This is a genomic window from Glycomyces xiaoerkulensis, assembly GCF_002798405.1.
Lineage (GTDB): Bacteria > Actinomycetota > Actinomycetes > Mycobacteriales > Micromonosporaceae > Glycomyces > Glycomyces xiaoerkulensis.
Genome location: NZ_PGGV01000033.1, coordinates 1 through 55,193, shown reverse-complemented (window position 1 = coordinate 55,193; position 55,193 = coordinate 1). Strand labels below are relative to the sequence as shown.

54 protein-coding genes, 2 tRNA genes and 1 pseudogene are annotated in these 55,193 nt (G+C 68.9%); 30 read left to right on the top strand and 27 right to left on the bottom strand.

All coding sequences use genetic code 11. The features are described 5' to 3' along the window. The first annotated feature begins 16 nt into the window (after positions 1-16). From CUT39_RS13855 to CUT39_RS13840, 4 genes are read left to right on the top strand one after another with little or no spacing between them, the layout of a single operon-like run. A complete protein-coding gene (locus CUT39_RS13855; protein ID WP_100447565.1) occupies positions 17-544 on the top strand; it encodes a CarD family transcriptional regulator in 528 nt (175 codons plus the stop codon). 17 nt (positions 545-561) lie between these two features. Then, positions 562-1,026, top strand: a complete 465-nt coding sequence (gene ispF, locus CUT39_RS13850) for a 2-C-methyl-D-erythritol 2,4-cyclodiphosphate synthase (protein ID WP_100447563.1) — start codon at positions 562-564, stop codon at positions 1,024-1,026. A gap of 21 nt (positions 1,027-1,047) precedes the next feature. Continuing rightward, the gene (locus CUT39_RS13845) at positions 1,048-1,878 is read left to right on the top strand and encodes a tetratricopeptide repeat protein (protein WP_100447561.1); all 831 of its coding nucleotides are present in this window, start codon (positions 1,048-1,050) and stop codon (positions 1,876-1,878) included. Between the two features lie 58 nt (positions 1,879-1,936). Beyond that, entirely contained in the window at positions 1,937-3,028 is a 1,092-nt protein-coding gene (locus CUT39_RS13840; protein WP_100447559.1) for a fumarylacetoacetate hydrolase family protein, read from the top strand. Here CUT39_RS13840 and CUT39_RS13835 read toward each other — a convergent pair. Together CUT39_RS13835 and CUT39_RS20840 are read right to left on the bottom strand one after the other, a co-directional pair. Further along, complete coding sequence (locus CUT39_RS13835) at positions 3,025-3,507, bottom strand: RidA family protein (protein WP_198587134.1); 483 nt, start codon at positions 3,505-3,507, stop codon at positions 3,025-3,027. The genes CUT39_RS13840 and CUT39_RS13835 overlap by 4 nt on opposite strands. Next, positions 3,508-3,666, bottom strand: coding sequence for a hypothetical protein (locus CUT39_RS20840; RefSeq protein ID WP_198587133.1), 159 nt, complete (start codon positions 3,664-3,666; stop codon positions 3,508-3,510). Between the two features lie 91 nt (positions 3,667-3,757). Here CUT39_RS20840 and CUT39_RS13830 point away from each other — a divergent pair, with 91 nt between their 5' ends. From CUT39_RS13830 to CUT39_RS13820, 3 genes are read left to right on the top strand one after another with little or no spacing between them, the layout of a single operon-like run. Beyond that, the gene (locus tag CUT39_RS13830) at positions 3,758-4,243 is read left to right on the top strand and encodes a hypothetical protein (RefSeq protein WP_100447557.1); all 486 of its coding nucleotides are present in this window, start codon (positions 3,758-3,760) and stop codon (positions 4,241-4,243) included. Positions 4,244-4,257: 14 nt separating this feature from the next. Beyond that, entirely contained in the window at positions 4,258-5,265 is a 1,008-nt protein-coding gene (locus CUT39_RS13825) for an ArsA-related P-loop ATPase (RefSeq protein ID WP_100447555.1), read from the top strand. Further along, positions 5,255-6,385, top strand: coding sequence for an ArsA family ATPase (locus tag CUT39_RS13820; RefSeq protein ID WP_100447553.1), 1,131 nt, complete (start codon positions 5,255-5,257; stop codon positions 6,383-6,385). Before CUT39_RS13825 ends, CUT39_RS13820 begins: the two co-directional genes overlap by 11 nt. 98 nt (positions 6,386-6,483) lie before the next feature. Here the strand turns inward: CUT39_RS13820 and CUT39_RS21855 are convergent. Then, positions 6,484-6,795: pseudogene (locus tag CUT39_RS21855) on the bottom strand (WhiB family transcriptional regulator); the annotation flags it as partial. Between the two features lie 307 nt (positions 6,796-7,102). Here CUT39_RS21855 and CUT39_RS13810 point away from each other — a divergent pair. Further along, a complete protein-coding gene (locus CUT39_RS13810) occupies positions 7,103-9,706 on the top strand; it encodes a penicillin-binding protein (RefSeq protein ID WP_157930692.1) in 2,604 nt (867 codons plus the stop codon). A 53-nt stretch (positions 9,707-9,759) separates the two neighbouring features. Here the strand turns inward: CUT39_RS13810 and CUT39_RS13805 are convergent, their stop codons facing one another. From CUT39_RS13805 to CUT39_RS13795, 3 genes are all read right to left on the bottom strand, one after another. Beyond that, the gene (locus tag CUT39_RS13805; protein WP_100448237.1) at positions 9,760-10,422 is read right to left on the bottom strand and encodes an ABC transporter ATP-binding protein; all 663 of its coding nucleotides are present in this window, start codon (positions 10,420-10,422) and stop codon (positions 9,760-9,762) included. Between the two features lie 153 nt (positions 10,423-10,575). Further along, positions 10,576-11,439, bottom strand: coding sequence for an endonuclease/exonuclease/phosphatase family protein (locus CUT39_RS13800; RefSeq protein WP_232805776.1), 864 nt, complete (start codon positions 11,437-11,439; stop codon positions 10,576-10,578). Positions 11,440-11,629: 190 nt separating this feature from the next. Beyond that, positions 11,630-11,719, bottom strand: a tRNA-Ser gene (locus tag CUT39_RS13795). A gap of 110 nt (positions 11,720-11,829) precedes the next feature. On the opposite strand from CUT39_RS13795, the gene deoD reads away from it, so the two are divergent. Next, positions 11,830-12,552 (top strand): purine-nucleoside phosphorylase, encoded by a 723-nt coding sequence (gene deoD, locus CUT39_RS13790; protein ID WP_100447547.1) that lies wholly within the window; start codon positions 11,830-11,832, stop codon positions 12,550-12,552. 201 nt (positions 12,553-12,753) lie between these two features. Here deoD and CUT39_RS13785 read toward each other — a convergent pair whose 3' ends face one another. The 4 genes from CUT39_RS13785 to CUT39_RS13770 all read right to left on the bottom strand — a co-directional run bounded on the left by CUT39_RS13785 (position 12,754) and on the right by CUT39_RS13770 (position 17,038). Next, the gene (locus CUT39_RS13785; RefSeq protein ID WP_100447545.1) at positions 12,754-13,656 is read right to left on the bottom strand and encodes a hypothetical protein; all 903 of its coding nucleotides are present in this window, start codon (positions 13,654-13,656) and stop codon (positions 12,754-12,756) included. Continuing rightward, positions 13,649-13,987 carry a hypothetical protein gene (locus tag CUT39_RS13780; protein WP_100447543.1) on the bottom strand — a complete coding sequence of 113 codons (339 nt, stop codon included), beginning with the start codon at positions 13,985-13,987 and terminating at the stop codon, positions 13,649-13,651. Before CUT39_RS13780 ends, CUT39_RS13785 begins: the two co-directional genes overlap by 8 nt. 51 nt (positions 13,988-14,038) lie before the next feature. Then, a complete protein-coding gene (locus CUT39_RS13775) occupies positions 14,039-14,896 on the bottom strand; it encodes a hypothetical protein (protein ID WP_100447541.1) in 858 nt (285 codons plus the stop codon). A 96-nt stretch (positions 14,897-14,992) separates the two neighbouring features. After that, a complete protein-coding gene (locus CUT39_RS13770; protein WP_100447539.1) occupies positions 14,993-17,038 on the bottom strand; it encodes an acyltransferase family protein in 2,046 nt (681 codons plus the stop codon). 201 nt (positions 17,039-17,239) lie between these two features. Here CUT39_RS13770 and CUT39_RS13765 point away from each other — a divergent pair, with 201 nt between their 5' ends. The 3 genes from CUT39_RS13765 (at position 17,240) to CUT39_RS13755 (ending at position 20,503) form a co-directional block, all read left to right on the top strand. Then, positions 17,240-18,721 (top strand): acyl-CoA carboxylase subunit beta, encoded by a 1,482-nt coding sequence (locus CUT39_RS13765; RefSeq protein WP_100448235.1) that lies wholly within the window; start codon positions 17,240-17,242, stop codon positions 18,719-18,721. Between the two features lie 8 nt (positions 18,722-18,729). Continuing rightward, positions 18,730-19,953 carry an acyl-CoA dehydrogenase family protein gene (locus CUT39_RS13760; protein ID WP_100447537.1) on the top strand — a complete coding sequence of 408 codons (1,224 nt, stop codon included), beginning with the start codon at positions 18,730-18,732 and terminating at the stop codon, positions 19,951-19,953. Between the two features lie 61 nt (positions 19,954-20,014). Continuing rightward, positions 20,015-20,503 (top strand): QcrA and Rieske domain-containing protein, encoded by a 489-nt coding sequence (locus CUT39_RS13755; RefSeq protein WP_100447535.1) that lies wholly within the window; start codon positions 20,015-20,017, stop codon positions 20,501-20,503. A 67-nt stretch (positions 20,504-20,570) separates the two neighbouring features. Here the strand turns inward: CUT39_RS13755 and CUT39_RS13750 are convergent, their stop codons facing one another. From CUT39_RS13750 to CUT39_RS13740, 3 genes are all read right to left on the bottom strand, one after another. Continuing rightward, the gene (locus CUT39_RS13750) at positions 20,571-20,978 is read right to left on the bottom strand and encodes a DUF3151 domain-containing protein (RefSeq protein ID WP_232805753.1); all 408 of its coding nucleotides are present in this window, start codon (positions 20,976-20,978) and stop codon (positions 20,571-20,573) included. Between the two features lie 52 nt (positions 20,979-21,030). Then, positions 21,031-22,410, bottom strand: coding sequence for a Na+/H+ antiporter NhaA (nhaA, locus tag CUT39_RS13745; protein WP_100447531.1), 1,380 nt, complete (start codon positions 22,408-22,410; stop codon positions 21,031-21,033). An 86-nt stretch (positions 22,411-22,496) separates the two neighbouring features. Next, complete coding sequence (locus CUT39_RS13740) at positions 22,497-22,913, bottom strand: Fur family transcriptional regulator (protein ID WP_100447529.1); 417 nt, start codon at positions 22,911-22,913, stop codon at positions 22,497-22,499. Positions 22,914-23,098: 185 nt separating this feature from the next. Between CUT39_RS13740 and CUT39_RS13735 the strand changes: the two genes are divergently transcribed. After that, the gene (locus CUT39_RS13735) at positions 23,099-24,568 is read left to right on the top strand and encodes a catalase (RefSeq protein ID WP_100447527.1); all 1,470 of its coding nucleotides are present in this window, start codon (positions 23,099-23,101) and stop codon (positions 24,566-24,568) included. Between the two features lie 190 nt (positions 24,569-24,758). Here CUT39_RS13735 and CUT39_RS13730 read toward each other — a convergent pair whose 3' ends face one another. Then, complete coding sequence (locus CUT39_RS13730; protein ID WP_157930690.1) at positions 24,759-25,358, bottom strand: helix-turn-helix domain-containing protein; 600 nt, start codon at positions 25,356-25,358, stop codon at positions 24,759-24,761. A 90-nt stretch (positions 25,359-25,448) separates the two neighbouring features. Here CUT39_RS13730 and CUT39_RS13725 point away from each other — a divergent pair, with 90 nt between their 5' ends. Together CUT39_RS13725 and CUT39_RS13720 are read left to right on the top strand one after the other, a co-directional pair. Continuing rightward, positions 25,449-26,231 carry a TSUP family transporter gene (locus tag CUT39_RS13725; protein WP_198587132.1) on the top strand — a complete coding sequence of 261 codons (783 nt, stop codon included), beginning with the start codon at positions 25,449-25,451 and terminating at the stop codon, positions 26,229-26,231. Between the two features lie 87 nt (positions 26,232-26,318). Continuing rightward, positions 26,319-27,698 carry an aldehyde dehydrogenase family protein gene (locus CUT39_RS13720; RefSeq protein ID WP_100448233.1) on the top strand — a complete coding sequence of 460 codons (1,380 nt, stop codon included), beginning with the start codon at positions 26,319-26,321 and terminating at the stop codon, positions 27,696-27,698. Here CUT39_RS13720 and CUT39_RS13715 read toward each other — a convergent pair whose 3' ends face one another. After that, the gene (locus tag CUT39_RS13715) at positions 27,699-28,181 is read right to left on the bottom strand and encodes a MarR family winged helix-turn-helix transcriptional regulator (RefSeq protein WP_100447521.1); all 483 of its coding nucleotides are present in this window, start codon (positions 28,179-28,181) and stop codon (positions 27,699-27,701) included. A gap of 93 nt (positions 28,182-28,274) precedes the next feature. Between CUT39_RS13715 and CUT39_RS13710 the strand changes: the two genes are divergently transcribed. From CUT39_RS13710 to CUT39_RS13700, 3 genes are all read left to right on the top strand, one after another. Continuing rightward, positions 28,275-28,706 (top strand): nuclear transport factor 2 family protein, encoded by a 432-nt coding sequence (locus CUT39_RS13710; RefSeq protein ID WP_100447519.1) that lies wholly within the window; start codon positions 28,275-28,277, stop codon positions 28,704-28,706. After that, on the top strand, positions 28,703-29,581 hold the full coding sequence (locus CUT39_RS13705) for a haloalkane dehalogenase (RefSeq protein WP_100447517.1): 879 nt from the start codon (positions 28,703-28,705) through the stop codon (positions 29,579-29,581). The genes CUT39_RS13710 and CUT39_RS13705 overlap by 4 nt, the downstream gene beginning before the upstream one ends. A gap of 458 nt (positions 29,582-30,039) precedes the next feature. Further along, entirely contained in the window at positions 30,040-31,461 is a 1,422-nt protein-coding gene (locus CUT39_RS13700; RefSeq protein ID WP_100447515.1) for an RICIN domain-containing protein, read from the top strand. Between the two features lie 82 nt (positions 31,462-31,543). Here the strand turns inward: CUT39_RS13700 and CUT39_RS13695 are convergent, their stop codons facing one another. From CUT39_RS13695 to CUT39_RS13680, 4 genes are read right to left on the bottom strand one after another with little or no spacing between them, the layout of a single operon-like run. Further along, positions 31,544-31,879, bottom strand: coding sequence for a hypothetical protein (locus CUT39_RS13695; protein ID WP_198587130.1), 336 nt, complete (start codon positions 31,877-31,879; stop codon positions 31,544-31,546). A gap of 30 nt (positions 31,880-31,909) precedes the next feature. Beyond that, complete coding sequence (locus CUT39_RS13690; protein WP_100447511.1) at positions 31,910-32,206, bottom strand: hypothetical protein; 297 nt, start codon at positions 32,204-32,206, stop codon at positions 31,910-31,912. Further along, on the bottom strand, positions 32,203-32,487 hold the full coding sequence (locus CUT39_RS13685; RefSeq protein ID WP_100447509.1) for a hypothetical protein: 285 nt from the start codon (positions 32,485-32,487) through the stop codon (positions 32,203-32,205). Before CUT39_RS13685 ends, CUT39_RS13690 begins: the two co-directional genes overlap by 4 nt. Next, the gene (locus tag CUT39_RS13680; RefSeq protein WP_100447507.1) at positions 32,484-32,735 is read right to left on the bottom strand and encodes a hypothetical protein; all 252 of its coding nucleotides are present in this window, start codon (positions 32,733-32,735) and stop codon (positions 32,484-32,486) included. The genes CUT39_RS13685 and CUT39_RS13680 overlap by 4 nt, the downstream gene beginning before the upstream one ends. Positions 32,736-33,273: 538 nt before the next feature. On the opposite strand from CUT39_RS13680, the gene CUT39_RS13675 reads away from it, so the two are divergent. After that, the gene (locus CUT39_RS13675; RefSeq protein ID WP_100447505.1) at positions 33,274-35,049 is read left to right on the top strand and encodes an ABC transporter ATP-binding protein; all 1,776 of its coding nucleotides are present in this window, start codon (positions 33,274-33,276) and stop codon (positions 35,047-35,049) included. 225 nt (positions 35,050-35,274) lie between these two features. Here CUT39_RS13675 and CUT39_RS13670 read toward each other — a convergent pair whose 3' ends face one another. The 3 genes from CUT39_RS13670 to CUT39_RS13660 form a co-directional block, all read right to left on the bottom strand. After that, positions 35,275-35,580 carry a hypothetical protein gene (locus tag CUT39_RS13670; protein WP_100447503.1) on the bottom strand — a complete coding sequence of 102 codons (306 nt, stop codon included), beginning with the start codon at positions 35,578-35,580 and terminating at the stop codon, positions 35,275-35,277. A 147-nt stretch (positions 35,581-35,727) separates the two neighbouring features. Next, on the bottom strand, positions 35,728-39,540 hold the full coding sequence (locus tag CUT39_RS13665) for a WD40 repeat domain-containing protein (RefSeq protein WP_100447501.1): 3,813 nt from the start codon (positions 39,538-39,540) through the stop codon (positions 35,728-35,730). Positions 39,541-40,304: 764 nt separating this feature from the next. Continuing rightward, positions 40,305-40,381: transfer RNA gene (locus CUT39_RS13660), tRNA-Phe, on the bottom strand. A 160-nt stretch (positions 40,382-40,541) separates the two neighbouring features. Between CUT39_RS13660 and CUT39_RS13655 the strand changes: the two genes are divergently transcribed. Together CUT39_RS13655 and CUT39_RS13650 are read left to right on the top strand one after the other, a co-directional pair. After that, positions 40,542-41,789 (top strand): glycoside hydrolase family 27 protein, encoded by a 1,248-nt coding sequence (locus tag CUT39_RS13655; protein WP_198587128.1) that lies wholly within the window; start codon positions 40,542-40,544, stop codon positions 41,787-41,789. A gap of 73 nt (positions 41,790-41,862) precedes the next feature. Next, positions 41,863-43,950 (top strand): S9 family peptidase, encoded by a 2,088-nt coding sequence (locus CUT39_RS13650; protein WP_100447499.1) that lies wholly within the window; start codon positions 41,863-41,865, stop codon positions 43,948-43,950. Positions 43,951-43,971: 21 nt separating this feature from the next. Here CUT39_RS13650 and CUT39_RS13645 read toward each other — a convergent pair whose 3' ends face one another. Next, on the bottom strand, positions 43,972-44,181 hold the full coding sequence (locus CUT39_RS13645; protein WP_100447497.1) for a hypothetical protein: 210 nt from the start codon (positions 44,179-44,181) through the stop codon (positions 43,972-43,974). A gap of 195 nt (positions 44,182-44,376) precedes the next feature. Between CUT39_RS13645 and fbaA the strand changes: the two genes are divergently transcribed. Further along, complete coding sequence (gene fbaA / locus CUT39_RS13640; protein WP_100447495.1) at positions 44,377-45,399, top strand: class II fructose-bisphosphate aldolase; 1,023 nt, start codon at positions 44,377-44,379, stop codon at positions 45,397-45,399. On the opposite strand, the gene CUT39_RS21850 is transcribed toward fbaA, so the two are convergent. Then, entirely contained in the window at positions 45,312-45,710 is a 399-nt protein-coding gene (locus CUT39_RS21850; RefSeq protein ID WP_408611155.1) for a FitA-like ribbon-helix-helix domain-containing protein, read from the bottom strand. The two genes, fbaA and CUT39_RS21850, sit on opposite strands and share 88 nt — an antisense overlap. 219 nt (positions 45,711-45,929) lie before the next feature. Between CUT39_RS21850 and CUT39_RS20835 the strand changes: the two genes are divergently transcribed. Together CUT39_RS20835 and CUT39_RS20830 are read left to right on the top strand one after the other, a co-directional pair. Beyond that, positions 45,930-46,166: a FitA-like ribbon-helix-helix domain-containing protein gene (locus tag CUT39_RS20835; RefSeq protein WP_198587127.1), complete on the top strand. Its 237-nt coding sequence runs from the start codon at positions 45,930-45,932 to the stop codon at positions 46,164-46,166. Further along, positions 46,163-46,564, top strand: a complete 402-nt coding sequence (locus CUT39_RS20830; protein ID WP_198587126.1) for a type II toxin-antitoxin system VapC family toxin — start codon at positions 46,163-46,165, stop codon at positions 46,562-46,564. The genes CUT39_RS20835 and CUT39_RS20830 overlap by 4 nt, the downstream gene beginning before the upstream one ends. 37 nt (positions 46,565-46,601) lie before the next feature. Here CUT39_RS20830 and CUT39_RS13625 read toward each other — a convergent pair whose 3' ends face one another. Then, complete coding sequence (locus CUT39_RS13625) at positions 46,602-48,155, bottom strand: glycoside hydrolase family 13 protein (RefSeq protein WP_100447493.1); 1,554 nt, start codon at positions 48,153-48,155, stop codon at positions 46,602-46,604. After that, complete coding sequence (locus CUT39_RS13620) at positions 48,152-49,180, bottom strand: LacI family DNA-binding transcriptional regulator (RefSeq protein WP_100447491.1); 1,029 nt, start codon at positions 49,178-49,180, stop codon at positions 48,152-48,154. The genes CUT39_RS13625 and CUT39_RS13620 overlap by 4 nt, the downstream gene beginning before the upstream one ends. Before the next feature lie 86 nt (positions 49,181-49,266). On the opposite strand from CUT39_RS13620, the gene CUT39_RS13615 reads away from it, so the two are divergent. The 3 genes from CUT39_RS13615 to CUT39_RS13605 are packed head-to-tail and all read left to right on the top strand — an operon-like array spanning position 49,267 to position 53,086. Beyond that, entirely contained in the window at positions 49,267-50,574 is a 1,308-nt protein-coding gene (locus tag CUT39_RS13615; RefSeq protein WP_100447489.1) for a sugar ABC transporter substrate-binding protein, read from the top strand. Positions 50,575-50,603: 29 nt separating this feature from the next. Beyond that, positions 50,604-52,151, top strand: a complete 1,548-nt coding sequence (locus CUT39_RS13610; RefSeq protein WP_232805751.1) for an ABC transporter permease subunit — start codon at positions 50,604-50,606, stop codon at positions 52,149-52,151. Further along, complete coding sequence (locus CUT39_RS13605; protein ID WP_100447487.1) at positions 52,148-53,086, top strand: sugar ABC transporter permease; 939 nt, start codon at positions 52,148-52,150, stop codon at positions 53,084-53,086. The genes CUT39_RS13610 and CUT39_RS13605 overlap by 4 nt, the downstream gene beginning before the upstream one ends. A gap of 155 nt (positions 53,087-53,241) precedes the next feature. Here CUT39_RS13605 and CUT39_RS13600 read toward each other — a convergent pair whose 3' ends face one another. Then, complete coding sequence (locus CUT39_RS13600; protein WP_100447485.1) at positions 53,242-53,430, bottom strand: hypothetical protein; 189 nt, start codon at positions 53,428-53,430, stop codon at positions 53,242-53,244. A 55-nt stretch (positions 53,431-53,485) separates the two neighbouring features. On the opposite strand from CUT39_RS13600, the gene CUT39_RS13595 reads away from it, so the two are divergent. The 3 genes from CUT39_RS13595 to CUT39_RS13585 all read left to right on the top strand — a co-directional run bounded on the left by CUT39_RS13595 (position 53,486) and on the right by CUT39_RS13585 (position 54,794). After that, the gene (locus CUT39_RS13595; protein WP_157930689.1) at positions 53,486-53,665 is read left to right on the top strand and encodes a hypothetical protein; all 180 of its coding nucleotides are present in this window, start codon (positions 53,486-53,488) and stop codon (positions 53,663-53,665) included. Positions 53,666-54,114: 449 nt separating this feature from the next. Then, the gene (locus CUT39_RS20825; RefSeq protein WP_198587124.1) at positions 54,115-54,507 is read left to right on the top strand and encodes a hypothetical protein; all 393 of its coding nucleotides are present in this window, start codon (positions 54,115-54,117) and stop codon (positions 54,505-54,507) included. Continuing rightward, on the top strand, positions 54,504-54,794 hold the full coding sequence (locus tag CUT39_RS13585; RefSeq protein ID WP_100447479.1) for a hypothetical protein: 291 nt from the start codon (positions 54,504-54,506) through the stop codon (positions 54,792-54,794). Before CUT39_RS20825 ends, CUT39_RS13585 begins: the two co-directional genes overlap by 4 nt. Positions 54,795-55,193: the final 399 nt, after the last annotated feature.

The following is a 55,193-nucleotide window of genomic DNA, read 5'->3' as shown; positions in this document are numbered from 1 at the left end:
AAGGGGTTTCGATCCTATGGGTTTTAGTGTCGGCGAGACCGTTGTCTACCCCCACCACGGGGCCGCACTCGTTGAAGCTGTGGAAACTCGCGTCATCGGAGGTATTGAACAGGAATACCTCGTGCTGCGTGTCGAGCAGGGTGACCTCACGGTCAAGGTTCCCGCCAAGAACGTCGAACTCGTCGGCGTCCGAGAAGTGGTCGGAGCGGAGGGCCTCAACGAGGTCTTCGATGTGCTCCGCGCCCCTCATACGGAGGAGCCCACCAACTGGTCACGGCGTTATAAGGCCAATGTCGAGAAGCTGGCCTCCGGCTCTCCGCTCAAGATCGCCGAGGTCGTCCGCGACCTGTGGCGGCGCGACCGGGAGCGCGGGCTGTCGGCGGGTGAGAAGCGAATGCTCTCGAAGGCACGCGAGATCCTCGTAGGAGAGATCGCGCTGGCCGAGGACTGCGTCAAAGACGAGGCGGAGAGCATTCTCGACAAAGTCCTGCTGTCGGAGGCCCCGGTTCAGTTAGCTTCCGGCGAGCCGCAATTCAACGCGTGAGTCCCGAATTTCCGTCCATGGTCGTCGGGCACGGAACCGACGTGCACCGTTTCGATCCCACTCGACCTTGCCGTTTGGCGTGCCTCGACTGGCCCGGTACACCCGGGTTGGCGGGGCACTCCGACGGCGACGCGGCCGCGCACGCGGTCTGCGACGCGCTGCTGTCGGCCGCCGGCCTCGGCGACCTCGGCGGCAATTTCGGCACGTCCCGTCCCGAATGGGACGGCGCCTCCGGTGAGGCCCTGCTGATCGAGACCGCCCGGCGCGTCCGCGAGGCCGACTGGTCGATCGGCAACGTCAGCGTGCAGATCATCGGCGACCGCCCCAAGCTGCGGCCGCGCCGCGCCGAGGCCGAGACGGCCCTGGCCACTCCGATCGGGGCGCCGGTGCGCTTGTCGGCCACCACCACCGACGGCCTGGGGTTCACCGGACGCGGCGAGGGCCTGGCGGCGACCGCGGTAGCGTTGCTGTACAGGTTTTGATTCCCATTCGGGAGTAGGTTCATGGACCAAGACCCCACCCGCCGCACGGTCGCCGAGCATCTCGAACGCGCCGAGATGCTGTACGACCTCGAGGCGCTGCCCGACGCCCGCACCGAGATCGACGCGGCGCTCCGCGTCGACCCGTTCGACCCCGAGGCCAATGCGATGGCGGGGGTCCTCGCCCTCGCCGAGGGCGATCCGGACGAGGCCCTCGTCTTCGCCGGCGCGACCCTGGCGCGCGATCCGAGGCACCGGCGGGCACTGGTCGTCCGCGGGTACGCCCTGGCCGACGCCGAGCGGCGCGACGAGGCCATGCAGGCCGCCGCGAGCCTCCTCGAACTCGACCGGGCCAGTTGGGTCCATCAGGTCCACTACGCGCTGATCACCCGGCGCGCGGGCGCCGGCCAGCCGGCGCTCGACGCGGCTTGGAACGCGGTCAATCTCGCCCCCGACCAGCCCCGCACCCATCTGACGCTCGCCGCGGTCGCCGATTCGCTCGACATGAGCGACCTCGCCGGACGCTCCCGGCAGGCCGCCTCCGATCTCGAGCCGGGCGATTCGTCGCCGCAGACGGCGCGGTCACTGCCGCCCGAGGCGCGGCGCCGCGAGACCACCGGCGCGGTCGACGCCCGGCCCGACGACGTCGCCTGGCGCCGGAAGATCTACGGCCCCGGTCTGTTCCGCGGCGCGCTCGGTCGGTCGGTCCTGCTCGGCGTCGCGGTGGTGTTCGGCCTGCCCGCCCTGCTGGGCACCGGAATCCCGCCGGGGGCGCGGGTGTTCTTCGCCCTGGTCGCCGTCGGCACCTGGGTGGCTTGGTTCACAGTTCTGCGGCGGCATCGCCGCGCCGAGTGACCTGAGCGGGCCCACGCTCGTTATACCTCCGTAACCGCTTCGACGACGGAGGAACGACGTGACCACCTGCTGGGTACCGGGCGCCGATGAGAGCCCCTACAACATCCACAATCTGCCCTACGGGGTGTTCTCGACCGCGGACGCACCGGTCCCGCGCATCGGCGTCCGCATCGCCGACCAGATCCTGGACCTCCACAAAGCCGTACTCTCCGGCGACTGCCAGACGTGCGCCTCGTGCACCGCGCTGCGCGACCCGGCCCTGAACCGGCTGCTGTCGCTCGGCCGCGAGGCGTGGAGGCAGGTGCGCCGGCAGGTGCAGGAGGCGCTCAGCGAGCCGAGCCTGCAAGAGGCGGCCGGCGAGTGGCTCACGCCGCTGACGGAGGCGCGCATGCACGCCCCGCTGCTGGTGACCGACTTCGTCGACTTCACCGGGGCCTCGGACCCGCGCCGCTGGCATCCGCGCGCGACCGGCGGCCGAGCCTCGACGGTGCTGCCGTCGGGGATGGAGGTGGTGCGGCCCTCGAGCCACCGGCCCGCGCCCGGCGGCGAGGTCGTGTTCGCTCCGACCGGCTCGCTCGACATCGGTCCCGAGGTCGGCTTCGTCGTCGGCGGCGAGTCGGCGGTCGGCCGCCCGGTGGCGCCCGACGCGTTCGAGGAGCACGTGTTCGGCGCGGTCCTGCTCAACGACTGGACCGCGCACGACTTCGCGCGCATGGAGACCGACGGGCTGGGGCTGAGCGAGGCGAAGTCGTTCGCCACGTCGATGAGCACGTGGGTGACCCCGCTGGAGGCCCTGGACGCGGCCCGGATCGCCGCCCCCGAGCAGGGGCCGACCGCTCCGTCCTACCTCAAGGAGTCCGACCGGTTCGGCTTCGACCTGCGCCTGGACATCGAGGTGAACGGCGTGCCGGTGGCCGGGGCCGGTTTCGGCGTCCCGTACTGGACGCCCGCGCAGCAGATGGCGCAGTTGACCGCGAACGGCGCGGTGCTGCGCCCGGGCATGCTGTACGGCTCGATGGAGGCGGCCTGCCCCGAGTGGCGGCTGGCCGACGGCGACGCGGTGAGGATCTCGGCGACCGCTCCGGGGCCGCGCGGCACGTCCGTCGCGCTCGGCGAGGTGGAAAGCCGCGTGGCCCCGGCGATCGGCTAGACGAGGTGGACTTTGGCGGTGGGGGCGAGCTCGGCGACGAGTTCGACCTCCACCGGCGCGCCGAGCGGCAGTTCGGCGACGCCGACCGCGCTGCGGGCGTGCTCGCCGGCCTCGGCGAACACCTCGCCGAGCAACTCGCTGGCGCCGTTGATCACCTGCGGCTGCCCGGTGAACCCGGGCGCCGAGGCCACGAAACCGGTGACCTTCGCGATCCGCGCCACGCCGTCGAGTTCGGCGACGGAGCCGAGCGCGGCGATCCCGTTGAGCGCGCAGATCCGCGCCAGCTCGAAGGCGCGCTCGGGGTCGACCTCGGCGCCGACCTTCCCGGTCCCGGCCAACTCGCCGCCCACGATGGGCAACTGGCCCGAGACGTACACGTAGTCCCCGGACCGCACCGCGGGCCGGTAGGCCGCCACCGGCGGCACCACCTCCGGCAGCGTCAGCCCGAGCCGCTCCAGGTTCGCCTTCGCGTCGGCCACTTACTGCTCCTTCTTGCGCTTGAAGTAGGCCACGAGCTGCTCGGCGTTCTGACCGGGCAGCACGGTGACCAGTTCCCAGCCGTCCTCGCCCCAGACGTCGAGGATCTGCTTGGTGTTGTGGATCAGCAGCGGTGCGGTGGCGTACTCCCATTTATCCATGCCGACCACAGTACGGCCTCCCCGTCCGGAGCGCCCGCACCGCTAGACTGCGGAGTGCGTCGCCTCCCCATATCGAACCCAGGGAGCATTCGTGTCGCCAGACACCGCCGCGAAACGGCCGACCGGCAGCAAGCCCGGCCCCGCCCACCGGTCCGGCTCCGCCCGGACCTGGACCTACCTGACCTTCGCCGCGGCGGCCGCGTTCGCCGCCGCGCTCATCCTGATCGCGACCCGGCTGTTCGTGAACGTGGCCGAGGTCTCGGACACGCCCGAGCGGTCGGTGGAGGAGTTCCTCACCGCGCTGCTGGACGACCGGGATTCGGCGGCCGCGTCCGAATGGCTGTGCTCGGCCAAGGCCGACCGCGACCTCAACGGCGCGGTCGAGGCGCTCGCCGAGGCGGGCGGCGGGGCCGGTATCGACTGGTCGAACGTGACCGAGGTCGACCGCTCGGTCGGCGAGGCCACCGTCACCGCCGACCTGACCACCGGCGGCGGCGACACCACCACCTGGACCTTCATCCTGGTCGCGGAGGACTCGAGCCCGCAGTGGCTCGTGTGCGGTTTCCCGTCGCAGTGATTAGACTCCGCTGGATGAGTGCCACGGGTCCCGTACCGCGCCTGCACGTCGTCACCGGCAAGGGCGGCACCGGGAAGACCACCGCGGCCGCCGCGCTGGCGCTCGCGCTGGCCGGGACGGGCCGCCGGGTCCTGCTGGCCGAGATCGAGGGCCGCCAGGGGATCGCGCCGCTGTTCGACGCCGCTCCCCTGCCGTACGCCGAGCGGCACCTGGCCGCAGGGCTCGACGGCGGGGAGGTGTTCGGGCAGGCGGTCGACGCCGACGAGGCGCTGCTGGACTACCTGACGATGTTCTACCGGCTCGGCTCGGCCGGGCGGGTGCTGCGCAGGTTCGGCGCGATCGACTTCGCGACGACCATCGCGCCGGGGCTGCGGGACATCCTGCTGACCGGCAAGCTCAAGGAGGCGGTCTCGCGCACCGAGTCGGGCCGCATGGCCTACGACGCGGTGGTCCTGGACGGCCCTCCGACCGGGCGGATCGTCAAGTTCCTCAACGTGACCGTCGAATCGGGCCGCCTGGCCAAGACCGGACCGATCGGCCGGCATTCGCGTTCGGTCGCCCGGCTCCTGCACTCCTCGCTCACCGCCGTCCACCTGGTGACGACTCCGGCGGCGATGCCGGTGCAGGAGACGATCGACGCCCACGACGAGCTCGAGGCCGCCGACCTGCCGGTCGGCCACGTCATCCTCAACAAGGTCGTCGGCTCGGGGACCGTCGACGTGACCGCCGAGCAGCTCCGCGACGGCCTGGCCCGGTCCGGACTGCCGGCCGACGAGGACGCGGTCGCGGCGCTGCTGGCCGAGTACCGGACCGGTCAGGACGAGATCGCGGCGATCGACGCCCACCGCGATCGGCTGGAGCGGCTCGGCCGCCCGGTCGACGAACTGGCGCTCCTGCCCGAGGGCGTCGACCTGTCCGGACTGTACGACCTGGCCCGAACGCTGCGCCGGTCGACGGGCGGGCTTCGCCGCTCGCCGCTGCGGCCCGGCGCCGCCCCGGAGGGGGTCCGCGATGCGCAGTGACCTCGACGTCGACCGGCTGCTGGCCGACGACGGCAAGCACGTCATCGCCTGCTGCGGCTCGGGCGGGGTCGGCAAGACCACCACGGCCGCGGCCCTGGCGCTGCGCGCGGCCGAGCGCCACGGCCGCCGCACGGTGGTGCTCACCATCGACCCGGCCCGGCGCCTGGCGCAGTCGCTGGGCATGGAGGCGTTGGACAACACCCCGCGCCCGGTCGAGGGCCCCGAGGCCGGCTCGCTCGACGCGATGATGCTGGACATGAAGCGCACCTTCGACGACGTCGTCGCCTCCCACACCACGCCCGAGCGCGCCGCCGAGATCTTCGCCAACCCCTTCTACGAGGCGGTCTCCTCCACCTTCTCGGGCACGCAGGAGTACATGGCGATGGAGAAGCTCGGGCAGTTGCGCGAGACCGGCCGCTGGGATCTGATCGTCCTGGACACCCCGCCCTCGCGCTCGGCGCTGGACTTCCTGGACGCCCCGGCCCGCCTGGCCCGCTTCCTGGACGGCCGCGTGATCCGCCTCCTGTCGGCCTCCACCCCGGGCTCGAGGCGCTCGATGCTGTCGGTGATGGGCGCGAGCGCGGCGGTGTTCACGCGGGTGTTCAACAAGATCCTCGGCGGTCACCTGCTGACCGACGTCGCCGAGTTCACCGCGAGCCTGGAGGACACGTTCGGCGGCTTCCGCAGGCGCGCCGAGGCGACCTTCCGCGCTCTGCAGGACGACCAGACCTCGTTCCTGGTGGTGGCGACCCCGGAGCCTGCGGCGATCAACGAGGCCATGTACTTCTCGCGGCGGCTCACCGAGGAGCGGATGCCGCTGGACGGGATGGTCCTCAACCAGTTGACGCCGGTGCGGGCGAGCATGTCGGCGGAGCGCTGCCTGGGGGCGGCGGCATCGCTGGAGGAGGGCGATCCGGACAGCCCGGTGGCGGCGGTGCTGCGCACGCATGCCGATCTGGCCCGGCGCCGGGCGGCCGAGGAGCGTGTGGCGGCCCGGTACGGGGCCGCCTGCCCGGAGATCCCGCAGGTGTGGCTGCCGAAGGCGGGGGCCGAGGTGGTGGATCTGGCGGGCTTGCGCGCCTTCGCTGGTCGGGCGGTGCGCCGGGACGGGGAGGACTGACCGGGGGCCGGCACGACGGCGCGCCCGGACGGTGCTCCGTCTCGGGCGCGGTCGGTTTCGGGCCGCCTGCGGCGGCGTGCCATTAAGATGTTGAGATCCGCCGGAATGCGGCGCCTGTTCGTTTTCTTGGCGTTCCGCTGTTCTTCTTCGAGCGCCACTTCGAAGACCGACCGCCAGGAGCGCACGTCCGCGTGCTTGCGAAGCAGTGCGCGGCGCTCTCGTTCGGTCATGCCGCCCCACACGCCGAATTCGATACGATTGTCGAGCGCATCTGCGAGGCATTCGAGCCGGACCGGACAGCCACGGCAGATCTTCTTCGCGTTATTCTGTTCGGCCCCCTGTACGAACAGTGCGTCCGGGTCGCCCTCTTGACAGAGCGCCTTGGTCGTCCAGTCGATCAGCAGTCCCATCTGCATGACCTCCCCGTAAGTTTTCCCTTCATACCCCCCAACGGCCCCATATGAGTAATCTTGCAGTCACCCAAAGTCGCCGTCAAGATCGGACCTTACACCTCTTGTAATTGTTTGACTACCCTCCGAGACGAAAAACGGACCGTCCGGGAGAGCTTCACCCCTATGGCGCAGATCGCGACAACCCCTCGAGAAATAACGATTAAACTACGAGGGTGTTTCGGCTCGCATTACCCGGCGTGCGAAAACCGGGCGGCCCGGAACAAACACCCTGTATCTTTCGCGACCCGCGTTCTAACCTGAGGTGGTGGAGACGTTGAAGCGCTACCGTGTTCCCTTGGGGGACGGCCTGACCCTGATCGTTTGTGGAGTCGTGGCCGGAGTCCTCGCCGCAGCGGCGGCGTTCCCCCTGTTCGCTACGGGGGGCATGGTGTTCGACAACGGCGCCGACTCGTTCGAGTCGCTGCCCACCGAACTCACCCGATCGGCCCTCCCGCAGACCAGCTACGTCTACGCCTCCGACGGAGAAACCCTCATCACCTCCTTCTACGAGGAGAACCGCCGCGAGATCGGACTCGACGACGTCGATCCCCTCATGATCGATGCGCTGATGGCGGCCGAGGACTCGAAGTTCTTCGAGCACAACGGCGTCGATTGGACCAGCATCGTGCGGGCCGCCATCGCCAATCAGGGCGGCGAGGACACGCAAGGCGCTTCGACCCTGACGATGCAGTTCGTGCGTAATACCCTCATCTACTCCGCTTCAACCATCGACGAAGTGATCGAAGCGTCCGAGGACACCTACGAGCGCAAACTCCGAGAAGCCCGGTACTCCATGGCCATCGAGGAGTCGATGACCAAAGAGGAGATTCTCGAGGGCTATCTCAATGTGATCTATCTGGGCAACCAGGCCTACGGCGTCTACGCCGGCGCCTACACCTACTTCAACAAGCCCCCGAGCGATCTGGAGCTCCACGAGGCCGCCACCCTCGCCGCGCTCCCCAAGTTCCCCTCCTATGCCGACGGTCTGCTCGACGGCGAGGGCGACGACTCCCAGATCCTCGACCGCCGCGACTGGGTGCTGGACCGCATGGTCGCCCAGGACATGATCTCGGCGTCCGAGGCCGCCGAGGCCCAGGAGACCGAGCTCGGACTCGACCCGCGGCCGGTGCGCTCGGAGTGCGTCGACGTGGCCGAGAACAGTTGGGGCTTCTTCTGCGACTACTTCAAGCAGTGGTGGGCCGATCAGGAGATCTTCGGCGAGACCGAGCGCGACCGGCTCAGCCTGCTCAAGCGCGGCGGCTTCCGCATCGTCACCACCCTCGACCCCGAGCTGCAGGACGCGGCCATGGACGAGATCCACGGCCACATCGACGACGACGACCACCGGGCGCTGGGCTCGGTGACGCTCACTCCCGGGAGCGGGCACATCCGGTCCATGGCCGTCAACCGCGTCTACAGCCTCGACCAGACCGGCAACGGGCCGCGCACCGACGGCAAGGACGCACCGTCGAACTATCCCAACACGACCATCCCGCTGCTGAGCGGCAACGACCAGTCGTCCGGGTTCCCGGCCGGTTCGACGTTCAAGATGTTCACGTTGCTGGCCGCCCTCGAAGAGGGCTGGCCGCTCAAGACCACCCTGCCCTCGCCCCGCCAGTACACCTCCCAGTACCAGACCGGCGCCGACGCCGATGACGACGTCAAATGCAACCGCCGGACCGACCAGTACGGGAACGAGATCTGGAGCTGGTGCCCCACCACCGAGTCGTACTCCGCCGGCGGGACGCTCGACTTCTGGGGCATGTTCGGCAAGTCCTCCAACACCGGCTTCGTGCAACTCCAGGAGCTGGTCACCACTCCCAAGGCGGTGGAGATGGCCGAGCGGCTCGGCGTCTCCTTCTACAGCCAGAGCGGCGTCACCCAGCACCGGAAGGACGACCGCCTCGACGAGTACGGCGTGTTCACCCTCGGCATGGGCGACACCACCACCCCGATGGAGATGGCCGAGGCGTACGCGACCGTGGCGGCCGAGGGCGAGCACTGCGAACCGCTGCCGGTCCTGAAGGTCGCCAACTCCGACGGGGAGGAGTGGGAGGAAGCCTCCGAACCCACCTGCGACCAGGCCCTCGACAAGGACGTGGCGCGGGCGGCCGTGAACGCGGCGCGCTGCCCGGTCTACGACGGCGGTGCCGACAAGACCCGCTGCGTCGGCGGCACCGCTCGCGAGGCCGACAACTTCGGACGCCCGATCATGGGCAAGACCGGTACCGCCAACGCCGAGCGCTCCTACTGGTACATCAACGCGACCCCGAACGCCGCCACCACCACGTTCGTCGGCGACCCGGACAACTCGGCGAACGACAACCTGGCCGCGAACTTCCACAACCAGGTCCGCTCGACCGGCGTGGCGGTCCTCAAGGCGGCGGTCGACGGCCTCGACGAGGAGGACTGGTCGGCGCCGTCCGACGACATGATCAACGGTGACAACCTGGTCAACATCCCGGGCATCGGCTGCGAGAGCCCCGGCTCCGCCAGGTCCAAAGTGTCCGGCGCCGGATTCGAGGCTTCGATCGCGTCCGGGCGGTTCGACTCGAGCTGCCCGGCCGGCCAGGCGTTCTCGACCTCGGTCACCGGTTCGGCCCCGGAGGGCAGCCCGATCTACATCCTGGTCTCCAACGGCTCCAACTACGAGGAGCCCAAGGAAGACGATGACGACGACAACGGCGGGGGCAACGGCAATGGCGGCGGCAACGGCGGCGGTGGCGACGACGAGCCCGATCCGCCGGAACCGACCGACCCGGAGGATCCAACCGATCCGGGAGATCCGACCGACCCGGGAGATCCGACCGACCCGACGGACGAGCCCACGACGGAGGGCGACGCCACCGACGTCATCGACGAGGACTGAGGCCACGGCGGCCCGTCGGCCCGGTCTTCACCGGTCCGGCGGACCGCCGCTTCTCATCGGGTTTCGCTGGTGGAGTGGTTGCCTTCGGAGAGCAGGCCGTCGCGGATGGTGACCGCACGTTCGGCGCGGTCGGCGACGTCGTGGTCGTGGGTGATCATCAGGATCGTCAGCCCGGCGGCGTGGAGCCCGTCGATGGTGGCCAGCACCGCATCGGCGGTGGCCGAGTCGAGGTTCCCGGTCGGCTCGTCGCACAGCAGCAGGCTCGGGTCGGTCGCCAGGGCCCGGGCGATGGCCACCCGCTGGCGCTCCCCGCCCGACAGCGTCGTCGGCAGCGCCTCCAGGCGGTGGCCGAGTCCCACCAGTTCCAGCTTCTCCTGCGCGACCGCCTTGCGGCGGCGCCGCGGCACCCCCTGGTAGACCAGGGACATGGCGACGTTCTCGGTCGCGGTGCGGTGGGCCATGAGGTGGAACGCCTGGAAGATGAACCCGATCTTGTCGGCCCGCATCCGGGTGCGCCCCGACTCGCTCATGGTCGAGGTGTCGACCCCTTCCAGGTGGTAAGTGCCGCAGGTGGGGGCGTCCAGCAGGCCCAGCAGGTTGAGCAGGGTCGACTTGCCCGACCCGGAGGGTCCGACGATCGCGACGTACTGCCCGGCTTCCACGCGCAGGTCGATCGGTTTGAGCGCCTCGACCGGCGGCGGCCCCGGATAGGTCATGCCGACCCCCTCCAGCGCGATCAGCGCCGCAGGCGGGCCCCCGTCCGCGGAGCCGGCCTCGACGCGCGGCAGCACCACCGTGTCGCTCACGGCTGAATCATCCTCTCCGGTCACATCTGTTAGACGCCTCCCCGGCGGGCCGGGGTTGCACGCTCAGAAGTCGAAATCGGCCCGGACCGGCCGGTGGTCGGAGGCGGTCGGCTCCATCACCCTGGAGTCGGTGGCCTCCAGGCCGCGGAAGAGCACCTGGTCGATGCGGGCCAGCGGGTTGGAGGCCGGCCAGGTGAACCCGAAGCCCTTCCCGGCGGCGGCCTGCGCGGACCGGAGCTGGTAGGTGATGGGCGCCAGGGAACGGTCCTGCATGGTGCCGTTGAGGTCGCCGAGCAGCACCACCCGATCCAGCGGCTCGTCGGCGATGGCCTCGCCGAGCAGCTCGGCGGTGCGGTTGCGGTCGTCGGAGGTGAAGCCCTCGGTGTTGACGCGCACCGACAGCAGGTGGGCGACGTAGAAGGCGACCGGTCGGCCGTCGACGTCGACCTGGGCGCGGAAGGCGCGGGTCCAGCCCAGTTGGAGATCGATCTCGGAGGTGAGGACGATCGGGTGCTCCGACCACAGCGCCACCGTGCCGAACGCGGCCGTGTATTCGTAGTGCTCGCCGAACGCCTCGTCGTACTCGGCCAACTGCTCGGGGGTGAGTTCGACCAGGGCGACCACGTCGGCGTCGGCCTCCAGGAGCGCCTCGGCGGTGGCGACGGTCTGGTGGTTGGCGGCGTTCACGTTGTGGGCCAGCACCCGGAAGGAACCGGACCCGTCGGTCTTGTCGGGGAACACACCGGCGTAGAGCTTGAGCCAGACCAGGGCCGGCAGCAGGGCGACGACGATCGCCAGCGGCCGGCGCCGGAGGGCCGCGAGGACGATCAGCGGCGGGATGAACAGACCGAACCAGGGCAGGAACGTCTCGATGAGGCTGCCGAGGTTGTACCAGCGGTTGGGGATGAACCGGTGGAGAAGCATCATCACCGCGAGCAGCAACGCGCAGCACATCACGATGGCGCCGTAAGTCTTTGCGCGCCAAGAAGACCGACCCACACCCCACCCGCCTTTCCGAGGACCGTCGGACTCGCACAGCCTAGACAGGCTACGCCAACCGGTCCCGAAAACGACTGAGCCCCAGGCGGGCCGCTTCGCGGCCCTTCCCGGGGTCTGCTGGCGGTAGCGGTGGGATTCGAACCCACGGAGGGCGTGAACCCTCACTCGCTTTCGAGGCGAGCTCCTTAGGCCGCTCGGACACGCTACCGCCGGAAAGGCTACCGGATCGGCACGCGGCGCCGCCAAGCGGGTATCGCGGGATCCGTCTCACAGGCACCTTCCGCAAATACATGGGATGTTTTGTGAGATCCTGGGCCCATGACTGCACACATCGCCGCCGAGCCCGGCGACATCGCCGAGACCGTCCTGCTGCCCGGCGACCCGCTGCGCGCGAAATGGATCGCCGAGACGTTCCTGAGCGACGCGGAATGCTACAGCGAGGTCCGAGGCATGTACGGGTACACCGGCACCTACCGCGGCCGGCGCGTGTCGGTCCAGGGTACGGGCATGGGCCAACCGTCGGCCTCGATCTACACCCACGAGCTGCTCGACCAGTTCGGGGTCAGAACGGTGGTGCGGGTCGGCTCGGCCGGGGCGGTCCGCTCGGACATCGAGCTGCGCGACGTCGTGGCCGCGATCGGGGCCTCCACGAACTCGAGCATGAACCGCATCCGCTTCGGCGGCGCGGTCGACTACGCGCCGGTGGCCGACTTCGGGCTGCTGCGGGCGGCGGCCGACGCGGCCGAAGAGCGCGGCATCGGCCTGCGGGTGGGCCAGTTGTACAGCTCGGACACCTTCTACTCCGACGCGCCGGACGTGGAGGGCCTGCTGGCCGACTACGGCGTCCTGGCGATCGAGATGGAGGCGGCGGCGATCTACACGCTCGCGGCCGGGTTCGGCGCGCGGGCGCTGGCGATCTGCACCATCTCCGACCACATCCTCAACCAGACGTCCCTGTCGGCCGAGGACCGCCAGGAGTCGTTCTCCGAGATGGCCGAGATCGCCCTGGACACCGTCACCGTCGAGGCGGGCGGCTCCTGATCCCGGACAATCGTCGAGTCAATGTTGTTGATCCGACATACCTCTACTAGGGAACATGAGGGTTGACAAGCGTCGATTTCTGATGCAGCGGCGCAACGGGTCGACCCGGAGGACGGCCGCCGCACCGGGAAGGTGAAGACGGAGTCGACATCGGACTTTTCGGCCCCGGACGGCGAGTCCGGGGCCGAAGCGGCGCGTGCGCTACTTCTTGAAGAAGTTGAGGACCTCGTCGATCGACGGCATCATGTCGCCGATCGACTGGAAGACCTCCCAGACCAGTTCGCACAGGGTGATCGCCATCTGGATGAAGTTGTAGGCGGTGATGATCCAGTTAGCGATCTGGACGACCGCGAGGGTGACCGTCGCCGCCGACGAGGCGCCGAAAGTCGCCGCACCCGACGCCATCCCCGGCAGCCACTTGGTGAGGGCCTCCTCGACGATGTCGGAGAGGATCTTCTTGACCTTCATCTCGCACTTCAAGGCGATCCAGGCCATGCCCCGCAGCGCGACGGCGATGGCGATGCCCCACATGGACATGAGGGTGACCGCCTGACCGATCTCCGCGACGCGGTGCCGGGCCGCCTCTCCGTCGTCGCCACTCCAGTCCTTCATGACCTCGGCGCCGGTCTCGGCGATGTGGGCACCGGTCTCCATGCCGCCCCGGACGACCGTCAGCCACATCTCGACGCAGGTCTTCATGCGGGTGTGGTTGCCGGTGACCAGCCCGAGCAGGTCCTGCAAGGGCTGGCACAACTCCAGCACGAAGTTCACCAGGGTGCCGGCCAGCATGCCCAGCGGATCGGCGAAGACGTTGCCGCCGGCGTCCTCGAACTCCTGGATCTTGGCGTGGGCCTGGTTCGACTTCTCGATGATCGCGTCGATCGCCATCACCATGGACGGCCAGTCGGCAAGATCGTCGATCTCGCTGACGCTGCTGTTGATGCCGTCGAACGCCTTGTGGCCGTCGAACCCGGTGACGCCGAGCGTCGCGCCCTTGAGCGCGCCGAGCGCGTCCGCGCCACTGGGGACCCAGGCGTCCCCGGAGAAGTCGACGTCGCTCTGCTCGGGGGCGTTCTCCTGCCAGGAGAGTTCGTTCTCACTCATCGCTGTACTCCCCTTCGAGCTCGCCTTCCAGATCCAGGAACACCTCGGCGGTGCCGTCGTCGTTCTCGCGGGCGTCGGCGCCGCACTCCTCGACCATGTCGGCGAACCCCTCGATGGTCTGGCGGACACCGGAGAACTGCTGGTGCAGCATGTCGACCAGCCCGATGTAGAACGGCGCCGCCAGGAAGGTCGCGGGCAGGCCCCACGCCCAGACGTCGGGATCGGAATCCTTGGCGTACGAGGCCAGGTCATCGGCGTTGTCCGCCGTGTCCCTGATGGCGCTTGCGGCTTGGTCGAGTTGATCGGGATCGACTCTGATGCCTTCACTCATGCTGGAGCTCCTCTATGTCGTATCGGTCGGGGCGGGGATCGGAGCCGCAGCTCAACGGCCGGGGTCGTAGTCGGTATTCCACACGTGATCGGGGATGAGGCCCGCGAACGCGTCGAGCCGCTCCAGGCGGTGGTCGACCTCCTCGGCGCGCAGAATGTCCTCTGTGGTGATGAAGCACCAGCCGTCCCAGAGGACCAGGAACTCGCCCTCCGGCGGTTCGGTCTCCATCACCCACTCCGTCAGTCGCGGATGGACGATATCGAGGCCGAAGCGCTGATGTTCGACGAAGACGAGGTAGTCGCGGTCGAAGCGGTGCCGGTCGACCCGGGTGTCGTGTCCGACCAGTCCCGAGACGGCCCCCTTCCACCTCCTGGTGACGCACACGAACGGCGTGGCCGCCGGCAGGCGGCGGGCCGCGGTCGAAGCGAACCTGGCGCGGTCGCGGTCCTCTTGCCACATGGGGCCGTAGGTTTCGTGGTCGGCCTGGTTCCAGCGGTGCTGGAACAGCACGTACTCGCCGCCGCGCGCACGGAAGGTGATGACGTGCTCGGCGGCCGCGGTCGGATTGACCGCGAACCGCAGCCCGTAGGCCCCGCGGCCCGACGCGCCGGCGCTCTGGTGGCGGTCGCCGCTGGTCGACTCCCCGTTGCTCCCGCGTTCGAGCACGTCGACGATGCGGAGGCACTGGTCGTCCCTTGGCGCGTAGTGCCAGCCGCGCTCGGCCGCCAGTGCGGGAAGGAGCCGGTCCTGCTCGGGGATCTCGCGCCGCCAGCGGGCCCGCTTCGCGGCCCGGCCGCCCTTGGCGAACAGCCCGAGCACCAGCAGCGCCAGGAATGCTCCGAGGCAGACGACGAGCAGAGCGCCACCGAGCAGGTCTCCGATGTTGGCGGCGATGGACGGGTTCGGCATGGGCCCTCCGGGGGTCGAGGTCGCGGGAACCGTCTCACAATTGGCCTTTATGGTACGGACCAGTTGCAAACGCCTGAACGCGAATGTTCGCGGCGCTCAGGCCCCCGCCGCGGCCACCAGCTCCGACTCCAGGTAGGGCGCGAGCGTCGCCGCGTAGGTGTTGGTCAGGTGGGCGTCGTCCCGGTAGACCAGGATGTTCCCGACCACCGGCGGGCAGGCCGTCTCGGTGCAGATGTAGTCGGTCAGGTCGATCTTGTGGACCCCGGCGGGGACCGGGAGGTCGCCGAAGGCGTCCGGGTCGGGGTAGTAGGCGTCCCGGTCGACGGCGCACTCGGGCGAGCCGGGGCCGTTGAGGTCGACGCAGGTGGGCACGTCGAAGCGCGGGCTCGGGGTGTCGCGGACGACGGCGACCTCGGCGCCGGATTCGAGCAACTGCTCGTAGCGCTCGTTGTAGTCGGGGAAGGACTCCACCGGGTCGTAGCCGACCCGCGAGCCGTAGGTGAAGACGAGGTCGGGGCCGATCCGGCCGATCTCGGCGACGACCGAGTCGTTCCACTCGTCGCAGGACCGGTACCGCTCCTCGTCCGTGTTCGGCTGCTCCGGAGTGGGGATGCAGGCGTTCTTGATGAACGTGATCAGGTGCCAGTCCCGAGCCTCCGCCACCTTCTCCATCGCCGGCAGCCACTGCCAGATCTTGGAGCCGCCGTACATCACCACCGTCCGCTCGGCGCCGCCCTCATCGGAGCCGAAGTCGCAGCGGATCGGCTCGTAACCCTCCATCGACTGGTTGCACTCCCCCGACAGGGCCGGATCGCGGTCGTCGGCGGCGTCGAGGGTCGAGGGGATGAAGTCGGCCGCCTCGAAGTCGAGGTCCCCGGCCAGCGCCGCCGCGCCCGGGTAGACGCTCGCGTCGGCCGCGGCGGCGGCCGGGTCGAGCCGGTGCCGCTCGTAGGCGATGTAGCCGTACAGGCCGGCGCAGGCGGCCAGGACCAGCGCGATGGAGGCCGCGCCGAGCGCGTAGGCGCCGCGGGCGGTGCGCTGGCCCAGGCCGGTCGCGGGCAGGCGCTCCTCGACCGCCCAGCGCGTGGCCGCGGCGAGGGCGAGCGAGACGGCGATGACCCCAACCCCGCCGGCGATCGTGGCGGTGTCGCGCCCGGTGGCGGCCAGGTAGCAGATGAGGACCGGCCAGTGCCACAGGTAGAGGCTGTAGGAGTGCCGCCCGAGCGTTTGGAGCGGCCGGGAGTTGAGCAGGATTCCGGCTCCGGCGCCGGGCCGGGCGGAGGCGACGACGATGACCGCGGCGGCGGCCGCCACCGGCCACACGGCGGCCAGGCCGGGGAACCGGGTGCTCTCCAGGACCATGCCGCAGGCGGCCAGGGCGGCCAGGGCCGTCCAGGACAGGACCGCCGCGGTGCGGCGGCCGAGCCGGAGCAGCGGCAGCGCGAGCACCAGGAGCGCGCCGAGGGCGAACTGCCACAAGCGGGCGCGGGTGTCGAAGTAGGCGTACGCCTGGTCGGCCGCGACCTCCCACAGGGCGAAGGCGAACGACCCGGCGAAGACCAGCGTGAACGCCGCCGCCAGCACCCACCGCAGTCGCAGTCCGCTGCGGCGTGCGGCGAAGGCGCAGGCGGCGATGAGCAGCGGCCACAGCAGGTAGAACTGGGCCTGGATGCCCAGCGACCAGTAGTGCTGGACGATGCTGGCGCCGTTGTTCGAGGACAGGTAGTCGACGCTGGTCTCGGCCAGGCGCCAGTTGCCGACGTAGAACGCCGAGGCGAGCAGGTCGCCGAGCTGCTGGTTCCAGGTGGCGCGCGGCAGCCAGATCGCGGTCATCAGGACCATCGCGGCGGCCACGGCCAGGGCGGGCGGGAAGATGCGGCGCACGATCCGCGCCGAGTAGCGGACGGGCCGGAGCCCGCGCCCGGATTCGAGGCCGCGCAGCAGGCTGCCGGTGATGAAGAAGCCCGAGAGCAGCAGGAACACGTCGACGCCGCCGGAGACGGTGTTGAACCAGATGTGGTAGGCGGCGATGATGGCGATCGCGGCGCCGCGCAGCCCGTCGATCTCGTGCAGGTACCGCTGCCGCGCCGGGGCTTCGGGGCGGTCGGCGGCCGGCGCCGCGTCGCGGGTCGTGGTGCTCATGGGTCTCCGGGTGGGACGGCGGTGCCGGGCGGCGGTTCGCTGGTTGCGCCGCGTGCGGCCCTTCGAGGGTAGCCGCCCGCCCGGTGGGGGCGCCCCGGGTTTGACAGGCGGTCGGTCACGGGACACAATGTAACTACCTTAACGATCGTTAAGGTAGGGGAAGGAGACGACGTGGACTACCGAGCCGAACGCGAGAGCATCATGCGCGGGGGCGCCGAAAAGTACCACCGGGCGGCCGCCGCCGCGGGCAAGTACCACGCCCGCGAGCGGATCCGGCGGCTGACCGACGTCGACTCGTTCACCGAGGACGCCCTCTGGGCCAACCCCGACCCCGGCCTGCCGGCCGACGGCGTCGTCTGCGGCACCGCCACCGTCCAGGGCCGCCCCATCCGGGTGGTCGCCAACGACTCCACGGTCAAGGCCGGCTCCTGGGGGGCCAGGACCGTCGAGAAGATCGTCCGCACCATCGAATCCGCGCAGGCCGAGCAGCACCCCATCGTCTACCTGGTCGACTCGGCCGGGGCGCGCATCACCGACCAGGTCCAGCTCTTCCCCGGCCGCCGCGGCGCGGGACGCATCTTCTACGAGCAGGTGCGCGCCTCCGGCCAGATCCCCCAGGCCTGCGCCCTGTTCGGCCCCTCGGCCGCCGGCGGCGCCTACATCCCGGCGTTCTGCGACATCGTCGCCATGGTCGACGGCAACGCCTCGATGTACCTGGGCAGCCCCCGCATGGTCGAGATGGTCACCGGCGAGCGGACCACCCTCGAGGAGATGGGCGGCGCCCGCGTCCACTGCGAGCAGTCCGGCGTCGGGCACTTCCTGTCCCGGAACGAGGACGAGGCGATCGCCACCGTCCGCCGCTGGCTGTCCTACCTGCCTTCGAACTGGACCCAGCCGCCGCCGGCGCGGGCGGCCCGGCCGCCGCGCGAGACCGACCTTCGCGAGGTGGTGCCGACCGGCGAGTCGACCCCGTTCGACGTCCACGACTTCATCGACGGCCTGGTCGACCGCGACTCGGTCCTCGAAGTCCAGGCCCGGTGGGCCGGCGAGCTCGTGTGCGCCTACGCCCGCCTCGACGGCCGCCCGGTCGGCATCGTCGCCTCCAACCCCGGCGTTCGCGGCGGCGTCCTGTTCTCCGACTCGGCCGACAAGGCCGCCCGCTTCATCAACACCTGCGACGCGTTCAACGTGCCGCTGCTGTTCCTGGCCGACGTCCCCGGCTTCATGGTCGGCGCCGAATTCGAGAAGACCGGCATCATCCGCCACGGCGCCAAGATGATCGCCGCGGTCTCGGAGGCCACCGTCCCCAAGCTGTGCGTGGTGGTCCGCAAGGCCTACGGCGCCGGCCTCTACGCGATGGCCGGACCCGCCTTCGGCTCCGACGCCGTCCTCGCCCTCCCGACCGCCAAGATCGCCGTCATGGGCGCCGAGGCCGCGGTGAACGCCGTGTACGCGGGCAAGATCGGCGCCATCGAAGACCCCGACGAGCGCGAGCGGTTCATCGCCGACAAACGCGCCGAGTACGAAGCCGACGTCGACCTGCGCCGCCTCGCGGGCGAACTGGTCGTCGACGACATCGTCGAGCCCGAGCACCTCCGGGCCGACCTCGTTGCACGCTTCCGGCGGCTGTCCCACAAGGACCGCCGGTTCGGATCCCGCAGACATCCGATAACACCGGTGTAGGAGGAGCCATGAGACTCACACCCGAGCAGGCCGAGTTCGCCAGCGCGGTAAAGGAATTCGCCGAGACCGAGATCAAGCCCGTGATCGGCGACCACTACGAGCGGGGAGCCTTCCCCGTCGACCTCGTCCGCGACCTGGGCAAGCTCGGCGTCTTCGGCGTCACGCTGCCCGAGGAGTACGGCGGCGCCGACGCCGGGCTCCTCATGCTGTGCCTGGCCCTGGAGGAGATCAGCCGCGTCGACGCCTCGGTGGCGGTCACCGTCGAGGCCGCGGTGACCCTCGGGGCCGAGTCGATCGCGAAGTTCGGGACGCCCGAGCAGCGGCAGCGCTGGCTGCCGCGCCTGGCCGCCGGGGAGGGCGTGTGCGCGTTCGCGCTCACCGAGCCCAGCGGCGGCACCGACGCCGGGCGCACCGACACCCGCGCCCGGCTCGACGGCGACCAATGGGTCATCGACGGCGCCAAGTGCTTCATCACCAACGCCGGGACCCCGATGACCGACCTCATCGTCGCGACCGCCGCCACCGGCCCGGACGAGGTCTCCTGCATCGCGGTCGAGCCCGGCACCCCGGGCCTGGAGGTCGGCCCCGAGTACTCCAAGGTCGGCTGGCGGGCCTCCGACACCCGGCCGGTGTACTTCGACGGCTGCCGCGTCCCCGCCGAGAACCTCGTCGGGCGGCGGGGACGGGGCTACGCCCAGTTCCTGCAACTGCTGGAGGCCGGGCGCGTCGCCGTGGCCGCGATGGGCGCCGGGACCGCGCAGGGCTGCCTCGACGAGTCGCTGGCGCACGCGCAGGAGCGCGAGGCCTTCGGCAAGCCGATCGCCGCCAACCAGTCGATCGCGTTCATGCTGGCGGACATGCGCCTTCGCGCGCACACGGCTCGACTCGCCTACCGCGACGCGGCCGAGAAGGCCGACCGCGGTGAGGACTTCGGCACCGACGCGGCCATCGCCAAGCTCTACGCCGCGCAGGCCGCGGTCGACTGCGCCCGGGACGCCACGCAGATCTTCGGCGGCTACGGGTTCATGAACGAGACGCCGGTGGCCCGGGCCTGGCGCGACTGCAAGATCCTGGAGATCGGGGAGGGCACGAACGAGGTGCAGCGCATGCTGATCGCGCGTTCCCTGGGAGTTTTATTAAAACTTCAACAAGTTCATTGCCATCCCGGTTCCGTGCTGGCAGGCTCGGGGACGGGACAGTATCGCCGTGACGCCCCGGAAACCTCTCATTAGTACCCTTTCTGGCCGAACGGTGATTTCCCGACTCTGAGTGACAGCAGATCGAGGAGCAGTAATGACCGACATTGATCAGGGCCGTGCCATCGCGACGCAGGTCCTCGCCTCGCGGCGCGGGCTCATGTGCGGCGTGGCCGCACTGGGAGCGGGCGGCGCGCTCGCCGCCTGCGGCACGGCCGAGTCGCCGTCGGAATCCGGCGGCGGCGACACGGGGGCCGGCAACGGCGCCGACAACGGGGGCGGGGACGGTGACGGAGGCGACGGCCGCACCCCGCTGGCCTCGACTTCCGACGTCCCCGTCGGGGGCGGCATCGTGGCCGAGGAGACCGTGATCGTCCAGCCCAGCGAGGACGAGTTCCTGGCGTACTCGGCCGTGTGCCCCCACCAGGGGACTACGGTCCAGGCGCCGGACGACGAGGGCGTCATCACCTGCCCCAACCACGGCTCCCAGTTCGACTTGGAGGGCGAACTCGTCCAGGGCCCGGCCGAGACCGGCCTGACCGAAGTGGACATCACCGTGGAGGACGGCGCCATCCTCCTCGCCTGACCCGGCACGACCGAGGGCCGGCGGGACCGCTTTACGGTCCCGCCGGCCCTCGGCGTGAAAGCGGCGGTCAGGTCAGGGCGTCGGCCGCTGCCGGGTCGGAGTCGCGGAGCAACTGGGCGCACCGGGCGGCCTCGTCGGCCTCGCCGATGGCCGCCGCGGCCCGGGAGAGCTGGTACAGCGACTTCAGGAAGCCGCGGTTGGGCTTGTGGTCCCACGGGATCGGGCCGTGCCCCTTCCAGCCGCTGCGGCGGAGCTGGTCCAGGCCGCGGTGGTAGCCGGTGCGGGCGTAGGCGTACGCCGCCACGTCTTCGTCGGCCTCGTTGGCGTTCTTCGCCAACCGGGCCCAGGCCGCGCAGAACCACGGGTAGTTCCGGACGGTGTCCTCAGGCGAGTGATCGTCGAGGTACTTCCGGGCCTCGGTGTCCTCGGGGAGGAGGGTAGCCGGGGGCTGAGCCATCATATTCTGCGGAGCCAATGCGATGTCCTCACTCTAAGGTCGAGTCGCTCGTGAAAACCGTAGGCCAAGCCTAACGCTCCCCGGTCGCGTCCTCCAGCGCAGCGGTCCGCTTCGGAGTCGACAGCTTCAGCAGCGCCGCGCCCAGGCAGGCCGCCAGGAGCGATCCGCCCAGCACGCCGAGCTTGGCCTCGTCGGTCATCATCCCGGCGTCGCCGCCGCGGAAGGCCAGCTCGGTGATGAACAGCGCCACGGTGAACCCCACGCCGGCCACCGCGGCCAGGCCGCTCAGGAGCCGCCACGAGGTCCCCTCGGGCAGGCGGCCGAGTCCGGCCTTGACCGCGATCCAGGTCGCCAGGATCACCCCGCCGAACTTGCCGACCACCAGACCGCCGGCGATGCCGACCGTCACCGCCGAGCCGATCGCCGCGCTCAGCATGTCGGCACTCAGCGGCATGCCCGCGTTCGCGAGCGCGAACAGCGGCAGCACCAGGAACGAGGAGAACGGGTGGAACCGGTGCTGGAGCCGCTGCGTCGGCGGCACCGTCTCCTTGGCGAGCCGGGAGATCCGCTCGGTCTCCTCGTGGGTCAGCCCGCCCTCGGCCATCTCCTGGGCGGCGGAGTGCGCCGCCCGGGGGTCCAGCAGCGGCCGGGCGCTGATGATGAATCCCATCACCACGCCGGCGACGGTGGCGTGCACGCCCGATTCGAGGGTGGCGAGCCACAGCAGCACGCCGATGACGAGGTAGACCGGTCCGTACCAGACGTTCAGGACGCGCAGCGCGACCGCGACGACGACGAGCACCCCGGCGACCAGGAGCCATTCGGTGGACAGGTCGTCGGTGTAGAACAGGGCGATCACGGCGATCGCGCCGAGGTCGTCGACGATCGCCAGGGTGAGCAGGAAGATCCGGGCCGGGGACGGGATGCGGTCGCCGAACAGCGCCAGGATGCCGATGGCGAAGGCGATGTCGGTGGCCATCGGGATGCCCCAGCCGTGCGCGGCGTCGGTGCCGGCGTTGAAGGCGAGGTAGATCGCGGCCGGTGCGACCATGCCGCCGATCGCGCCGGCTATGGGCGCGACGGCGTTCCGTACGTCCCGCAGGTGCCCGGCGACGATCTCGCTCTTGATCTCCATGCCGACCACGAAGAAGAAGAACGCCATCAGCCCGTCGTTGATCCAGTCCTTGAGGCTGTGGTGGAGCTCGAATCCGCCGAAGTCGAAGACGATCTCCATGCCCCACACGCCGTCGTAGGAACCCGACCAGGGGGAGTTGGCCCACAGCAGGGCGATCGCGGCGCAGGCGAGCAGGACGATGCCGCCGGAGGGCTCGATCCGGAGGAACTCCGCGGCGGGGCGGCCGACGTACTTGGCCAGCGGCCGGTCGGAGTGAAGGAACGTCGGACGCGTATTCCAGATGGGGGATTTCCCGGATTCCTTCGAGAGCCTCATGCGAGGGAGCTTATCGACCCGGCCGGGGGCGGCGGGTGTCGTCGGCGCTTTTGCGGCCTCGCGCGAGCTCCGGCGAGCCGGTCGGCTCAGGACCGGCGGCAGTCGGGGCACAGGCCCCGGAAGGTGATCGAGGCCTCGGCGACGGCGAAGCCGTGGCGCTCGTCGCCGGGCAGCGAGTCGAGCGGGTCGGCGAGGGTGTGGACGTCGCGGGTGGCGCCGCAGCCGTCGCAGATGAGGTGGTGGTGGTCGTGCTCGATGTTCGGGTCGTAGCGTTTGGAGCGGCCGTCGAGGTTGAGCTCGAGGACCTCGCCTAGGGCCACCATCTCGTTGAGGGTGTTGTAGACCGTGGCGCGGGAGATCTCGGGCATGAGCCGGCAGGCGCGGTCCAGGATTTCGTCGGCGGTGTAGTGCACATGAGCGCCGTCGAGCGTCTCGGCGATCACTCGACGTTGGGGAGTCATGCGCCAGGCGTGCCTGCGCAGACGCGTAACAAGGTCACTCATGTCTTTCTCTCAGGGTACTTTGGGGCGTTAGTCCCACTCTAGCAGGAAGAACACTGTGTCACCACTTACCCCGGACTGGATCTTTCATTAGACAGAGTCTAAGCTAGGATCGAGTCGACCGCACGGGCGGCGGTCCGGATCACCTCCGTCCGCCGCGCCGTTCAACAAGTAGGAGAGGCCGCTCAATGAGCGAACAGTTCGACAACGCCGCGGGGCCGCTGACCACCGAGTCCGGCGCTCCGGTGGCGAACAACAACCAGAGCGAGGCCGCCGGCGTTGGCGGGCCGCTGCTCATCCAGGACCAGGTCCTGCTGGAGAAGCTCGCCCACTTCAACCGCGAGCGCATCCCCGAGCGCGTCGTCCACGCGCGCGGCGCCGGCGCCTACGGCAAGTTCACCGTGACCGCCGACGTCACCGAGTACACCAGGGCCGCGTTCCTTTCGCGCGTGGGCAAGGAGACCGAGACCTTCCTGCGCTTCTCGACCGTCGCCGGGAACCTCGGCGCCGCCGACGCCGTCCGCGACCCGCGCGGCTTCGCGCTGAAGTTCTACACCGAAGAGGGCAACTACGACCTGGTCGGCAACAACACCCCGGTGTTCTTCATCCGGGACACGATCAAGTTCCCCGACTTCATCCACACCCAGAAGCGCGACCCGTACACCGGCAGCCAGGAGCCGGACAACGTCTGGGACTTCTGGGGCCTGTCGCCCGAGTCGACCCACCAGGTCACCTGGCTGTTCGGCGACCGCGGCATCCCGGCCTCCTACCGGCACATGAACGGCTACGGCTCCCACACCTACCAGTGGGTCAACGAGGCCGGCGAGCAGTTCTGGGTCAAGTACCACTTCAAGACCGACCAGGGCATCAAGACGCTCACCTCCGAGGAGGCCGACGAGCTCGCCGGATCCGACCCCGACTCCCACCAGCGGGACCTGCGCGAGTCCATCGAGCGCGGCGACTACCCGACCTGGACGGTGCAGGTCCAGATCATGCCCGCCGCCGAGGCCGCGAACTACCGGTTCAACCCCTTCGACCTGACCAAGGTCTGGCCGCACGAGGACTACCCGCCGATCGAGATCGGCAAGCTCGAGCTGAACCGCAACCCGCAGAACATCTTCGCCGAGGTCGAGCAGTCGATCTTCTCCCCCGCGCACTTCGTGCCGGGCATCGGGCCGAGCCCCGACAAGATGCTCCAGGGACGCCTGTTCGCCTACGGCGACGCCCACCGCTACCGCGTCGGCGCCAACGCCGACCACCTGCCGGTGAACCGGCCGCACGCCACCGAGGCGCGCAACGGCAACCGCGACGGGTTCTACTACGACGGCCGCCACGGCGGCCAGAAGAACTACGAGCCGAACTCCTTCGGCGGCCCGGACCAGACCGACCAGGCGCTCTGGGCCCCGGTGGCCGTGAACGGGACGACCGGCGAGTGGGAGACCCCGAAGCACGAAGAGGACGACGACTTCGTCCAGGCCGGGAACCTCTACCGCCTCATGAGCGAGGACGAGAAGGAACGCCTCATCGCGAACCTGTCCGGCGACATCGCCGGGGTCAGCCGCGACGACATCGCCGAGCGCGCCATCGCGAACTTCGCCAAGGCCGACGAGGACTTCGGGAAGCGGCTCAAGGCCGCCGTGGACGAGCTCCGCAGTTGAGCTCCTAATCGGAGAGCGCGCGGCGGCCCCGTCCAAGCCGCCCGGGACCGCCGCGGCTCCTCGGCAAGGCTCAGCAGCATCGACTCCCTGTCACCGTCGAGCTGAGCCGACAACCGCCCGGCCGGGGTTTGAAGGGTTTCCCCGGCCGGGCGCAATTTCGTCCGGTCGCCCCACCGGACGGCCGGGCCGCTCAGTCTTCGAGCGCCCTGCCGCACTCGCCGCATTCGGGCGGCTTCTGGCGCGGGACCTCCACGAACTCCTCGGCCACCACCCGCAGCAGCCACGTCTCGCCGTCCTCCCGGATCACCGTGATCGAGGTGATGTCCTCGCGGTTGGGCCGCTCCAGGCCCCAATCGATCCGCAGCGGCTCCCGGTGCTTGGCCAGCTTCACCTCGCGGCCCTTGAGATAGTAGCCCGCCCGCGAATAGACCAGGACCCGCTGCTCCCCGTGTTCCTTCGGCGCCGGCTCGGGCCGGCGGCCGTTGATGAACGCGTGGTACTCGGTGTGCAGTTGCCGCACGATCTGCTGGAGCGGCACCGACGAGTACGCCTTGACCCAACGGTTCGCCGGCTGGTTCTTCCAAGCGGTCAGCCTCGACGAGATCTCGGCGTAGCTCAGCTTCGACTCCCCGCGACGCCACTCCCGCTGGAACACCGCGAGCGACCAGTTGTACACCGTCTGAACCGCTTCCAGCGTCTCCTCCAGATTCCGGCGCTGCTGGTCGTCGGGGGCGAACGTATACTCGTAGCCGCGTTTCACCAAGTGGGTCATGGGTTTCGTCAAGTCCATCACCCGTTGATAGCAGATGATTACGCACCGACACGTGTTCCTCACCTCATCGGCGTGTCGAACTTGCCGGTCGGCCAGTAGGCTTCACCGGTGCCCGTGGAACTCGACGCCTCGCTGATCGCCCTGCTGGTCGCGGCCGCACTGTTCGCCGGCTGGATCGACGCGGTCGTGGGCGGCGGCGGCCTGGTCTCGCTGCCCGCCCTCATGGTGGCCTTCCCGCAGGCGCCCGTGGCGACCCTGCTGGGCACCAACAAGCTCGGCTCCGTGTTCGGCACCACCACCTCCTCGATCGCCTACGCGCGCAAAATCAAGCTCGACCACGGACTGCTGTGGCCGACGACCGGCCTGGCGCTGGCCGCCTCGGGCGCCGGAGCCGCCGCGGCCGCGGCCGTCTCTTCGGCGGCGCTGCGGCCCATCGTGATCGCCGTCCTGCTGGCGGTCCTCATCCTGGTGGTCGCCAACCCCCGCCTCGGCGTCGACCCCAGACCGAGAACGCGGACCCACTGGCGGGCCGCCGCCGTGATGCTCGCCTGCGGGGTCGCCGTCGCCTTCTACGACGGCATCATCGGCCCCGGCACCGGCATCTTCCTGGCGGTGGCCTTCACCTCCCTGCTCGGATTCGACTACGTCACCGCCTCGGCCCACACGAAGGTCGTCAACGCCGCCACCAACCTCGGTGCGCTCGTCGTATTCGGCCTCCAGGGCCACCTCTGGTGGACGCTCGGCCTGGCCATGGCCGCGGCCACGATCACCGGCGCGTACGTCGGCGCGCACATGGCGATGGCGAGGGGCTCGAAGTTCGTCCGCATCGTGCTGGTGGTAGCCGTCGTCGCGCTGCTGGCCCGCCTGAGCTGGGACGTCTACGCCGCTTGAACCGCCGCCCCTCGCGGAGCCTGAGGGCCGCGCCCGCACTGTCCGGCATGATCCGCATCCGCGGCGACCGGGGGCTACCCTCTATTGATGACCAGCGTGAGCACATCCGGCACCGTCGCACCACTGCGCAGCTACTACGAGGCCGGGCGGACCAAGCCGGTCCCGTGGCGGCTGGCGCAGCTCAAGGCCCTCGACCGGATGCTCCGCGAAGGCGGCGACGAACTCGCCGAGGCCCTGCGGGACGACCTCGGCAAGGCCGAGCCCGAATCGTTCGTCACCGAGATCGACGCCGTGGCGGCCGAGGTGCGGCTCATGCGCAAGCGACTGCGCTCCTGGCTGCGGCCCAAGCGGGTCCACACCCCCTCGTACCTGCAGCCGGGCAGGTCCTACTACCTGCGCGAGCCGCTGGGCACGGTCCTGATCATGGGGCCGTTCAACTACCCCGTCCGGCTGGTCCTCGAACCGCTCGCCGGTGCGATCGCCGCCGGCAACGCGGTCGTCCTCAAGCCCTCCGAACGGACCGGGCGGACCTCGGCCGTGCTCGCGCGCCTGGTCGAGGAGTTCCTCGACCCCGAAGCGATCACCGTCGTCGAAGGCGGCCCCGACACCGCCGCCTCACTGCTCGAGGAGCGGTTCGACCACGTGTTCTTCACCGGCTCGGCGCACGTCGGCAGGATCGTGGCGCGCGCCTGCGCCGAGCACCTGACCCCGTACACGCTCGAACTCGGCGGCAAGTCGCCCGCCATCGTCGAGCCGGGCGTCGACCTGGCGGCCGCGGCGCGGCGGATCGTGTGGGGCAAGTTCATGAACGCCGGGCAGACCTGCGTGGCCCCCGACTACGTCATCGCCGTGGACGGCGTCGGCCCGGACCTGGAGCGGCACCTGGCCGAGGCGGTGCGCGAGATGTACGGCCACTCCCCGGTCGACAGCCCAGACTACGGGCGCATCGTCGACGAGGCGTCCTTCGACCGACTGACCGGACTCCTGGACGAGGGGCGCCTGGTATGCGGCGGCGGGCGCAACCGCGAGGACCGCTACATCGCCCCCACGGTCCTGGCCGACGTGGGCCCCGGCGACGCCGTGATGCGCGAGGAGGTCTTCGGGCCCGTCCTGCCGATCCTCGCCGCCGACGACCTCGACGAGGCGATCGGCCACATCCTCGCCGGCGAGAAGCCGCTGGCGCTCTACGCGTTCACCGGCTCCGAGGCGACCCGGCGCAGGCTGCTGACCCGCACCTCCTCGGGCGCGGTCGGGTTCAACGCGCCGATGGCGCACAGCGACGTGGCCGCGCTGCCGTTCGGCGGGATCGGACACTCGGGGACCGGCTCCTACCACGGCAGGTGGTCGCTCGAGGCGTTCAGCCACGCCAAGGCGGTGTTCGACAAGCCGCTCAACCCGGACACACTGCAAGTTGCCTACCCGCCGTTCACCTCGGTGAAGGAGAAGCTCCTGCGCCGCCTGCGCTGATCAGAGCGGGGGCTCGCCGCCCATGTGCTCGTTGAACCGGCCCAGCAGGTCGGACAGTTGGGCCCGCTCGCGCTCGTCGAATGGGGCCAGCAGCTCCTCGTTGACCCCGGCGAGGATCCGGTCGAGCCGGGCCAGGTGCTCGTTCCCGGCCTCGGTCATGGTGATGACGTTCCGGCGCCGGTCGGCCGGGTCCGGACGCCGCTCGGCGTATCCGCCGTCGACCAGCTCGTTGACCGCGGCGACCACGTCGGAGCGGTAGATGCCGGTCCGGTCCGACAGCTCGGCCTGGCTGGCGGGCCCGTACTCGTCGAGCGTGGCCAGGAGCGCGAAGTGGTACTTGCGGGCCCCCACCTCGCCGAGGCGCTCGTTGACGAGCCGGGAGCTGTGGGAGGCGGCCATGCCGAGCAGCCGCCCGAACTGGGCGCGCAGCCGTGCGGGCGAGTGGCCGCGCGGCCCGGGCCGCGTCCCGGCTGGTCTGTCCATGCCCCGATACTACGCCTTGCGTTAGTCTCACTAACGGTTTATATTCGTTAGGGCAACGAACGTTAGTGACTCTAACACCAGGAAGGCGAACCCATGACCGACCACGAAACGCTGCGGGACCTCAGCGACCGCGCCGAGATCACCGAACTGCTCGCCCGCGGGGCGCAACTGCTCGACGAGCGCCGGTTCGACCGCCTCGGCGAGGTCTTCACCGACGACGTCGTCGCGCGCACGCCCGCCGGCGAGGCCGAGGGCCTGGAGGCCCTCGCCGGGATCGCCGGATCGGCGCACGCCGACTACTCGGGCACGTTCCACTCCCCGGCGAACCCGATCATCGACCTCGACGGCGACACCGCGCGGATCCGCTCGGTGGCCAACGTCGTGTTCACGCTCGCCGACGGCAGCGTGTCGCTGCTGACCGCCCGCTACCGGCACGAGGCCCGCCGCACCGGCGACGGCTGGCGGTTCTCGCTGATGGACATCACCCCGAACACCCGCACCGCGCCGCTGGCGCAGGCCGAATGAGCCCCGGCGCCGAAAGGAGACCGGCAATGCCCCAGACTTCAGTACTCGACTCGCACATGACCTACGTCGACGAGGGCCGCGGGGACACCGCCGTGGTGCTCCTGCACGGGAATCCGACCTCCTCCCACATCTGGCGGGAGGTGGTCCCGCGCCTCAGCGGCGGGGCGCGGGTCCTGGCCCCGGACCTGATCGGCATGGGCGGCTCCGGCAAGCCCGGCATCGCCTACCGCTTCGCCGACCACGCCGATCACCTGGAGGCGTGGATGGAGGCGGTCGGCCTCGATCAGGTCGTCCTCGCCGGCTACGACTGGGGCGGGGCGCTCGCCCTCGATTGGGCCGCAAGGCATCCCGGACGCACCAAGGGCATGGTGCTTACGGAGACGTTCCTGCGGCCCCTGACCTGGGACGAGTTCCCCGAGCCGGCGGTGGAGCAGTTCCAGCGGCTCCGCACGCCCGGCGCGGGCGAGCGGATGGCGCTCGAAGAGAACTGGTTCATCGAGCAGGCCCTGCGCGCCACCAATCCGGGCATCTCGGATCGGGACCTGGCCGTCTACCGCAGCCCGTACCCGACTCCGGAGTCCCGCCGCCCGCTGCTGCAGTGGCCGCGGGAGATCCCGCTCGACGGCGAGCCGAAGGAGGTGGCCGAGCGGTTCGAGGCGTACGGCAAGTGGATGGCGTCCACGCCGGAGGTCCCGAAGATCCTGCTCACCACCGCGCCGCCGAGCGTGGTCCCGCCGCCGGTGGTGGCCTGGGCGAGGGAGCACGTCGCGGGACTGCGGGTCGAGGACCTCGGCGAGGTCGGCCACCACGCGCCCGAGGACGCCCCCGAGGCGATCGCGGCTGCGATCGCCGGACTGGTGGGCGAGCCGCACTGAGCGGCGGAGAGGCCCTGATCGGCGGTGACGCCGATCAGGGCCCATACCCCTCGAAGATAGCCGGATCGCCCGGACGGGCGCGGCGGCCAGGACCGGATTCGAACCGGAAGGCGCTCCCGGACGAGCGCCTGACCTCGGATCGCTGCGGGCGATCCGTGCGGAACTCTACCAAGGCCGCCCCGGTCGCACGCCGCCGCCCCTTTACGACTTCCCAACTGCCACAACGCAACACAGGGTCAGCAATCGCTCTCCAACCTGAGCCCCGCAAGCTGGCGGATCTTTATCGAAGGGTATTTACAAGCATTCAAATATATGTGACCCTCATTAGAACGCTCACCTCCGGCGAGCACTGGAAACGCGGAGCGCCTCGCCCGGGCCGCTGCGGCTCGCGGCGGGACTCCCCCGCGGCCGGTCGCACCGGGACCAGCGAACGGGTGAGCCGAGCGAAAGGATCCAAGATGCATAGAGCGTGGAGGCCGTTGCTGGCCGTGGTCGCGGGGTTGTCGCTGGCGGTGGCCGGCACGGTACCGGCCCAGGCGGCGCCGGAGACCTTCGTCAACGGCGGCCCGATCACCACCGTCGGCGGACAGACCATGCACGCCCACGGCGGCGGCGTGATCGAAGAGAACGGCTACTACTACATGGTCGGCGAACGCCGCGTCGACGGCGGCAGCCTGTTCGAGGCGGTCGGCATGTACCGCTCGACCGACCTGGTCAACTGGACCCATGTCAACGACATCCTCACCTCCGGGTCCCACCCGGACCTGAACCCGTCCAACATCGAACGCCCGAAGGTGATCTACAACGCCCAGTACGACCACTACGTGATGTGGGCGCACAAGGAGAACGGCTCCGACTACGGCGACGCCGAATCGGCAGTGGCCGTCTCCGACACCATCGACGGCGACTACACCTGGCAGGGGTCGTTCCGGCCGCTTGGCTACATGTCGCGCGACCAGACCGTCTACGTCGACGACGACGGCACCGGCTACCTCATCTCGTCGGCCAACAACAACTACGACCTGCACATCTACCGGCTCACCGACGACTACCTCGATGTGGAGGAGCTGCTGTACTCCTTCGACGGCGACCACCGCGAGGCCCCGGCGATCTTCGAACGGAACGGCGTGCACTACCTGGTGACCTCCGGAGCCACCGGATGGGACCCCAACCAGGCCCAGTACGCGACCACCACCAACTTCCCGACCGGCTGGAGCGGCTGGCAGAACCTGGGCAACTCCACCACCTACGACTCCCAACCGACCTACGTGCTGGAGGTGTCCGGCTCGCAGGAGACCTCGTACATGTACATGGGCGACCGGTGGGCCGGAGCGAACGGCGGCCCGCCCAACGACTCCGGGTACGTGTGGCTGCCCCTGGAGTTCCCGGGCGGCTCGTCGCTGTCGATGGACTGGTACCCCCAGATCACCATCGACACCGCCACCGGCGAAGTCAGCGGCGACGCCGGCGACACCTCGACGATGGTGGCGCGCCATTCGGGCAAGTGCGCCGACGTGGTGAACGGCTCCAGCGAGGACGGAGCCGAGATCATCCAGTACGACTGCCACGGCGGATCCAACCAGGACTGGCAGTTCCAGAGCACCGGCGACGGCTACTACCAGATCGTCTCCTGGGCCTCCGGCAAGTGCCTCGACGTCAGCGACGAGTCGACCGACAACGGTGCGCAGATCATCCAGTGGTCGTGCGGCGGAGGCACCAACCAGCAGTGGGAGCTGCGCGACGCGGGCGGCGGCTACGTCCAGATCGTGGCGCGCCACTCCGGCAAGTGCCTCGACGTCAGCGACAACTCGACCGACAACTCGGCCCGTCTCCACCAGTGGGACTGCCACTCCGGTCAGAACCAGCAATGGAGCCTCTAAGCTCCTGAACCGCGAATAGAACGGCGCTGTCGGCCCGGTCGGGTCGGCAGCGCCCTTGCGTCCGCCGGTGCCGCCGGGCGTCCTACCCGGCGAAGACCTCGGCCATGCTCGATGCGGTGGCGGCGCGGGCCGTCCACGTGTGCAGATGCTCCGGGTCGGTGCAGGAGCGGATACGGTCGCGGTCCACGTCGCTCGGATTGAGCCCACGGGAGTCCAGGACGGTCAAGAGCCCCCTCACCGCTTCTTCGGCGCGGCCCTCGTCGCGAAACTCCTGCTTGAGTTCGGAGACGTATCCGTAGGTCATGGTCTTCCTTGTCTTCTTCCGGATTTCTCGTTGGCGACTTTCACCGAGTCGGCCTTCGACGAACTCGGCATAATAGCGGTCGGTTTCGGGGTCAAGCGTGTCCAGCGCGGCCATCGGCGGACGCATGGCTCTCTACCTCGGGACTCAGCCGTCGCAGGTGCGGAAGACGGCTTCTTTTCGGCGCCAGAGGTCGGTCGCGAAGTCCAGAACGGCCAGGCTGCGGGCCGGGTCGTCGTGGTGGAGCCAGGCGAGGTTGTCGGGCGCGGCGGCCAGCCGCGGGAGGTCGTCGAGGTGGATGACGCGGCCGATCAGCGACGGTTCGAGGTCGGCGAAGGTCACGCGCAGGCAGGGCTGCCTCCACACCCACGCGAAATGCACCTCCTGTCCCTCGATGTCGGCGGTACCCAGCAGCGGGTAATTGTCGACGAAGTGCAGCCTCATGCGTCGACCTCGCCTTCGCAAGCGGCGGCGTGGATCCACACGCCCGTGGCGGCCTCCTTCGCGGCGCGCCGCAGGGCGGCGGGCCATTCGGCGCGGTAGAGGTGAAGGCGGGCGAACGGGGAACCGATCCGATTGATGTAGCCGAGTTCGACGGCGGGTTCGGGATCGAGGCGCCGCAGCCGGACCGAACCGGTGGAACGGCCTGCGACCTGGTAGACCTCGATCCGGCGGTGCTCGAGGTTGAACCGGCCCAGGACGATGCGTTCGGGGTCGGTGTTCATACGGCACCGCCCCAGGAGAAGCCGATGAGGCTGGTCAGCACGCTGCGGAGCGAATCGGAGCCGATCCGGGAGGCCAGGAGCTTGACGGCGCTGCGGCGCTGGGGGCAGCCGTGGGCGCCCCATTTGTGGCTGCACCACTCGCAGCGCAGGCGGCCGAGGCCGAACCAGGTGCGGTAGGGACGGTGGAGTTCCAGGTCGATTTTGACCGAGGCCGGAACCGGGTCATGGCGTAGACTCGACTGCACCACGGGAGGTTTCCTCTCTGGTAAGGGGCGGGCCGCCGAAACTGTTTGGCGATGGAGACGGCGGCCCGCCGTCGAATTGGTATTCAGTTGGATCGGAAGACGCGTGATGCACGCGTGTCAAGACTGTGGCATACGAACTGACACGCGGCAACTTACGACACTCCGCCGGATGCAAGACCGTCTAGAGACGACCCTCACAGACGTCCAGGCGAGTTTCCGCGCGAAGGACTCGAACGCCTCCTCGTACTCGCGGGCCCGGTCGCCGCGAAGGTGTGGCCATGCCGTCAATCGACCGCGCTGAGCAGGTCATCCATGGTTGAAGTGTAGTTAGTTGAACTATAGTTCAACCAATTCGGCACCGAGCACACGCAATTGGCGCTGTTCGGCGGATCAGGAATCGGCGATCTCCACCGTCCGCCGAACGAAACTCACACGGTCGGGGCCGTGTGACGGTTTCCGCTGGTGCCCACGGACGATCGAGACCCGTCGTCGCCTGATCCGGCGTTGGCTGGACAACGCCCCAGTGGCGTACTATCGGCGAATGCCCCTGATAGCGCTTGCCGATCGATCGGCGATGCTCGACGGTTCCCGTGCCGCGCGTTCGGTACTTCGCCTGCTCATGCGCCGACCGTGGCGCATGCTTCTGGCGGTGACCGCGTTCACTCTCAAAGAAGTTCCACTGTGGTTTCTGCCGGTGGTGACCGCGGCGATCATCGACCTGGTCGCCGCCGACGGCTCGGTGACGGCCGTCCTGGGATGGTTCGCCGTCGCGGCGCTGCTGCTGGCGCAGAACTACCCCAACCACCTCATCTATACGCGCAACTTCATGACCGTGGTGCGGGACACCGGCGCCGACCTCCGCAACGCCCTGGCCGACCGGCTGCAGAGCCTGTCCATCGGCTATCACACGCGGACGAGCTCCTCGATCGTGCAGACGAAGCTGGTGCGCGACGTGGAGAACGTCGAGCTCATGCTCCAGCAGTTCACGCATCCATTGCTGTCGGCGACCATGGTGCTGATCGGTGCGATCGCCATGACCGCGATCGCCGTCCCCCAGTTCCTGCCCGTGTACGCCCTCGCCGTGCCGATCGCCATCGGGCTGCGCGCTGGATTGCGCCGCCGATCCCGAATCCGCAACGAGAAGTTCCGGCGGGAGATGGAGCATTTCGCGGCCAGGGCCGGCGAGATGGCCTCGCTCATCCCGGTGACGCGGGCGCACGGACTGGAGCAGACGGCGGTCTCGCGGGTGGCCAGCAGCGCGGAGAACGTGCGGCGCGCGGGCCTGCACCTGGACATGCTCAACGGCCACGTGGCCTCGATCTCGTGGGTCACGATGCAACTGCTCGGCGCGAGCTGCCTCATGCTCGCGGCCACGTTCTCGCTCACCGGGATGCTGGCGATCACGCCCGGCGAGGTGGTGCTGCTGTCGACCTACTTCACGCTGCTGACCCAAGGGCTCGCGCAACTGATGATGCTGATCCCGGTCGGAGCGCGCGGGCTGGAGTCGGTGCGCTCGATCTCGGAGGTCCTGGAAGAGCCGGACATCGAGCAGAACGCGGGCAAGGACGATGTGGGCGTCGTCGAAGGCCGGCTCACCCTCGAGAACGTCTCGCACCGCTATCCGGAAGCCGAAACCGATGCGGTGCAGGAGGTTTCGCTCGACATCGAGTCGGGAACGACGGTCGCATTCGTGGGGCCGTCGGGTTCGGGGAAGTCGACGCTGCTCAACCTCGTCCTGGGGTTCGTGCGTCCCACCTCGGGCCGAATCCTGCTCGACGGCGTGGACATGCAGCGGCTCGATCTGCGCACCGCGCGCCGTTTCATCTCCGTAGTGCCGCAGGAGTCCGTCCTGTTCGAGGGCACCGTCCGGGAGAACGTGGCCTACGGGATGCGGGACGCAGACGAGGAGCGGATCGTCCGGGCCTTGCGCGACGCCAACGCCTGGCGGTTCGTGCGCGATCTCCCCGACGGCCTCGACACGGTGGTCGGCGAGCGCGGGGCGCGCCTGTCGGGCGGGCAGCGTCAGCGGCTCGCGATCGCGCGGGCGCTGGTCCGAGACCCGCGCATACTCCTGCTCGACGAGGCGACCTCGGCACTCGACCCGGAGGCCGAGGAACTGGTCAAGGAGGCGCTCGACCGGCTCATGCTGGGCCGTACCACCCTGGTGGTCGCGCACCGGCTGTCGACCATCCGCAGGGCCGACCGCATCGTCGTGCTCGACAACGGACGGATCCTCGAGGAGGGCTCGCACAACGAACTGCTGGAAGAGGCGGGCCGCTACGCGCAGATGCACATGACCCAGACCGGCATCCTCTGAACCCGTGCCCGGCGCGATCGAACGGTTCCCCACACCCTCGTCAATGCAGGTCGAACGGGGATATACCTGGTGGCCAGGGTCGAACCGGCGACCTTCCGCCTTCGATACGGACACGGATTCTGTTGGCGCATCGTATGTGAGCTGCTATGGAACCCGGAAACTTCTGAAGGTTCTGAGCAGCGGACTACGGCGGGCCGATACGGCAATCGGCCCGCCAATTTGTCGCTACCGCTGCTGATCCTTGTCCTTGTCCTCGCCCTTGCGCTGAGACTGGACCGCGCGGTAGGTGATCACCGCGATCAAGGCCCCGGTTCCGACGACGACCAACACGGTCTTGCCCTGACCAGAGCTGCGGCGGGCCTCGACGCCAGTTGCCTGGCTCTGGTGGATCGGCGCCGCCTCAACCGAGGTGTTGGCGGCTTCGCTCGCGGCGGGCACAGCCGACACGACGGCAGTGAAGGCCAGCACGAGCAGGACTCCGGTTACCGCCGCGATTCGGCGGGCCCAGGCAGCGATGAGGTGGATTTGCATGGTGGGAACCTTTCGAGTTCTGACGATTGACGGACGCGATCGCGTCCGTCAATCGAAGGTTGCCAGCCCAGTGCCCCTGGTGGAAGGCTATTCCGTTCGTCTTAACAAAGCCGAACAGTCCACTGTTGTGCCTTGGTAACCGACCGCCTAACACGGTGGCCGATAGTCCAGACTCGGAAGTTGTATTCGCCATTCGTCCTCGGTGATGTCCGCACCGGCGACCGCGCAGATCGCATCGGCCGCCATTTCGGGATCGGTCAGCCACAACCGCGTTACCGCATCGCCGCCTGCTCCAGCGATCATCGTGCCGTCGACGCTGAACGCGATGGTGGTGAGGGGAGGACTCGCCCCAGTCAGAACGGCGTAGCGGCCAGGTTCGGAACGGCCGTCCAACTTCCAGAGGATGGCAGCGCCGTCAGCACTCGCTCCGGCCAAGATGGTGTCGTCAGGATTGAACGACACCGTCGCCATCCATGCGTTGTTGCCTCGAAGCACGGTCGGTTCCACCCCGGCGGACCGGTCGCCGGTGTTCCAGAGGTATGCGTTGCCGTCGTGACTTGCGGCGGCGATGCGTGATCCGTCGCGGCTGAACACCAGGTGGTCTACCGGCTGGGTCGGTCCTTCCAATGGCTCGCCGAGCTCGACGAGGTCGATCGCGGAAGTCGCGTCCCAGACCCGTACCGACCCTTCAAACCCGCTTGTGACAAGAGTTTCGCCGTCCGGTGAAAAGCTGACCGCACCCACCCAATGATCCGAGACGCTCTCGACGATCTGAGGTTCGGCATCCGAATCCAGATCCCATACGGCGACCGTCCCGTCATCGACGGCGGCGGCCAGCCGGTCATCGACCGGTGAGAACGCTATCTGGAGTGCATAGGAACTGAGTCCTGTCAACGCCGCCGGTGAAGCTTCCAGGTCCGTGAGATCCCAAACCCAGATCGTGCCCTCTCGGCCAGCACCGGCCAGCAATGTTCCGTCGTGATTCACCGACAGGTTGCCGACGAGGCGGTCACCAGGGTCCGGAGCCTGCAAGCGCTGCATCAAGCTCGGCGACCCACCGTGTTGGTCGACATCCCACATCCAGATCGAACCATCGCTTGTCACGGCAGCGAATGTCGATTCGTCCCGGAGGAACTCGGCGTTGCGTACGGGACCGGTAGCGGCGTTGAGTATGTTTCCCGGAATCCGCCAGCGATTGACCCTGCCATCGCCGTATCCGGCGTACACCGCTCCGTCGAGCGGGTGGACCGCCACGCTCTGACCATTGCCGCTGCTGGGTAGGTGTGACGGCTCAGCACCGGTGTCGAGGTTCCACATCCACACGCCGTCTTGCGCGGCCGACACCAGGTAGGGCCCATCAGGCGGGAACGACACCGAGGTCGACCAGCCCGCCTCCGGACCGTGGAGGACTTTCAGGAGCTCTGGTTCGTCCGCAGTGTTCCAAAGGGCCACCGGGCCCGCCGACGTACCCGCAGCGAGCTTCCGGCCATCGGGGCTGAATGAGATGTTGAGGTACCGCTCGTACCCTGCATCGAGCACCGATGGTGCCGTCGATGCGGTGACGGCGTCGAGGTCATGGACGGCGACCAGTCCATTGGCGGCGGCGATCGCCAGTCGCTCGCCGGCCGGGCTGATCGTAACGCTTGCGATGTCGCCACCAGTGCCCTCGAGAAGCAGTGGCGCGCTGGTCAGATCAGGATCGGGCCACAGCCAGATGCGTGTGTCGGGGCCCCCGGCCGCTACTGTTCCAGATGCCTCGTGGACGGCGACGGAGTTGAAACCTTCGGATGAACCCACTGTGGAGGACACCAGGTGCGGTTCTCCGGTTTCCGAGAGGTCGTGAATGTAGACCACACCGGTTTGGCCAGCACTGTAGAGCCTGCCTTCCGACGCGAACTTGACGGTCAGGATCGTTCCGTCGACGCCGGGCAGTTCCGAAGCAACCAGTTCGGGGCGGTAGGGGTCGGTGATATCCCAGATCAGGACCGCGCCATCCCCGATTGTGTCCACGGCTGCGGCCAGCAGGTCACCCTCCGGATTCACATCCATCCGCAAAATGCTGTCCTCGTTCGAACCGGGCATACGGGTCACCGGAGGAACGGAAGTGGCCGAGAGCAGGGACGAGCGCGCTTCGGCGGTCGGATAAGTCTGATAGGCCGCGACCGCGAGTTGGGCAGCCAGGGCCGGGTCGGCCCTACGCAGACGCTCAGACTGCGAGGCGATCATCCGCGACTCGGCCCGAATTCGCTCGTCCTCGGCTATGGCGGCGTGGCGAACCGCCTCCCCACGTTGATCGTAAGCCCATAGCAGCGCGGCGACGAGACTTAGGACCAGCACCGTCACCACGGCTACGACCGCACGCTTGCCCTGCCGGAGCCGTGTCGCCCTGCGTTGGCTCGCGTCCAGGAAATCACGCTGCCGGGGCGAAAGCGTGGGACTCGCGCCGAGGGCCTTCATCGTATCCTCGATGCGAGGGCCCGAATAGAGTTCGCGTTGGTCGTGGCCGTGTCGCTCCCACTTCTCGGCCGCCTGTTCAAGTTCGCTGTGGGCGACCAGGCGACGACGGTCGGCCTGGATCCACCGGTCGAGGCGTGGCCAGGCCCGGAGGACCGCCTCGTGGGCGAGTGTCACGCCCCGCCGGTCAAGAACCAGCAACCGCGATTCGGTGAACCTGCCGATAACCGCATCGACCGACGGATGCGACTTCCTCCGATCGTCGAGGTCCTCGGTAGAGAGCCAACGGCGAGTGTGTGGGAAGCCGTCCTGAACGCTCACCATGCCGGTCAGCAAGTCCCGCGCGATATCTCTGTCAGCCTCGTCGAGGCTGCCGAATGCCTGCTCGGCTGTGCGCTCGACGATATCGTTCAGGCCACCCGCCTCAGCGTAGTCGGTCGCGGTCATCGTGTGTTTTGATCCGCGCCCCCACATGTCACGCAGCGCGAGCGCGAGCAGGGGAAGCGCGCCGGCGGCGCTCTTGTCGGCTTCGGCCAGGTCCTTTAGCAGAAGTGCCGTCAAGGGTGCCTCCACTTCCACATTGACCGCGCGGGCGGGGCTCTCAATGGCGGCTTCGAGCTGTGCTTCGCCCATCGGCGCAAGCTCGACTCTGCGGTCGGCGCCGATGCTACCGAGGAAACCATCGCCCAGCACTCTCGGATAGAAGCCTGCGCTGATGACCATGATCGCGATCAGAGGCGGCTCGTCCTCGACCGTGACCGTCTCCAAACGCTCGAGGAACCCCCCGGACTCGGCGTGGCCGACAGTATCGGCCCACAACTCCTCGAACTGATCGATCACCAGCAGGCAACGCTCTCCGTCCCGGGCCTCCAGAGCCGCGTTGAGCGAGACGAGGGGGTCACGGCCAGGGGTCATGCGCTCGACACGCCACGTGCCGAGCATCTCATCGTTCTCTACGACAGAAGGAATACCGATGTTGACCAGGGACGATTTGCCAGCCCCGGAGGCGCCCAGCGCGATCATCGAGTGTGAATGCTCGGCGATGCAGAGCTCGATCACGTCCCGTAGTTTCTCCAGAGCGTCATCACGTCCAAAGAACCAGGGACGTTCATCCTCATGGAACGGACGCAGACCCGGATACGGCACGGTCTCGTCGGCCGCGCGGCGCCCAGGATTCTTGGCGACGCGCATGAGCGCCGCGACCCATTCGGAGATGACCGAGTCATCGTCGATCCCGTATCCGCTCCTAAGCAGGTTCCGGAAGACGGCACAATCATTTGAGCGTGACGGCAGATAAGTCCCCGCAGTATAGGCGAATATTTGGGAGTGAGACAAGGTTTGACTAGTATGCTGTCCGGACTTTTCGACAAGCCTGCTGACCTTGCGAAACTGAAGTCCAGACCTGTTATGGAGTTCTTTGAAGGCACTGCAGAAGTCGGCCTGTGTTTGGACCGAGGTGAGGTCGATTCCGGACCAGAACGGGGATCCTGAAAGGTCTTTTCGCATTGTACTTCCGTCGTCGACAATAGGGACCGGTTTCGGGTCAGTATTCGGGAGCCTGGCTGAGCAAAGAACCGTACTGTCCGAAGTCCGACACAACTTCCCACCCGGTTCTACGGCAATCAATCATTCTGTGACATGCAGTAATTTAGAGACTCCGTGCAGTATCTTGTCTGGCTGAGCTACAACAAGTCGAGCGACCGCCCAGTGGCACCACCGACGGGGGAACCTCACCGTCTGGGACGAATTTCAGGAGGTCACAGCATGTTGGCCCCGGCGAACCAGGTGTATCAGAATCCTGTTCTGGTGCATCCTTGATCATAATTGAGGGTAGTGCGAGATGATGGATTTGCTGTAGTTACACGAGATTGCAAAAGATGTTGATCCAAAACCTGTCGAGCGATACAAGATCGATATGACGGTGCCGATGATGCTCAGCGTCGAAAGCCCCGAATTTCATCTCGCCATCGTCGGACCGAGCCAGCACCCTCTGCGAGGATCGGGTTTCAGGTCAGGGCCGTATACGGCTCGAGCATGGGCACGCTGATGTGATGCACCGGGTCTTCTGACAATCCTGACCATCGCGTCACCGACGCGCGAAACGGCACTGATGGCGAACGAAGCAGTGCCCCACCGCACCGGCAGCCTGCTGCAACGCCCCCGGAAATCCGTCCGCTATACCTCCGTAGGGAGCCGGATATCGCCGGAAGCAACCGGGACGCAGAAGAACCCCACCATCCAGTGTTAGTCCTGGTAGATGAGGTTCTGCCTGGTGGCCAGGGCCGGGGTCGAACCGGCGACCTTCCGCTTTTCAGGCGGACGCTCGTACCAACTGAGCTACCTGGCCTCGCCGAATGCGTTGACTACCTTACAGCACCCCGAGGCCGTTCATCGACACGGTATTGGGTTCGGAGTGACCTGCGTCCAGCACGCTCCCCCGACCGGCTGCACCCACGCGTCGGCCCTCGCCGGTACCGTACAGTTCACGCGACCCCGAGGAGGTTTCTGTGACCCGACTCGCCGCCGTGCCCCCGATGGGCTGGAACTCTTGGGACGTCTTCGGCACCTCCGTGACCGAGGCCGAGACGCGGGCCAACGCGGAGTTCATCGCCGAGCACCTGGCCGAACACGGCTGGGAATACGTCGTCGTCGACATCCAGTGGTACGAGCCGACCGCCCGCGCCGGCGGCTACAACTCCGGCGCCAAGCTGGTGCTCGACGAGTACGGCCGCCCCCAGCCGGCGCCGAACCGCTTTCCCTCGGCCGCCGACGGCGCCGGGTTCAAACCGCTGGCCGACTACGTCCACTCCCTCGGACTGAAGTTCGGCCTGCACATCCTGCGCGGCGTCCCGCGCCAGGCGGTCGCCGCCGACACCCCCATCAAGGGCAGCGAGTACTCGGCGGCGCAGATCCCCGACCGCGAGCGCGTCTCGTCCTGGATCGACGACAACTGGGGCATCGACCACGACCATCCCGGCGGCCAGGCCTACTACGACTCGCTGCTGCGGCAGTTCGCGAAATGGGGCGTCGACTACATCAAGGCCGACGACATGATCGCCCCCTACCACCACGACGAGGTCGAGGCGTTCTGGAGCGCCGTCCAGAAGGCCGACCGGGACATCGTGCTGAGCCTGTCCCCCGGCATGCACCTGTCGGTCGACCACGCCGAGCACCTCAAGTCGCATTCGCACCTGTGGCGGGTCTCGGCCGACCTGTGGGACCGCTGGCGCGACGTCGACGCCCAGTTCGACCTGCTGCGCGACTGGGCCCCGCACGCCGGGCCCGGGCACTGGCCCGACGCCGACATGCTCCCCCTGGGGCGCATGGGCGTCCGCGCCGAGGTGGGCGAGCCGCGCGAGTCGCTGCTGACGCCCGACGAGCAGCGCACCATGATGACCCTCTGGTGCATCGCCCGCTCTCCGCTCATGGTCGGCGCGGACCTGCCGAACTCCGGCCCCGAGACGATCGAGCTGCTGACCAACGACGAGGTCCTCGCGGCCCAGCGCCACCCGGCCGACTCGCGCGAGGTCTGGCGCGAGGGCAAGCACGTGGCCTGGGCCTCGACGGACGGCGCCTATGTGGCGGTGTTCAACCGCGCCGGCGAGCCGGCCGACCTGAGCCTGCCGTGGAGTGAGCTCGGCGTGGCCGAGCCGCGCTGCCTGCGCGAGTGCTGGACCCGGACGGACACCGAGCCCGCCGGCGGGCTGCGCACCAAGATCCCGGCGCACGGCGCGGCCCTGTACCGGCTCTCCTGAGACACGACCGCACCGCCGGTGGCCGCGCATGCGGTCTTCGGCGGTGCCCGGCGGCGGCCCTTAGAGTTAAGGAATGTCAGAAGCCAAACCCGCACAGCCGCCCGTCGCGCCCCGCCGCGACCACCCGCGTACCCACCACGGCGACACCGTCAACGACGCCTACGCCTGGCTCATCGACCCCGAGGACGACGACGTACTGGACTACCTGCGGGCCGAGAACGAGTACACCGAGTCCCGCACCGGGCACCTCTCCGAGCTGCGCAAGGCGATCTTCGGGGAGATCAAGGACCGCACCCGGGAGACCGACCTGTCGGTGCCGGTCCGCGACAAGGGCTGGTGGTACTACAGCCGCACCGAGGAGGGCAAGCAGTACGGGATCCACTGCCGGGTGGCCGCCGAGGGCGACACCCCGCCGAACGTCGAGCCCGGGGTGGCGATCCCCGGGGAGCAGGTCCTCCTCGACGGCAACGAGCTGGCCGAGGGCCACGACTTCTTCGCCATCGGCGTCTTCGACGTCTCGCCGGACGGCAACCTGCTCGCCTTCGCGGTCAACTACTCCGGCGATGAGCGGTACACGCTGCAGTTCAAGGACCTGCGCACCGGGGAGGTCTCCGGCGACCGGATCGACGGCGTCTACTACGGCGGGGCGTGGTCGGCCGACGGCTCGGTGTTCTTCTACACCACGGTCGACGACTCCTGGCGGCCCTACCGGATCTGGCGGCACGTCCTCGGTGAGAGCGAGGACGCCCTGGTCTACCAGGAGGACGACCGGCGGTTCGGCGTCGGCGTCGGGCTGACCCGCTCGGAGCGGTACCTGTTCATCGAGGCCGGCTCCAAGATCACCACCGAGATCCGGTACCTCGACGCCGCGGACCCGACCGGCGAGTTCACCCTGTTCGGGAACGGCCGCGAGCAGGGCGTCGAGGTGCAGATCGACCACCAGGGCGACCGGTTCCTGGTGCTGCACAACAAGGACGCCGAGAACTTCACGCTCGGGTGGGCGCCGGTGGAGGACACCACCCGGTTCCACGAGATTCTCCCCCACGACCCGGCCGTCCGCCTGGAGGCGGTCGAGGCGTTCGAGCACCACGCGGTGATCTCCCTGCGGCGGGAGGGGCTCTCGCGGATCGCGATCCTCGACTCCGGGGAGGGCGGCGAGCTCACCGAGATCGAGTTCGACGAGCCGCTCTACACCACCGGCGTCGGCGACAACCGCGACTACTCCACCCGGCTGCTGCGCCTGGGCTACGCCTCCATGGTGACGCCGGTGTCGATCTACGACTACGACATCGACGCGCGGGAGCTGCACCTGCGGAAGCGGACCCCGGTGCTCGGCGACTTCGACCCGTCCCGCTACCGGCAGTACCGCGAGTGGGCCACCGCCGCCGACGGCACCCGGGTCCCGATCTCGATCGTCGCCCGCGACGACGTGCGGCCCGACGGCAGCGCCCCGTGCCTGCTGTTCGGCTACGGCTCCTACGAGATGTCGATGGACCCGTACTTCTCGATCCCCCGGCTGAGCCTGCTCGACCGCGGCGCGGTGTTCGCGCTCGCTCACGTCCGCGGCGGCGGCGAAATGGGCCGGCAGTGGTACGAGCAGGGCAAGCTCCTGCACAAGAAGAACACCTTCACCGACTACGTCGACTGCGCGAACCACCTGGTGGAGGCCGGATGGGCCGCGCCCGACCGGCTCGCCGCCCGCGGCGGCTCGGCCGGCGGCCTGCTCATGGGCGCGGTGGCGAACCTGGCTCCGGAGCGGTTCGCGGCCGTGCTCGCCGAGGTGCCGTTCGTCGACACGCTCAACACGATCCTCGACCCGGACATGCCGCTGACGATCACCGAGTGGGAGGAGTGGGGCAACCCGCTCGAGTCGTCCGAGGTCTACGAGTACATGAAGTCGTACTCGCCCTACGAGAACGTCGCCTCGGTCCGCTACCCGTCGATCCTGGCGGTGACCAGCCTGAACGACACCCGCGTCGGTTTCCACGAGCCGGCGAAGTGGATCGCGAACCTGCGGCACACCAGCCCCGAGTCGGACGTGCTGCTCAAGACCGAGATGGAAGCCGGCCACGGCGGACGCTCGGGCCGCTACGACGCCTGGGAGGAAGAGGCGTTCAACCTCGCCTGGGTCCTCGACCGGCTCGGCGCCGCCGACCGGTGAGGCGCACGGGGCCCGCGCGGATCAGTCCTCGCGGGTCCCGTCCTCGTCGGCGGGGACCTCCAGGGCCTGATCGACCGCGTCGGCCACGTCCGCCTCCTCGGGCACGGCGCGCTCCTGGTCGCCGACGTATTCTTCGGGATCCCGCTCTTCATCGGACTCGTCTGCCGAGTCCGCCAGGTCGAACTCCGAGATCTCCTCGAAGTCGTCGGCCGATTCCCCCTGATAGCTCATGCCTTCCACCGTAGGACCGGCCGACGCCCGACCGCGAGCGAACGGCCAGGTAGCCTGGTTGGTGCCTTCACATGCTCGTGGGCAATACTTCATCTCGACGGAACGATTCGAGTGGAGCCTTCAGACAGCGGCGTCTGAGTCCCAGCCCCCGGTCGGGGAGACAGCAACGACTTAACTGACTAAGGAGCAGGCAGCATGCCTATCGCAACACCAGAGGTATACAACGAGATGCTCGACCGGGCGAAGCAGAACGCCTTCGCCTACCCGGCCATCAACGTCACCTCCACCCAGACGCTCAACGCCGCCCTGGCCGCATTCGCCGAGGCCGAGTCCGACGGCATCATCCAGGTCTCCACCGGCGGCGCCCAGTACCTCTCGGGTCCGACCGTGAAGGACATGGTGACCGGCGCGGTCGGTCTCGCCACCGCCGCCCACGAGATCGCCAAGAACTACCCGGTCAACATCGCGCTGCACACCGACCACTGCCCCAAGGACAACCTCGACAAGTTCGTCCGCCCGCTGCTGGCGATCTCCGAGGAGCGCGTCGCCGCCGGGCAGAACCCGCTGTTCCAGTCCCACATGTGGGACGGCTCCGCGGTGCCGCTGAAGGAGAACCTGGAGATCGCCCAGGAACTGCTGGACCGGACCGCCAAGGCCAAGATCGTCCTCGAGGTCGAGATCGGCGTCGTCGGCGGCGAGGAGGACGGCGTCTCGGCGGCGATCGACGAGAAGCTCTACACCAGCGTCGCCGACGGCCGCGCCACCGTCGAGGCCCTCGGTGCCGGGGAGAAGGGCCGCTACATGTCGGCGCTGACCTTCGGCAACGTCCACGGCGTCTACAAGCCCGGCAACGTGAAGCTGCGCCCGGAGATCCTCAAGGAGATCCAGGACGAGGTCGGCAAGGAGATCGGCAAGGACAAGCCGTTCGACCTGGTCTTCCACGGCGGATCCGGCTCGACCGAGCAGGAGATCAGCGACGCGGTCGACTACGGCGTGGTGAAGATGAACATCGACACCGACACCCAGTACGCCTTCACCCGCCCGATCGTGGACCACATGTTCCGCAACTACGACGGCGTGCTCAAGGTCGAGGGCGAGGTCGGCAACAAGAAGTCCTACGACCCGCGCGCCTACGGCAAGCTGGCCGAGGCCGGCATGACCGACCGCATCGTCCTGGCCTGCCAGCGCCTCCGCAGCGCCGGCCAGAAGATCAAGTAAGTCTCAAGGGCTCGAATGGGTCCGGCCGCTGCGCGGCCGGACCCTTGCTCATTCCGGGGTGTGCCCGCCCTTAACGACAGATCGAGCTCGCGATCGGTCTCACTGCGATCCGGTAGCTCCAGGTCCACTCCACCGGTCTCCGCGACAAACGAGCGCATGAGCGCGCCGAGCATCATCGGCCGACGGTAGAGATCGTCGTCAGCGGCCCGGGTCAGGATCTCCCTGACCTCGGCCTCCATCGATTGGCCGTGATTGGCGGCACGCACCCGGATGGACTCGTAGACAGCGGGGTCGATCCCGCGGATCGACATTGCCCTGGTCTCGGGATGAGTATCGGTCATGGTATCCACCCCCTCGAGGCGCCGATGCTAGCAACTCAGACCGGTCATGAACGCGCCGAAGCAACACCCCCATCTGCACTCCGAACGAAGCGATGCGGGTCGATTCGCTGCCCACGATCCACCCGTCGGCCGGGATTCGATTGCCGATGCCTGCTAGCATTCTGCTTGCCACCGGTTTACAATTGCCGCATGACTACGCTCTACGTCCGGGACGTGCCGGAAGAACTGATGGCGCGGCTGCGCTCCCGCGCAGAGGAAGCACACCAGTCCGTGCAGGGATACGTGCGGAGCCTCCTCGATCGCGAACTGAGCGTGCTCACGATGACCGAGGCCGCCCAACGCGCCGAGCAGATCGCTGCCGGAGGGGGCGTGACCTCCGACGACATCCTCGCCGCAATCGAAGAGGAACGGGCGGAGCACGAGTGATCGTCCTGGACAACTCCGCTTTCGTCGAGTTCCTCATCGGCGATACCGACCTCGGCAGGCGGACGCGGAAGCTGCTGCTCGGCCAGGAGGTCGCGGCCCCTCATGTCGTGGACCTCGAATGCGCCTCGGTGCTGCGGCGGCTCGTCCGCCGGGGCGTCCTGGATGAGGAACGGGCGTCAAAAGCGCTCCGGCTGCTGAGCCGCTTCGACCTTCACCGTTTCGATCACACGCCGCTGCTGCCGAGGATCTGGCAGCTACGGGACAATATGACCGCTTACGACGCGTCCTTCGCCGCGCTGGCCGAGACGCTCGATGCATCCCTGGTCACCGTGGACTCGAAGTTCGAGCGAACCCCCGGGCTGCGCTGCCGAGTTCTCAACCTGCGGGCCGACGGCTGATCGGCGGGCGAGGCCCGCCGATCAGCCCCAAGGACCGCTACTTCTCGAACCAGACGGTGGCGCCTCCCGGGAGGCGGCCGTCCTGCAGGTCGGTGCTCGACAGGAGGACCTCGCCCTCGTAGCCGTCGAGGCTCACCGGGTCCTGGCCGAAGTTCGTCACGCACACCAGCGCGCCGTTGTCGAACGCGAAGGCGTTCTCGCCCGGGTCCTCCAGCCAGGTCAGGCCGGTCGCCTTGTGGCTCTTTCGCAGTGCGATCGCCGTGCGGTAGAACTCCAGCATCGAGCCTTGGACGCCGTCCTGGGACTGGGCCGACTTCCCGGCCCAGTCCTGGGGCTGCGGCAGCCACGGCGCCTTGTCGCCGAATCCCAACGATGGGCCTTCGGTCTTCCACGGCAGCGGCACCCGGCAGCCATCGCGGCCGATCTGCTCGCCGCCGGTGCGGTGGAACGTCGGGTCCTCGCGGACCTCGTCGGGCAGGTCCAGCACCTCGTTCAGGCCCAGCTCCTCGCCCTGGTAGACGTACACCACCCCCGGCAGCGCGAGCAGCAACTGCGTCGCGGCCCGGGCGCGGCCGAGGCCCGTCTCGCCGTCGCCGTAGCGGGTCACGTGCCGCTGCACGTCGTGGTTCGACAGCACCCAGGTGCTCGGCGCGCCGATCCCGGCGTTGTTGGCGATCTCGGCGTCGATCGCCTTGCGGAAGTCCGCCGCCGCGAACGGGGCCAGCACCAGATCGAAGTTGAACGCCTGGTGCAGTTCGTCGGGCCGCAGGTAGAGCGCCCGCCGCTCCGGCGAGTCGGTCCAGGCCTCGGCCACGAAGATCCGGTCGCCCTCGTACTGCTCGATGATCGGCCGCCAGCGGCGGTAGATCTCGTGGACGCCGTCCTGGTCGAAGAACGGCGCATGCGTGGTCCCGATCATCTCGATCGAGCCGTCGCCGCCGGTGTCCGGCAGCCCGTCGGCCTTCACCATGCCGTGCGCGACGTCGATCCGGAAACCGTCGACGCCCCGGTCGAGCCAGAACCGCAGCACCGACTCGAACTCGGCGTGGACCTCGGGGTTGTCCCAGTTCAGGTCCGGCTGGGAGGAGTCGAACAGGTGCAGGTACCACTGCCGCCCGTCCGGGGTCTTCGTCCAGGCCGGGCCGCCGAAGATCGACTGCCAGTTGTTCGGCGGCGCCTCGGGGCGGCCGGGGTCGACGTCGCGGAAGTGGTAGCGGGCCCGCTCGGGGCTGCCCGGCTCGGCCGCGAGCGCGGCGGTGAACCATTCGTGCTCGCTGGAGGTGTGGTTGGGGACCAGGTCGACGATGATGCGGATCCCGGCTTCGTGGGCGGCCGCCATCATGGCGTCGAAGTCTTCGAGCGTGCCGAACCGCTCGTCGACCGCCCGGTAGTCGGAGACGTCGTAGCCCGCGTCGTGCTGCGGGGAGGCGTAGAACGGCGACAGCCAGATCGCGTCCACGCCCAGTCGGGCGAGGTAGGGGATCCGGGAGCGCACGCCCTCCAGGTCGCCCATGCCGTCGCCGTTCCCGTCGGCGAACGAGCGCGGATACACCTGGTAGATGACCGCCTCGCGCCACCAGTTGTCGCTCATGAGTTTCCTCTCTGATCGGGTGCCGCACCGGTGGAGCCGCGTACGACGAGTTCGGGCCGGAACAGGTATTCCGACGACGGTGTGGGCTGCCCGGCGATCTCGTCGAGCAGCGCCCGCGCCGCGGCGGTGGCGATGTCGCGCACCGGCTGCCGCACGGTCGTCAGCGGGGGGTTGGTGTGTGCGATGAGCGGGGAGTCGTCGTAGCCGACCACCGAAAAGTCTTGCGGGACTCGCAGGCCGCGCTCCTCGGCGGCCCGGATCGCGCCGAGCGCCATCATGTCCGATCCGCACATGACCGCGGTCGCGCCGCGTTCGATCAGGCGGGAGGCGGCGGCGTAGCCGCCCTGCTCGCCGAACAGGGTCAGCTCGATCAGCTCGGGCCCGACCCGCTGCATGGCGGCCCGGTAGCCGCGGATCTTGCGCTGCACCGGCCAGTACCGGTCGGGGCCGGAGACCAGCCCGATGCGCCGGTGGCCCAGTCCGGCCAGGTGCTCGACGCCGATCCGCGCCGAAACGGTGTCGTCGCACGAGAACGAGGCGGCTTCGACGCCCTCGGGGTGGCCGGTGACGAACGCGATCGGCAGGCGCTTCTCCTGCAATTCCCGGTACCGGTCGGTGCCGGCGGTGGTGTCGGCGTGGAGGCCGGAGACGAAGATGATGCCCGCGACGGCCCGCTCGCGCAGCATCTCCACGAACTCGTCCTCCGAGACCCCGCCCGGGGTCTGCGTGCACAGCACCGGGGTGTAGCCCGAACCGGCCAGCACGTTCGAGATCGTCTGCGCGTACAGGGGGAATATGGGGTTCTCGAGTTCGGGCACGACCAGGCCGATCAGGCCGATGGCGTGTTTGCGGAGCGCCTGGGGGCGCTCGTAGCCGAGCACGTCGAGCGCGGTGAGGACCGATTGCCGGGTCTGAGGTCCCACGCCGGGTTTGTCGTTCAGCACCCTGGACACCGTTGCCTCGCTGACGCCGGCCTGGCGGGAGATGTCGGAGAGTCGAAGCCGCATGATGACAGCGTAGCCTATCTGAAACTTGGCAACAGTTTGGTTGCAAGGGTTTCCTGTTTCTGAAACATCTTGCTAACCTTCGGGGAGTCACGGGCACCAAGCCCATGATCTCCGCCACGGCCCAGCCCGACAGCGCGGCGGGCCACCTCAACGAGGAGAGGTACTACACCATGCGTAGAAGGACCATCGGCACCGCCGCCGTCTCCGCCGCCGCGTTCAGCGCCGCGGCCGCCTGCGGAAACGGTGACGAGGAGAACGGCTCCGGCAGCAGCGACGAAGACGGTCAGGAGTTCTCCGGCGAACTGGTCATCTGGGCCGACGAGACCCGCACGCCGGTCCTCAAGGAGTACGTGTCGGGATTCGAGTCCCAGGTCGGCGTCAAGGTCACCGTGGAGGAGCACGTGGAAACCCTTCGCGAGGACTTCATCGCCGCCGCCGAGCAGGGCGAAGGCCCCGACATCGTCGTCGGCGCACACGACTGGGCCGGACAACTCGCCGCAGACGGCGTCATCAGCCCGGTCACGCTGACCGGCAACCAGGAATCCGCGTTGAACGAGGCCTCGGTCTCGGCGTTCACCGTCGAGGGCAACCTCTACGCCGTGCCCTACGCCATCGAGAACATCGGCCTGATCCGCAACACCGCCCTGGCCGCCGAGGCCCCGACGACGTTCGAAGAGCTCGTCGCGGCCGGGGAAGCCGCCGGCACCGAGAACTCGCTGCTGCTCCCGGTCGGACCGGACGGCGACGCCTACCACGGCTACCCGATCTTCTCCTCCATGGGCGGCTACCTGTTCGGCGCCGAGGGCACCGACCCGAGCGACGTCGGCGTCGACTCGCCCGGCGGTGTCGCCGCCTTCGAGAAGTTCGCCGAACTCGGCTCCGACGGAGTCCTGTCGACCTCCGTCGACGGCTCGAACGCCATCCCCTTCTTCACCGAAGGCAAGGCGCCCTTCCTCATCTCCGGCCCCTGGGCGCTCACCGACGCCCAGAACGCCGGAATCGAATACGAGGTCAGCGCCATTCCCGGCTTCGAAGGACAGAACCCGGCGTCCCCGTTCATGGGCGTCCAGGGCTTCTACGTCTCCGCCTCGGCCCAGAACGCCCTCTTCGCGCAGGAATTCGTCACGAACTACGTGCTCACCGAGGAACTCCAGCTCCAGCTCGCCGAAGCCGGCGGGCGCCTGCCCGCCCTCACCTCCGCCGCCGAGGCATACTCCGAAGGCAACGCCGACGTCCAAGGCTTCGCCGCGGCAGGCGAGAACGCGCTGCCCATGCCGAACATCCCGGCCATGAACGCCGTCTGGGAGCCGTTCGGCCGCGCCGAAGCCGACAGCGTCGACGGCACCACCTCCGGAGAGGACGCCGCCGCGACAGCCGCCCAGAGCATCCGCGACGCCATCGCGGGCTCCTAAGCCGACCAACGAGCAAAGGAAGCTTCGCAGTGCTCGACCAGCGTTCCCAGTCGGCCGGGTCCGGCACCGCCACGGGCATGATCATCAAGATCGCCGTGCTCGCCGTGGTGACGGCCCTGGCCGTCTGGGCGGCGTTGCCCCTCATCCGAGCCGAGGCCTGGTGGGCCCTGGCCGTCGAGGCGGCCGTCGTCGCCATCGTCTTCCATCTCTACCTGCAGCGCCGCAAGATCCCCCCGAAGTACCTCCTGCCCGGCACGCTGCTCCTGATCGCCTTCCAGATCATCCCGGTCATCATGACCATCGGCACCTCCTTCTCCAACTACGGAGACGGCCACCGGGTCGGCAAGGACCAGGCCATCGAGGCGATCGTCGCGGCCGGGGTCCAGCAGACCCCGGGCGGCACCACCTACCTGCTCGCCGCGGGCGAATCCGCCTCCGGCGAGCTCACCCTCCTGCTCACCGACACCTCCGACGGCTCCACCTGGGCCGGTACCGAGGAGGGCCTGACCGAACTGCCCGGTGCCGAGACCGACGAGACCGGCCGCATCACCGGCGCCGAAGACTACAGCGTCTGGGACCTCGCCGAACTGAACGAACGCCAGGACGAGCTGACGGCGCTGGCCGTGCCCACCGGCGAGAACACCGGTATCAGGGTGCAGGGCCTGTCGGCCTTCGAAGGGGCCTCCACCCGCTCCTACGACGAGTCCTGCGACTGCATCACCGACTCGGCCACGGGCACCGTCTGGCACGCCGACGACGAGGCCGGCGTCTTCCTCACCGAGGACGGGCAGGAGGCGCTGGTCGGCTGGCGGGTCAACATCGGACTCGACAACTACGCGCGGGTCCTGACCGATCCGGACATCCGCGGCCCGTTCCTCGGCGTCTTCGTCTGGAACCTCGTCTTCGCAGCCGGGAGCGTGTTGCTGACCTTCGCGGTCGGGCTGGGATCGGCGATGGCCCTCAACAGGCCGGGCATGCGCGGCACCAAGGCCTACCGGGCGGTCCTGATCCTGCCCTACGCGATGCCGGCGTTCGCCATGATCCTGGTCTGGGCCCAGATGTTCAACCGGGACTTCGGGTTGGTCAACGACCTGCTGGGCCTGGACGTCAACTGGTTCGGCGACGCCTGGGCGGCCCGCGCCATGGCGCTGCTGACCAACACCTGGCTGGGCTTCCCGTACATGTTCCTGATCAGCCTCGGGGCCCTCCAGGCGCTGCCGGCGGATTCGCTGGAGGCGGCCAAGATCGACGGCGCCGGCGGCGTCACCGCCTTCCGCAAGATCACCCTCCCGCTGCTGCTGGTGGCGCTGACACCGCTGCTGATCTCGAGCTTCGCGTTCAACTTCAACAACTTCAACGCGATCGAACTGCTCACCGGCGGCGGGCCGTTCCGCGCCGGCGACGACGCGGGCGGTACCGACCTGCTGATCACCTACGCCTTCCGGCAGGCATTCGGATCGGCCAGCTCCGACTACGGCTTCGCCAGCGCGATCAGCGTCTTCATCTTCATCATCGTCGCGACCATCTCGGCGGTCATGTTCCGCAGCACCCGCAAGCAGGAGGACGTGTACTCATGACCCGTACTTCCGAACCGCCGACGCCCGCCCCGCGCACCGACCGCACCGTCCGGCGATCCCCGCGAAGCAGGAAGTCGCGCTGGTCCAGGTGGGCGTCGGACACCGGCTGGCGGCACCTGGTGGCCGTGCTGGTCCTGGTGTTCTCCCTGATCCCGATCGTCTACGTGGTCTCGGCGGCGTTCAATCCGAACGGGACGCTGTCGACGACGAACCTGCTGCCGGACTCGTTCAGCCTGAACAACTTCCGGCGGCTGTTCACCGAGGAGAACATCCCCTTCGCGCACTGGTTCGCGAATTCGCTGGTGATCGCGCTACCGGCGGCGTTCATCTCGATCTTCATCTCCTCGCTGGCCGCCTACGCCTTCAGCCGGTTCCGCTTCACCGGGCGGCGCCCCATGCTGCTGTTCCTGCTGCTGATCCAGATGTTCCCGGCGTTCCTGGCGGTCGTGGCCCTGTACCTGATCTTCGGGGGCATCGGCGAGTACTACCCGGTCGCGGGCCTGAACACCAGGCTCGGGCTGATGCTGGTCTACATGGGCGGTGCGCTCGGGGTCTCGACTTGGCTGATGAAGGGCTTCTTCGACACGATCCCGAAGGAGCTGGACGAGGCGGCCACGATCGACGGGGCCAGCCATGCGCAGATCTTCTTCGGCATGATCCTGCCGCTGGCGGCGCCGATCATCGCCATTTCGGGGATCCTGGCGTTCGTCGGCACCATCAACGACTTCATCCTCGCCAGCCTGTTCCTGACCGACCGCGAGCAGATGACCCTCGCCGTGGGCCTGAAGACCCTGGTCGCCGAGAACGCTCCGGCGAGCTACTTCGGCGTCTTCGCCGCGGGGGCGCTGCTGACGTCGGTGCTGACGGTGACGGTGTTCATGAGCTTGCAGCGCTACATCGTCTCGGGCCTGACCGGAGGCGCCGTCAAGGGATAGACCGAGCCACTGCTCGACACACCGGCCCGGTCGGCGGACCGCCTCCCAGCACCGCCGACCGGGTCTTAGCCGTTGCCGCGCCGCAGGGTCCGCGCCGGATCCGGCCCAGCCCGGACTGAACGGGGAGCTCCGGGCTCTCACGGCCGAGTTCGCCTCTACCAGTGGGGCGGGCGCTCGTCGAGGAGTTCGATGTCGCGGGCCGACAGGCTGCGCCGGGCGCGCGCCCGGCGGGGCTCGGTCGCCTCCCCCCAGCCGAAGTCGCTTTCGTCCGAGGTCTGGTCGGGGAGCACCGCGAGGTCCTCGTCGTTCAACTCGACGGAACGGTCGCCATCGGAGACTGCCATGGACTGCACTTTACGCCAGACGGGTGAGCCTTCGGCAACCCGAAAAGGCGCGGTGGTGTCCGGAGTCTCGGACACCACCGCACTCACCTGGGTCCAGCACGCGCTCTCGCAGTTGGCCCGCGCGGTCGCGCCGTCTTGGCACCGGTTCGTCAAGCACATGGACCTCAAGATGGCCCGCGGCACGTGTGGACAACTTTTCGCACGGGCGGGCGTGTCGTCCTTGACTCGGATCTGACCCCGATGTCAGAGTTTCGACACACGCCCAGCGCGAAAACCGAATAGGACGTCGGCGGCCCGCCGCGCTATCGCCAAACAGTCTGGCGGGCCGCCTCCTCACCATCGGAAGGAATACCTCCCTTGGTCTCTGTCAGGCTACGCGAAAACTCCGTGCACGCACCAGAGCGAAACGCCGCCGCCATCTGCTGGAAGGCCGTCCGGCCCACCTCCGCGACCCCGGCCTGGGCAAGGCCCGACACGCCCGGAACGCCGCGTGCCCGCGAACCGTGGGAGCCGTGGACACTCCCGGTCGAACGCCCGAACCCGTTCATCACGACCCGCCGCCCCGAACCCCAACCGCGTATCTCCCACGCCTGGCGCGTGTCGTTCGAAGACACCGAACCCGACTCCGCGGCACCACCGAGACACGTCGGGACCGCGCCCGTGACCACCGCGAATCTCCCTGCCGTGGGCGCTGACCAGGCCTCGGGGGTTGCGGCACCGGCCGTCCCGGCCGCGGGCGAGCATCGGGCCGGGAGACGGCTGATGCTGCTGCTCGGCCTCGCCTATCTCATGCTCGCCGCCCTCGCCTCCGGCCTTCCCTGGGCCTATTTCGAGTCCCCGGGCGGCCAGGGCGGCCGTACCGACCGGGACTGCGATCGTGAGTCGTCACCTGGGCCGGAGCGCTTCACCCCGCCGAGCGAACCGCCCGCTCCGGACCGGCCGCCCGAGCCGGATCCGGACGCGCCCGGCCTCCACACCCGTCCGGACGGGTCGCGGTATCTGATCGTCCCCATCCCGCCCGGGCTGGACGGACGGAGACGACCGGCCGTCGCGATCGCTCCGGGAGGTGCCGCATGATGACACTCACCGAGATCGACGCCGCCGGGCTCCCCGTCCTCGGCGTCGAAAGCGTCGACGGCCGCCTCGTCCAATACTCCTGGCCCATCGGCCAGGACCGGCTCCGCCTGCTGCTGTGCGCACAGACCCCGCCCGGACTCGGCTCCGTGGTCGGACTCGACGGCCACTCGCCTCGCCTGGTGCTGCCCGAACCGGCCCACGCCGACTGGGCCGGAACCCATTCCGGCCCCCTCATCGCCGCCGCCGTCCGCATCTGGCTCGACACGTTCCGCGACTGCGAAGGATGAACGAGGTGCTCGGGGACGAGCGCGGGACGGCGCCGTGCGGTGAGCGGGCAAGCTCATGGGCGGAGCCCATCCCTTTGCAGCTCAGGGTCCCCTATGGCCGCTGGTGCGATTCGCGGCGGGGAATCACATCGGAACCCCCCGGTCGGCACCGGAGGACGCAGCACCGGACCACGGCCACGGGCCAAGGGACCCCGGCTGCAAAGGGTGCGGCGCCGCCGCAGAGCTTGCCATTGCAACCAATACCGGACACCAACAGTAAGGACAGGATCCACCCACATGCGCACTGCGACCAACACCCCGGCCCCGGCCCTGCGGCCGCGGGCCTACGCCCCAACCGGCGCGAGGGGCGCCGCTGGGACATCGACGCCGACGACCGCCGCGGCTGGATGCTGGTCAACC

Bases quoted from the DNA above. Each gene is read 5' to 3' on its own strand.
- CUT39_RS13715 (WP_100447521.1), bottom strand. From the start codon at position 28,181: ATGGACAGACCAGCCGGGACGCGGCCCGGGCCGCGCGGCCACTCGCCC.
- CUT39_RS13685 (WP_100447509.1), bottom strand. From the start codon at position 32,487: ATGAACACCGACCCCGAACGCATCGTCCTGGGCCGGTTCAACCTCGAG.
- CUT39_RS13805 (WP_100448237.1), bottom strand. From the start codon at position 10,422: ATGACCTATCCGGGGCCGCCGCCGGTCGAGGCGCTCAAACCGATCGAC.
- fbaA (WP_100447495.1), top strand. From the start codon at position 44,377: ATGCCTATCGCAACACCAGAGGTATACAACGAGATGCTCGACCGGGCG.
- CUT39_RS13645 (WP_100447497.1), bottom strand. From the start codon at position 44,181: ATGAGCTATCAGGGGGAATCGGCCGACGACTTCGAGGAGATCTCGGAG.
- CUT39_RS13695 (WP_198587130.1), bottom strand. From the start codon at position 31,879: ATGGCCGCGCTGGACACGCTTGACCCCGAAACCGACCGCTATTATGCC.
- CUT39_RS13740 (WP_100447529.1), bottom strand. From the start codon at position 22,913: ATGAGTGACCTTGTTACGCGTCTGCGCAGGCACGCCTGGCGCATGACT.
- CUT39_RS13705 (WP_100447517.1), top strand. From the start codon at position 28,703: ATGAGCCCCGGCGCCGAAAGGAGACCGGCAATGCCCCAGACTTCAGTA.
- CUT39_RS13770 (WP_100447539.1), bottom strand. From the start codon at position 17,038: ATGAGCACCACGACCCGCGACGCGGCGCCGGCCGCCGACCGCCCCGAA.
- CUT39_RS13735 (WP_100447527.1), top strand. From the start codon at position 23,099: ATGAGCGAACAGTTCGACAACGCCGCGGGGCCGCTGACCACCGAGTCC.
- CUT39_RS20835 (WP_198587127.1), top strand. From the start codon at position 45,930: ATGACTACGCTCTACGTCCGGGACGTGCCGGAAGAACTGATGGCGCGG.
- CUT39_RS20840 (WP_198587133.1), bottom strand. From the start codon at position 3,666: ATGGATAAATGGGAGTACGCCACCGCACCGCTGCTGATCCACAACACC.
- CUT39_RS13710 (WP_100447519.1), top strand. From the start codon at position 28,275: ATGACCGACCACGAAACGCTGCGGGACCTCAGCGACCGCGCCGAGATC.
- CUT39_RS13665 (WP_100447501.1), bottom strand. From the start codon at position 39,540: ATGCGAAAAGACCTTTCAGGATCCCCGTTCTGGTCCGGAATCGACCTC.
- CUT39_RS13845 (WP_100447561.1), top strand. From the start codon at position 1,048: ATGGACCAAGACCCCACCCGCCGCACGGTCGCCGAGCATCTCGAACGC.
- CUT39_RS13775 (WP_100447541.1), bottom strand. From the start codon at position 14,896: ATGCCGAACCCGTCCATCGCCGCCAACATCGGAGACCTGCTCGGTGGC.
- CUT39_RS13675 (WP_100447505.1), top strand. From the start codon at position 33,274: ATGCCCCTGATAGCGCTTGCCGATCGATCGGCGATGCTCGACGGTTCC.
- CUT39_RS13800 (WP_232805776.1), bottom strand. From the start codon at position 11,439: ATGATGCTTCTCCACCGGTTCATCCCCAACCGCTGGTACAACCTCGGC.
- CUT39_RS13825 (WP_100447555.1), top strand. From the start codon at position 4,258: ATGAGTGCCACGGGTCCCGTACCGCGCCTGCACGTCGTCACCGGCAAG.
- CUT39_RS21850 (WP_408611155.1), bottom strand. From the start codon at position 45,710: ATGTCGATCCGCGGGATCGACCCCGCTGTCTACGAGTCCATCCGGGTG.
- ispF (WP_100447563.1), top strand. From the start codon at position 562: ATGGTCGTCGGGCACGGAACCGACGTGCACCGTTTCGATCCCACTCGA.
- CUT39_RS13720 (WP_100448233.1), top strand. From the start codon at position 26,319: ATGACCAGCGTGAGCACATCCGGCACCGTCGCACCACTGCGCAGCTAC.
- CUT39_RS13585 (WP_100447479.1), top strand. From the start codon at position 54,504: ATGATGACACTCACCGAGATCGACGCCGCCGGGCTCCCCGTCCTCGGC.
- CUT39_RS13690 (WP_100447511.1), bottom strand. From the start codon at position 32,206: ATGAGGCTGCACTTCGTCGACAATTACCCGCTGCTGGGTACCGCCGAC.
- CUT39_RS13615 (WP_100447489.1), top strand. From the start codon at position 49,267: ATGATCTCCGCCACGGCCCAGCCCGACAGCGCGGCGGGCCACCTCAAC.
- CUT39_RS13625 (WP_100447493.1), bottom strand. From the start codon at position 48,155: ATGAGCGACAACTGGTGGCGCGAGGCGGTCATCTACCAGGTGTATCCG.
- CUT39_RS13855 (WP_100447565.1), top strand. From the start codon at position 17: ATGGGTTTTAGTGTCGGCGAGACCGTTGTCTACCCCCACCACGGGGCC.
- CUT39_RS13670 (WP_100447503.1), bottom strand. From the start codon at position 35,580: ATGCAAATCCACCTCATCGCTGCCTGGGCCCGCCGAATCGCGGCGGTA.
- deoD (WP_100447547.1), top strand. From the start codon at position 11,830: ATGACTGCACACATCGCCGCCGAGCCCGGCGACATCGCCGAGACCGTC.
- CUT39_RS13820 (WP_100447553.1), top strand. From the start codon at position 5,255: ATGCGCAGTGACCTCGACGTCGACCGGCTGCTGGCCGACGACGGCAAG.
- CUT39_RS13650 (WP_100447499.1), top strand. From the start codon at position 41,863: ATGTCAGAAGCCAAACCCGCACAGCCGCCCGTCGCGCCCCGCCGCGAC.
- CUT39_RS13760 (WP_100447537.1), top strand. From the start codon at position 18,730: ATGAGACTCACACCCGAGCAGGCCGAGTTCGCCAGCGCGGTAAAGGAA.
- CUT39_RS13780 (WP_100447543.1), bottom strand. From the start codon at position 13,987: ATGAGTGAAGGCATCAGAGTCGATCCCGATCAACTCGACCAAGCCGCA.
- CUT39_RS13605 (WP_100447487.1), top strand. From the start codon at position 52,148: ATGACCCGTACTTCCGAACCGCCGACGCCCGCCCCGCGCACCGACCGC.
- CUT39_RS13600 (WP_100447485.1), bottom strand. From the start codon at position 53,430: ATGGCAGTCTCCGATGGCGACCGTTCCGTCGAGTTGAACGACGAGGAC.
- CUT39_RS13755 (WP_100447535.1), top strand. From the start codon at position 20,015: ATGACCGACATTGATCAGGGCCGTGCCATCGCGACGCAGGTCCTCGCC.
- CUT39_RS13730 (WP_157930690.1), bottom strand. From the start codon at position 25,358: ATGGACTTGACGAAACCCATGACCCACTTGGTGAAACGCGGCTACGAG.
- CUT39_RS13700 (WP_100447515.1), top strand. From the start codon at position 30,040: ATGCATAGAGCGTGGAGGCCGTTGCTGGCCGTGGTCGCGGGGTTGTCG.
- CUT39_RS13765 (WP_100448235.1), top strand. From the start codon at position 17,240: ATGCGCGGGGGCGCCGAAAAGTACCACCGGGCGGCCGCCGCCGCGGGC.
- nhaA (WP_100447531.1), bottom strand. From the start codon at position 22,410: ATGAGGCTCTCGAAGGAATCCGGGAAATCCCCCATCTGGAATACGCGT.
- CUT39_RS13785 (WP_100447545.1), bottom strand. From the start codon at position 13,656: ATGAGTGAGAACGAACTCTCCTGGCAGGAGAACGCCCCCGAGCAGAGC.